Origin of the sequence: Actinokineospora spheciospongiae, assembly GCF_003182415.1 — a bacterium.
In the GTDB taxonomy this organism is placed as follows: domain Bacteria; phylum Actinomycetota; class Actinomycetes; order Mycobacteriales; family Pseudonocardiaceae; genus Actinokineospora; species Actinokineospora spheciospongiae.
Genome location: NZ_QHCP01000005.1, coordinates 514,324 through 570,946 on the forward strand (window position 1 = coordinate 514,324; position 56,623 = coordinate 570,946).

53 protein-coding genes and 1 riboswitch (2 of these 54 running past the window's edge) are annotated in these 56,623 nt (G+C 71.5%); of the genes, 27 read left to right on the forward strand and 26 right to left on the reverse strand.

Annotation, left to right across the window (positions count from 1 at the left end):
- Both DFQ13_RS16545 and DFQ13_RS16550 read left to right on the forward strand, forming a co-directional pair.
- Positions 1-230 carry the 3' portion of a hypothetical protein gene (locus DFQ13_RS16545; protein ID WP_181400007.1) on the forward strand. The gene continues 115 nt to the left of window position 1, outside the view, so 230 of the gene's 345 nt are visible here — the last part of the coding sequence; its start codon lies off the left edge, out of view; its stop codon occupies positions 228-230.
- Entirely contained in the window at positions 227-580 is a 354-nt protein-coding gene (locus tag DFQ13_RS16550; RefSeq protein ID WP_035288580.1) for a DUF3817 domain-containing protein, read from the forward strand. The genes DFQ13_RS16545 and DFQ13_RS16550 overlap by 4 nt, the downstream gene beginning before the upstream one ends.
- A 48-nt stretch (positions 581-628) precedes the next feature.
- Here DFQ13_RS16550 and DFQ13_RS16555 read toward each other — a convergent pair whose 3' ends face one another.
- From DFQ13_RS16555 to DFQ13_RS16575, 5 genes are all read right to left on the reverse strand, one after another.
- The gene (locus DFQ13_RS16555; protein WP_035288581.1) at positions 629-1,468 is read right to left on the reverse strand and encodes a spermidine synthase; all 840 of its coding nucleotides are present in this window, start codon (positions 1,466-1,468) and stop codon (positions 629-631) included.
- Positions 1,465-1,884, reverse strand: coding sequence for an adenosylmethionine decarboxylase (gene speD / locus DFQ13_RS16560; RefSeq protein WP_052021902.1), 420 nt, complete (start codon positions 1,882-1,884; stop codon positions 1,465-1,467). Before speD ends, DFQ13_RS16555 begins: the two co-directional genes overlap by 4 nt.
- Positions 1,885-1,913: 29 nt before the next feature.
- On the reverse strand, positions 1,914-3,071 hold the full coding sequence (locus DFQ13_RS16565; RefSeq protein ID WP_233438460.1) for a type III PLP-dependent enzyme: 1,158 nt from the start codon (positions 3,069-3,071) through the stop codon (positions 1,914-1,916).
- Between the two features lie 202 nt (positions 3,072-3,273).
- A complete protein-coding gene (locus DFQ13_RS16570; RefSeq protein WP_233427879.1) occupies positions 3,274-4,887 on the reverse strand; it encodes a solute symporter family protein in 1,614 nt (537 codons plus the stop codon).
- Positions 4,884-5,297, reverse strand: coding sequence for a DUF485 domain-containing protein (locus DFQ13_RS16575; RefSeq protein WP_110080413.1), 414 nt, complete (start codon positions 5,295-5,297; stop codon positions 4,884-4,886). The genes DFQ13_RS16570 and DFQ13_RS16575 overlap by 4 nt, the downstream gene beginning before the upstream one ends.
- 705 nt (positions 5,298-6,002) lie before the next feature.
- Here DFQ13_RS16575 and DFQ13_RS16580 point away from each other — a divergent pair.
- Genes DFQ13_RS16580 through DFQ13_RS16595 form a run of 4 tightly spaced genes read left to right on the forward strand, consistent with a single transcriptional unit; the run spans position 6,003 to position 11,254 of the window.
- Positions 6,003-9,626: a nitrate- and nitrite sensing domain-containing protein gene (locus DFQ13_RS16580; RefSeq protein WP_110080414.1), complete on the forward strand. Its 3,624-nt coding sequence runs from the start codon at positions 6,003-6,005 to the stop codon at positions 9,624-9,626.
- A 45-nt stretch (positions 9,627-9,671) separates the two neighbouring features.
- Entirely contained in the window at positions 9,672-10,112 is a 441-nt protein-coding gene (locus DFQ13_RS16585) for a roadblock/LC7 domain-containing protein (protein ID WP_035288587.1), read from the forward strand.
- Between the two features lie 7 nt (positions 10,113-10,119).
- On the forward strand, positions 10,120-10,671 hold the full coding sequence (locus DFQ13_RS16590) for a DUF742 domain-containing protein (protein ID WP_052021904.1): 552 nt from the start codon (positions 10,120-10,122) through the stop codon (positions 10,669-10,671).
- Positions 10,652-11,254, forward strand: coding sequence for a GTP-binding protein (locus tag DFQ13_RS16595; protein WP_035288589.1), 603 nt, complete (start codon positions 10,652-10,654; stop codon positions 11,252-11,254). Before DFQ13_RS16590 ends, DFQ13_RS16595 begins: the two co-directional genes overlap by 20 nt.
- A gap of 59 nt (positions 11,255-11,313) precedes the next feature.
- Here DFQ13_RS16595 and DFQ13_RS16600 read toward each other — a convergent pair whose 3' ends face one another.
- The gene (locus DFQ13_RS16600; RefSeq protein WP_035288590.1) at positions 11,314-11,940 is read right to left on the reverse strand and encodes a TetR/AcrR family transcriptional regulator; all 627 of its coding nucleotides are present in this window, start codon (positions 11,938-11,940) and stop codon (positions 11,314-11,316) included.
- A gap of 105 nt (positions 11,941-12,045) precedes the next feature.
- Here DFQ13_RS16600 and DFQ13_RS16605 point away from each other — a divergent pair, with 105 nt between their 5' ends.
- The 3 genes from DFQ13_RS16605 to DFQ13_RS16615 all read left to right on the forward strand — a co-directional run bounded on the left by DFQ13_RS16605 (position 12,046) and on the right by DFQ13_RS16615 (position 15,555).
- Entirely contained in the window at positions 12,046-13,197 is a 1,152-nt protein-coding gene (locus tag DFQ13_RS16605) for an acyl-CoA dehydrogenase family protein (protein WP_110080415.1), read from the forward strand.
- 10 nt (positions 13,198-13,207) lie between these two features.
- Positions 13,208-14,377: an acyl-CoA dehydrogenase family protein gene (locus DFQ13_RS16610; protein ID WP_110080416.1), complete on the forward strand. Its 1,170-nt coding sequence runs from the start codon at positions 13,208-13,210 to the stop codon at positions 14,375-14,377.
- Positions 14,378-14,475: 98 nt separating this feature from the next.
- Complete coding sequence (locus DFQ13_RS16615; protein ID WP_110080417.1) at positions 14,476-15,555, forward strand: Zn-dependent alcohol dehydrogenase; 1,080 nt, start codon at positions 14,476-14,478, stop codon at positions 15,553-15,555.
- 45 nt (positions 15,556-15,600) lie between these two features.
- Here the strand turns inward: DFQ13_RS16615 and DFQ13_RS16620 are convergent, their stop codons facing one another.
- On the reverse strand, positions 15,601-16,707 hold the full coding sequence (locus DFQ13_RS16620; RefSeq protein WP_233438441.1) for an oxygenase MpaB family protein: 1,107 nt from the start codon (positions 16,705-16,707) through the stop codon (positions 15,601-15,603).
- A gap of 144 nt (positions 16,708-16,851) precedes the next feature.
- Here DFQ13_RS16620 and DFQ13_RS16625 point away from each other — a divergent pair, with 144 nt between their 5' ends.
- The 8 genes from DFQ13_RS16625 (at position 16,852) to DFQ13_RS16660 (ending at position 24,105) form a co-directional block, all read left to right on the forward strand.
- Positions 16,852-17,553 (forward strand): energy-coupling factor ABC transporter permease, encoded by a 702-nt coding sequence (locus DFQ13_RS16625; RefSeq protein ID WP_110080418.1) that lies wholly within the window; start codon positions 16,852-16,854, stop codon positions 17,551-17,553.
- A complete protein-coding gene (locus DFQ13_RS16630; RefSeq protein WP_110080419.1) occupies positions 17,550-17,900 on the forward strand; it encodes a PDGLE domain-containing protein in 351 nt (116 codons plus the stop codon). The genes DFQ13_RS16625 and DFQ13_RS16630 overlap by 4 nt, the downstream gene beginning before the upstream one ends.
- A gap of 2 nt (positions 17,901-17,902) precedes the next feature.
- The gene (gene cbiQ / locus DFQ13_RS16635) at positions 17,903-18,661 is read left to right on the forward strand and encodes a cobalt ECF transporter T component CbiQ (RefSeq protein WP_035288604.1); all 759 of its coding nucleotides are present in this window, start codon (positions 17,903-17,905) and stop codon (positions 18,659-18,661) included.
- Positions 18,661-19,428, forward strand: coding sequence for an energy-coupling factor ABC transporter ATP-binding protein (locus DFQ13_RS16640; RefSeq protein WP_110080566.1), 768 nt, complete (start codon positions 18,661-18,663; stop codon positions 19,426-19,428). Before cbiQ ends, DFQ13_RS16640 begins: the two co-directional genes overlap by 1 nt.
- A gap of 141 nt (positions 19,429-19,569) precedes the next feature.
- A riboswitch (glycine riboswitch) is annotated at positions 19,570-19,667 on the forward strand.
- A gap of 213 nt (positions 19,668-19,880) precedes the next feature.
- Entirely contained in the window at positions 19,881-20,978 is a 1,098-nt protein-coding gene (gene gcvT / locus DFQ13_RS16645; protein ID WP_110080420.1) for a glycine cleavage system aminomethyltransferase GcvT, read from the forward strand.
- 18 nt (positions 20,979-20,996) lie between these two features.
- A complete protein-coding gene (gene gcvH, locus DFQ13_RS16650; RefSeq protein WP_035288610.1) occupies positions 20,997-21,374 on the forward strand; it encodes a glycine cleavage system protein GcvH in 378 nt (125 codons plus the stop codon).
- Between the two features lie 11 nt (positions 21,375-21,385).
- A complete protein-coding gene (glyA, locus tag DFQ13_RS16655; protein WP_035288612.1) occupies positions 21,386-22,657 on the forward strand; it encodes a serine hydroxymethyltransferase in 1,272 nt (423 codons plus the stop codon).
- A 74-nt stretch (positions 22,658-22,731) separates the two neighbouring features.
- On the forward strand, positions 22,732-24,105 hold the full coding sequence (locus DFQ13_RS16660; RefSeq protein WP_110080421.1) for an L-serine ammonia-lyase: 1,374 nt from the start codon (positions 22,732-22,734) through the stop codon (positions 24,103-24,105).
- Positions 24,106-24,279: 174 nt separating this feature from the next.
- On the opposite strand, the gene ku is transcribed toward DFQ13_RS16660, so the two are convergent.
- Positions 24,280-25,257 (reverse strand): non-homologous end joining protein Ku, encoded by a 978-nt coding sequence (ku, locus tag DFQ13_RS16665; protein ID WP_035288617.1) that lies wholly within the window; start codon positions 25,255-25,257, stop codon positions 24,280-24,282.
- Positions 25,258-25,421: 164 nt separating this feature from the next.
- On the opposite strand from ku, the gene DFQ13_RS16670 reads away from it, so the two are divergent.
- Positions 25,422-25,727: a WhiB family transcriptional regulator gene (locus DFQ13_RS16670; RefSeq protein ID WP_035288619.1), complete on the forward strand. Its 306-nt coding sequence runs from the start codon at positions 25,422-25,424 to the stop codon at positions 25,725-25,727.
- A 455-nt stretch (positions 25,728-26,182) separates the two neighbouring features.
- Here DFQ13_RS16670 and DFQ13_RS16675 read toward each other — a convergent pair whose 3' ends face one another.
- The 3 genes from DFQ13_RS16675 to DFQ13_RS16685 all read right to left on the reverse strand — a co-directional run bounded on the left by DFQ13_RS16675 (position 26,183) and on the right by DFQ13_RS16685 (position 28,049).
- On the reverse strand, positions 26,183-26,989 hold the full coding sequence (locus DFQ13_RS16675) for a SigB/SigF/SigG family RNA polymerase sigma factor (protein ID WP_035283111.1): 807 nt from the start codon (positions 26,987-26,989) through the stop codon (positions 26,183-26,185).
- Positions 26,986-27,468 carry an ATP-binding protein gene (locus DFQ13_RS16680; protein WP_233427593.1) on the reverse strand — a complete coding sequence of 161 codons (483 nt, stop codon included), beginning with the start codon at positions 27,466-27,468 and terminating at the stop codon, positions 26,986-26,988. Before DFQ13_RS16680 ends, DFQ13_RS16675 begins: the two co-directional genes overlap by 4 nt.
- Before the next feature lie 104 nt (positions 27,469-27,572).
- Positions 27,573-28,049, reverse strand: coding sequence for an ANTAR domain-containing protein (locus DFQ13_RS16685; protein ID WP_052021214.1), 477 nt, complete (start codon positions 28,047-28,049; stop codon positions 27,573-27,575).
- A 423-nt stretch (positions 28,050-28,472) separates the two neighbouring features.
- Here DFQ13_RS16685 and DFQ13_RS16690 point away from each other — a divergent pair, with 423 nt between their 5' ends.
- The 5 genes from DFQ13_RS16690 (at position 28,473) to DFQ13_RS16710 (ending at position 31,918) form a co-directional block, all read left to right on the forward strand.
- Positions 28,473-28,778, forward strand: a complete 306-nt coding sequence (locus tag DFQ13_RS16690) for a hypothetical protein (protein ID WP_035283112.1) — start codon at positions 28,473-28,475, stop codon at positions 28,776-28,778.
- Positions 28,779-28,890: 112 nt separating this feature from the next.
- Positions 28,891-29,451 (forward strand): hypothetical protein, encoded by a 561-nt coding sequence (locus DFQ13_RS16695; RefSeq protein WP_146241251.1) that lies wholly within the window; start codon positions 28,891-28,893, stop codon positions 29,449-29,451.
- A gap of 45 nt (positions 29,452-29,496) precedes the next feature.
- Positions 29,497-30,897: a dihydrolipoyl dehydrogenase gene (lpdA, locus tag DFQ13_RS16700; RefSeq protein ID WP_035283115.1), complete on the forward strand. Its 1,401-nt coding sequence runs from the start codon at positions 29,497-29,499 to the stop codon at positions 30,895-30,897.
- Positions 30,898-31,038: 141 nt separating this feature from the next.
- Positions 31,039-31,458 carry an organic hydroperoxide resistance protein gene (locus tag DFQ13_RS16705; RefSeq protein WP_035283116.1) on the forward strand — a complete coding sequence of 140 codons (420 nt, stop codon included), beginning with the start codon at positions 31,039-31,041 and terminating at the stop codon, positions 31,456-31,458.
- A gap of 13 nt (positions 31,459-31,471) precedes the next feature.
- Positions 31,472-31,918: a MarR family winged helix-turn-helix transcriptional regulator gene (locus tag DFQ13_RS16710; RefSeq protein WP_110080423.1), complete on the forward strand. Its 447-nt coding sequence runs from the start codon at positions 31,472-31,474 to the stop codon at positions 31,916-31,918.
- Between the two features lie 550 nt (positions 31,919-32,468).
- On the opposite strand, the gene DFQ13_RS16715 is transcribed toward DFQ13_RS16710, so the two are convergent.
- The 3 genes from DFQ13_RS16715 to gltB all read right to left on the reverse strand — a co-directional run bounded on the left by DFQ13_RS16715 (position 32,469) and on the right by gltB (position 39,356).
- Positions 32,469-33,275, reverse strand: a complete 807-nt coding sequence (locus tag DFQ13_RS16715) for an alpha/beta fold hydrolase (protein WP_233438442.1) — start codon at positions 33,273-33,275, stop codon at positions 32,469-32,471.
- 92 nt (positions 33,276-33,367) lie between these two features.
- Positions 33,368-34,837, reverse strand: coding sequence for a glutamate synthase subunit beta (locus DFQ13_RS16720; protein ID WP_110080424.1), 1,470 nt, complete (start codon positions 34,835-34,837; stop codon positions 33,368-33,370).
- Positions 34,830-39,356, reverse strand: coding sequence for a glutamate synthase large subunit (gene gltB, locus DFQ13_RS16725; RefSeq protein ID WP_233438443.1), 4,527 nt, complete (start codon positions 39,354-39,356; stop codon positions 34,830-34,832). Before gltB ends, DFQ13_RS16720 begins: the two co-directional genes overlap by 8 nt.
- A gap of 528 nt (positions 39,357-39,884) precedes the next feature.
- Between gltB and DFQ13_RS16730 the strand changes: the two genes are divergently transcribed.
- Together DFQ13_RS16730 and DFQ13_RS16735 are read left to right on the forward strand one after the other, a co-directional pair.
- Positions 39,885-40,352 carry an FxsA family protein gene (locus tag DFQ13_RS16730; protein WP_110080426.1) on the forward strand — a complete coding sequence of 156 codons (468 nt, stop codon included), beginning with the start codon at positions 39,885-39,887 and terminating at the stop codon, positions 40,350-40,352.
- A 70-nt stretch (positions 40,353-40,422) separates the two neighbouring features.
- A complete protein-coding gene (locus DFQ13_RS16735; RefSeq protein ID WP_110080427.1) occupies positions 40,423-40,953 on the forward strand; it encodes a superoxide dismutase family protein in 531 nt (176 codons plus the stop codon).
- Between the two features lie 127 nt (positions 40,954-41,080).
- On the opposite strand, the gene DFQ13_RS16740 is transcribed toward DFQ13_RS16735, so the two are convergent.
- The 5 genes from DFQ13_RS16740 to DFQ13_RS16760 all read right to left on the reverse strand — a co-directional run bounded on the left by DFQ13_RS16740 (position 41,081) and on the right by DFQ13_RS16760 (position 46,407).
- The gene (locus DFQ13_RS16740; protein WP_110080428.1) at positions 41,081-41,926 is read right to left on the reverse strand and encodes an NUDIX hydrolase; all 846 of its coding nucleotides are present in this window, start codon (positions 41,924-41,926) and stop codon (positions 41,081-41,083) included.
- 4 nt (positions 41,927-41,930) lie between these two features.
- Positions 41,931-44,432 carry a DEAD/DEAH box helicase gene (locus tag DFQ13_RS16745; RefSeq protein ID WP_110080429.1) on the reverse strand — a complete coding sequence of 834 codons (2,502 nt, stop codon included), beginning with the start codon at positions 44,430-44,432 and terminating at the stop codon, positions 41,931-41,933.
- Positions 44,433-44,498: 66 nt separating this feature from the next.
- A complete protein-coding gene (locus DFQ13_RS16750) occupies positions 44,499-44,957 on the reverse strand; it encodes a hypothetical protein (RefSeq protein ID WP_110080430.1) in 459 nt (152 codons plus the stop codon).
- Between the two features lie 179 nt (positions 44,958-45,136).
- Entirely contained in the window at positions 45,137-45,961 is an 825-nt protein-coding gene (locus DFQ13_RS16755) for a metallophosphoesterase family protein (protein ID WP_035288341.1), read from the reverse strand.
- A gap of 107 nt (positions 45,962-46,068) precedes the next feature.
- Complete coding sequence (locus tag DFQ13_RS16760; protein ID WP_110080431.1) at positions 46,069-46,407, reverse strand: winged helix-turn-helix transcriptional regulator; 339 nt, start codon at positions 46,405-46,407, stop codon at positions 46,069-46,071.
- 118 nt (positions 46,408-46,525) lie between these two features.
- Here DFQ13_RS16760 and DFQ13_RS16765 point away from each other — a divergent pair, with 118 nt between their 5' ends.
- Complete coding sequence (locus DFQ13_RS16765; RefSeq protein ID WP_110080568.1) at positions 46,526-47,269, forward strand: alpha/beta fold hydrolase; 744 nt, start codon at positions 46,526-46,528, stop codon at positions 47,267-47,269.
- Between the two features lie 682 nt (positions 47,270-47,951).
- Here DFQ13_RS16765 and DFQ13_RS16770 read toward each other — a convergent pair.
- From DFQ13_RS16770 to DFQ13_RS16790, 6 genes are all read right to left on the reverse strand, one after another.
- The gene (locus DFQ13_RS16770) at positions 47,952-48,395 is read right to left on the reverse strand and encodes a hypothetical protein (RefSeq protein WP_110080432.1); all 444 of its coding nucleotides are present in this window, start codon (positions 48,393-48,395) and stop codon (positions 47,952-47,954) included.
- A gap of 48 nt (positions 48,396-48,443) precedes the next feature.
- Complete coding sequence (locus tag DFQ13_RS33140) at positions 48,444-48,794, reverse strand: hypothetical protein (RefSeq protein WP_146241252.1); 351 nt, start codon at positions 48,792-48,794, stop codon at positions 48,444-48,446.
- Positions 48,795-49,633: 839 nt separating this feature from the next.
- Entirely contained in the window at positions 49,634-50,878 is a 1,245-nt protein-coding gene (locus DFQ13_RS16775; protein WP_110080433.1) for a helix-turn-helix domain-containing protein, read from the reverse strand.
- Between the two features lie 177 nt (positions 50,879-51,055).
- Positions 51,056-51,520, reverse strand: coding sequence for a (2Fe-2S)-binding protein (locus DFQ13_RS16780; RefSeq protein ID WP_110080434.1), 465 nt, complete (start codon positions 51,518-51,520; stop codon positions 51,056-51,058).
- Between the two features lie 6 nt (positions 51,521-51,526).
- Entirely contained in the window at positions 51,527-53,725 is a 2,199-nt protein-coding gene (locus DFQ13_RS16785) for a xanthine dehydrogenase family protein molybdopterin-binding subunit (protein ID WP_110080435.1), read from the reverse strand.
- A gap of 194 nt (positions 53,726-53,919) precedes the next feature.
- Complete coding sequence (locus DFQ13_RS16790; RefSeq protein WP_161784529.1) at positions 53,920-54,309, reverse strand: ATP-binding protein; 390 nt, start codon at positions 54,307-54,309, stop codon at positions 53,920-53,922.
- A gap of 206 nt (positions 54,310-54,515) precedes the next feature.
- Here DFQ13_RS16790 and DFQ13_RS16795 point away from each other — a divergent pair, with 206 nt between their 5' ends.
- Entirely contained in the window at positions 54,516-54,884 is a 369-nt protein-coding gene (locus DFQ13_RS16795) for an STAS domain-containing protein (protein WP_063936028.1), read from the forward strand.
- Positions 54,885-55,381: 497 nt separating this feature from the next.
- Here the strand turns inward: DFQ13_RS16795 and DFQ13_RS16800 are convergent, their stop codons facing one another.
- Positions 55,382-56,623 carry the 3' end of a SpoIIE family protein phosphatase gene (locus tag DFQ13_RS16800; protein ID WP_110080437.1) on the reverse strand. 2,508 nt of this gene lie beyond the right edge of the window, so only the last 1,242 of its 3,750 coding nucleotides appear in the window; its start codon lies off the right edge, out of view; the stop codon is at positions 55,382-55,384.

The following is a 56,623-nucleotide window of genomic DNA, read 5'->3' on the forward strand; positions in this document are numbered from 1 at the left end:
AGAACCTGGGGTACGTGCTCCAGTGGCCCCTGTTCGGCATCGCCCCCGCCTACATGTTCTGGCGGATGCGCAAGCTCGCCCAGCAGCAGCCCGCCGAGGCACCACCCGCGGTCGAACCACCCCCGCCCCCACCCGCCCGGCCACGGCCCGCCGCGGTGGACGACGAGGACGACGAACTCACCGCCTACAACCGCTACCTCGCTAGCCTGAACGCCCAGGAGCCCCGATGAGCATGACCGACGAGGAGAACCCGGCCCAGGCGGTCGCCGCCAAGGGCACCCGGGGGGCCCTCGCCCGCTACCGGGTCCTGGCCTACGTGGTGGGTGTGGGCCTGCTGGCCCTGGTCGCGGCCATGGTGCTCAAGTACGGGTTCGACAACACCGCGCCGCTGGCGGTCGTCGGCCCCGCGCACGGGTTCCTCTACATGGTGTACCTGGTCTTCACCTTCGACCTGGCGCTCAAGTCCCGCTGGTCGGTCAAGGGCACGCTGCTGGTGCTGATCGCCGGGATGATCCCGTTCGTGAGCTTCGTCGTGGAGCGCAAGGTCACCCACAAGGTCCGGGCGGGCGAGAAGCTGTAGCACGCGGAGTCCCGGTCGGTGGTCGCCCACCGACCGGGACTCCCGCGACTACGCCGTGCGCACTCGGTAGGGCGGGATCGTGTTGCCGCGCAGGGCGAGCGCGTCGATCGTCTCCGGGCGGTACGGGAGGGTTTCCAGGCGGGCGACCATGCGGTCGGTGGTGCCCGGGTCGGCTTCGGCGAGGCCGAACAAGAAAGCCCATTCGTGTTCGTCGGAGCCGTAGTACACCGTTTCGCCGAACACGTCGGCGAAGCGCTTCCAGGAGCGGACCAGCGTCTCGTTGCGCCACATGGTCTGGCAGCCCGCCTGGCACACCACGACGCCGCCGGGGGAGAGCAGGGACTTGCAGCGGGTGAGGAACTCCTCCTCGTACAGGCGGTTGTGCTGGGCGAACTCCGGGCGCTCGTCCGGCAGGTCGACCAGGACCACGTCGTAGCGCTCGGTGCACTCCTGGACGAACTTCCAACCGTCCGCGTAGTGCACGCGGACTGGGCCGGTGCCCTCGACGGCGGCGGCCAGCTCCTCCGGGGTGTAGCCGTAGGGCAGGTGTTCCGCGCACAGCTCGACCGCCTGGCGGTCGATGTCCACGTGGTCGACCACCGAGGCCCCGGCGGCGACGGCGATCTGGCTGACCACGCCCTCCGACGAGCCGACCACCAGGACCCGGTCCACCGACGGGACCAGCAGCAGGGCGGGCACCAGCAGGGCCTCGTGGTAGGTGAGCTGGCTGAACTCGGTGCTCTGCCGGTCGTCGTCGCAGAACAGGCTCAAGCCCTGGGCGGTGCGGCCGATGACCAGGTGCTGGAACTCGGTGCGGGTGTCCACGACGACCTCGGGCAGCTCCCACACCCGGGTCAGGCCCGCGCCCAGCGGTTCGACGACGTTCACGCGGCCGACCCCGCGGCCCGGACCCCGGGCGCCTGCACCGGGTGTCCCCTCAGGACCGTGCTGATCCGCGCGTCGGCCGCGCCGAGGCGGTCGCGCAGCAGCTCGGCGGCCAGTTCCGGGTCCGCGGTCTCGCCGCAGGTGAAGATGTCGACGAACATCGAACCGATCTCCGGGTAGGTGTGGATGGAGGCGTGCGACTCCGAGAGCAGCGCCAGGACGGTCACGCCCTGCGGCTCGAAGCGCTTGGACACCACGTCGCAGATGGTGGCACCGGCGGCCCGCAGCGCGCCCTCGAGGGTGTCGCGCAGAAAGCCCAGGTCGTCCAGCAGTGACGGGTCGATACCGTCGAACTCGGCGAGCACGTGCCTGCCCGCGAACTGGCCGACGCCCGGATCGGGCGCGCCGTCGTACGACATGGAACCTCCTACAAGGGGTGTTGTGTTGCTCAGCCGACGAAGTGCGTCGGCAGGGGCGGGAAACCGTTGAACGACACCGAGGAATAGCTCGCCGTGTAGGCACCCGCGTCGAGGATGTCGACGTGGTCGCCCGCTCGCAGCGCCAACGGCAGACGATACGGGGTGTGCTGGTAGATCACATCATCCCCGTCGCAGGTGGGGCCCGCGAGGATCACCGGGCCGTCCGGTGCGCCCGGGTGGCCGGTGCGCAGGCGGTACGCGATGTACTCGTTCTCCGTCTCCGCCAGCCCCGAGTACCGCCCGATGTCCAGGTATACCCAGCGGTGCTCGTCGGTATCCGCCTTCCGCGACACCAGCACGACCTCGCTGCGGATCACCCCCGCCGTGGCCACGACGGCCCGGCCGGGCTCGACGACCAGCTCGGGCACCTCGGCGAAGTGCTCGGCGACGGCCGCGCGGATCGCCGCGGCGTGCTCGGCCAGCGGTGGGGCGGGCTCGGCGTAGCCGGTGGGGAACCCGCCGCCCAGGTTGAGCACCGGGGTCGGCACGCCCCGCGCGGCCAGCTCCCGGGCGATCCCGGCGGCCTGCGCGATGCCCGCCACCCACGCGGCCGGGTCGCGGTGCTGGGAGCCGACGTGGAAGCAGGCGCCGTCGACGACCAGGCCCAGCTCGGCGGCCCTGGCCAGCAGCCGCACCGCCATCGCGGGCGCGCAGCCGAACTTCGCCCCGAACGGGGTGCCCGAGGCGGGCGCGTCGACCAGGAACCGGCAGGCCACCCGGGACCCCGGGGCGTGCGCGGCCAGGTTCTCCAGGTCGCCGTCGGAGTCGAAGGTGAACCGGCGGACGCCGCGGGCGTGGGCGTACGCGACGTCGGCGGCCTTCTTGATCGGGTTCCCGTAGGACAGGTCCGCCGGGTCGGCGCCCCGGTCCAGGCACAGGTCGATCTCGCCGGTGCTCGCCACGTCGAACCCGGAGCCCTCGGCGACCAGCGCGGCCACCACCTCCGGCGCCGGGTTGGCCTTGACCGCGTACAGCACCCCGGCCTCGGGCAGGGCCGCGCGCAGCGCGCGGTAGTTGGACCGTACGGTGTCCAGGTCCATCACCAGGCACGGCGTCGCGGGCGCGTTGTCGTCGAGGAACGCGCGCAGCCGCGGGACGGCCTCGGAGGTGTCGAGCACGGCGTGCACTGTAATACCGCCCCCGCCGGTCACCGGACGCCGTGGCCATGGCCACACCGAACAGCCTGGTCGTACCATCCGGCCGCGCCGGGGCGGCCGGGCCCCGGCGCGGGTCCCGGCGGGCGGTCGGGTCGGGGCCCGCGACCCACCCCGGCGGCGCCGACCGGGGCGCGCGGCCCGGGTCGACGCCCACCGCGACCGGGTCTGCCGCTCACCGGCCCAGCCCGGTGAGCGAGCGGACCTCCATCTCCTTCTGCAACGCGGGGTCGGCCTTCTCCCGGCCGAAGAGCGTGCCGAGGTACCCGCAGACGAACGACACCGGGATCGAGACGATGCCCGGGTTCGACAGCGGGAACACCGCGAAGTCCACATCGGACACGATCGACGTCGGCGAGCCGGACACCACCGGGGACAGCACCACCAGCAGCAGGCAGGAGCCCAGCCCGCCGTACATCCCCCACAGCGTGCCGCTGGTGTTGAACCGCTTCCAGAACAGCGAGTACAGCAGCGTCGAGAGGTTCGCCGAGGCGGCGAAGGCGAACGCCAGCGCCACCAGGAACGCCACGTTCTGCCCGTTGGCCAGGATGCCGCCGACGATGGCCAGCACCCCGATCACCACCGCGGTGATCCGGGCGACCTTGACCTCCGACCCCGGCGCCGGCTTGCCCTTGCGCAGGATGTTGGCGTACACGTCGTGGGCGAACGACGCCGACGCGGTGATCGTCAGCCCGGCGACCACGGCCAGGATCGTGGCGAACGCCACGGCCGCCACGATGCCCAGCAGCACCGTGCCGCCGATCTCGAAGGCCAGCAGCGGCGCGGCGGCGTTCTCCCGCCCGGTCGAGTCCAGGATGCGCTCGGAGCCGACCAGCGCCGACGCGCCGTAGCCGATGACCAGCGTGGCGGTGTAGAAGACGGTCATCGTGCCCACCGCCCACACCACCGACCGGCGCGCCTCGCGGGCGTCGGGCACGGTGTAGAAGCGCATCAGCACGTGCGGCAGCCCGGCCGCGCCCAGGACCAGCGCCAGCGCCAGCGAGATGAAGTCCAGCGTGGTGGTCGAGGTCTTGCCGTACTGCACGCCGGGGCCGAGCACCTTCTCGCCCTTGGCGTTGTTGGTGGCCGCCTGCTCCAGCAGCGCGCTCAGGCTGAACCCGAACTTGCCCAGCAGGAACACCGTCATCAGCACCACGCTGAGGATCAGGATGGCGGCCTTGATGATCTGCACCCAGGTGGTGCCCTTCATCCCGCCGACCAGCACGTAGAAGATCATGATCAGGCCGACCACGGTGATCACCACCGCCTGCCCGCCGGAGCCGTGCACGTCCAGCAGCAGCGCCACCACCGCGCCCGCGCCCGCCATCTGCGCGAGCATGTAGAACAGGGAGATCACCAGGGTGGAGGTGGCCGCGGCGGCGCGGACCGGGCGCTGCCGCATCCGGAAGGCGAGGACGTCGCCCATGGTGAACCGACCGGTGTTGCGCACCAGCTCGGCGATCAGCAGCAGGTTCACCAGCCAGGCGACCAGGAACCCGATCGAGTAGAGGAACCCGTCGTAGCCGTTGATGGCGATGGCGCCCGCGATGCCGAGGAACGACGCCGCGGACAGGAAGTCGCCGGACAGCGCGATGCCGTTCTGCACGCCGGTGAACCGGCCGCCCGCGGCGTAGTAGTCGGCGGCGGAGCTGTTGCGGCCGCTGACCTTGTAGACGATGTAGAGCGTGATCAGCACGAACCCGGCGAACACGGCGGTGTTGAGCACCGGGTCGCCGACACCGGTCGGGCCGGTGTCCTGGGCCAGGGGGATCAGGGCGCGGGTGGTCACGGTGCCTCCTCGGCGGCGGCGCGCACCTCGGCGGCCAGCGGGTCCAGCCGCGTGCGCGCCCAGCGGGTGTAGCCGAGCGTGATCAGCAGCGTGGTGGCGAACTGCCCGAGGCCGAGCAGCAGCCCGACCGTGATCGACCCGGCGACGCGGGTGGCCATCAGGTCGGGTGCGTAGGCGGCGAGCAGCACGTAGGTCAGGTACCAGGCGAGGAACAGCCCGGTGACGGGGAAGACGAACCGGCGGAACCGGCGGCGCAGGCCGGTGAAGGCGGCGCTCGCGTGCACCGCGGCGTAGTCCGGGCCGGGTGCCGGGCCCGCCCCGCGGGCGGCGGGGGGGCGGTCGACCCCGCCGAAGGTGGCGCCGCCTGCCCGGCGCGGCGGCGCGGACGTGGGTGGGACGACCTCGGTCATGCATTCCTCCGGGGGAGAGGTATGAGACGGGGAATGTTTCGCGGCCGAATGGCCGGGCGACATGTTAACCACGGCGGGGCGGAACAACCTAATGCACATCGATTCGGTCTGCGGAACGAGAAGTCGGCGATTTCGGTACGGTTGTCCGCATACACCACACGTAATGGTGAATTTGGGGGTCACGTTGCGTTGTGGAAGTTGCAGCCCTTCGCTGCTCGTTCTGCCCGAGGGTGGGGCGCCGAGTGGCGGGGTGATCGCCGACATGGGCGGTGTGCGGCCATTTCGCCTGCTCAGGGTACCCTTTTTCGGGTCCGGGAGACGCCTGTGTCGTGGCTGGAATCGGGGTACCCGATCGTGCGACTCAAGTCGGCAGAATCTCCGCAGAGTGACGAAAAGGGCACTCCGTACGGTCTAAAGTGGTCACAAGGTGGCCCTGGAAAGGCTTTGTCGAGCCTGTTCCGGTCCGTTCTCGCTGGTCAGCAATGGTGTCGTCAAGCCAATTCCAAGATCGCCGGATTGGGGTACGCTTCTGGCTCAAGTTCCACCGGAGATCGCCGATGACCGACTGGTGACCCGGTCTCCGTTGACGGAACCCCGCGAATGCCCTGTTGTCCCCAGTGCTGTCCATGATCCCCCGTGGAAGGAGAGCGGCGCGGTGAAGGTGTTGTTCCGACGGCGAGGTAGGACCGTCGTGGGAGGACGCGCGTGACCGTGACCGCCTCCCAGACCCCGTCCCAGACCACCGCAGGCCCCGACTCCCAGGACCGGGCCGGTCCCCGGACCGGCCGCGCCGACCACTCCGGGCCGCCCCCGCGCCGGACCGCAGCCGGTGGGGAAGCCGGCGAGCGCTCCGCGTGGGCCGCGCTCGTCCGCTGGCGCGACTGGACCATCCCGGTGAAGCTCGGCGCGGTCATCCTCGTGCCGGTCGTGTTCGCCGTCGTGCTCGGCGCGCTGCGCATCGGCGACCAGGTCGACCGCGCCGACACCTACCGCGACGTCGACCGCGTCGTCGCGGTCACCGACTCGCTGCGCCGCGTGATCAACTGGGTCCAGGTCGAGCGCACCAAGTCCGCGGTGCTGCTCACCGGCGGCTACGGCGACATCGCCGGGGCCACCGCGGGCGAGCGGCAGAGCGTCGACTACGCCCGCCAGCAGCTTCGCAACGCGGTGCAGCGGGCCGACTTCACCTCCGAGGTCACCCGCGCCCGCTACGCCGACGTCGTCGACGCCCTGGGCAGGCTCGACGCCCTGCGCACCCCGGTCGCCGCGGGCTCGGTCGACAGCGCCACCGCGATCGAGCAGTACACCTCGGTCACCGACGCGCTGCTCGACTTCGACCGCGCCGCCGTCGAGGAGATCGCCGACAGCGGCCTCGCGGGCACCGCCGCCGCGCTGCACCAGCTCGACGCCACCCAGGAGGAGATCCGCTACCAGTGGGCCCAGGTCGCGGTCGGCATCGCCCGCGGCGGGCTCAACGCCGCCGACACCGCCGCCCTGCGCACCTCCCAGGCCCGGCTCGACGACCACGTGGCGGCCTTCGTCTCGCTGGCCACCGCCGAGCAGCGCGCCGAGTACGAGCGGCAGCTCGCCGTCCCGGCCGCGCAGACCCGCGCGGACCTGCTGCGGCTGGTCCTCATCGACCCCGCCACCCCGGCCGACGACGAGGACGAGGAGGAGGGCCCGGCGCCGCTGCCGGTGGCCGCGGCCGACTGGGACGTGGCCTCCGACCAGACCTCGGCCCGGCTCAGCGCGGTCGGCGCCACCCTCGGCGAGCGGATCAAATCCGAGTCCGACGCGCTGCAGAACGCCGCCAGCGACGCCGCCGGGCTCGCCTCGGTGGTGCTGATCCTGGCGCTGGTGCTGGCCGCGGCCATCATCGTGCTGATCGGCAGGCAACTGCTGCGCTCGCTGGCCGAGCTGCGCCGCGGCGCGCTCGACGTGGCCCGCAACCGCCTGCCCGCGGCGGTCGCCCGCATCCGCGACGGCGGGCAGGCCGACATCGGCGCGGTGGAACCGATCGCGGTGCCCTCGGCCGACGAGGTCGGGCAGGTGGCGCGCGCCTTCGACGCGGTGCACGAGCAGGCGCTGCGGCTGGCCGGTGAGCAGGCCGCGCTGCGCGCCAACTACGGCAACGTGTTCGTCAACCTCTCGCGCCGCAGCCAGGGCCTGGTCCAGCGCCAGCTACACCTGCTGGAACGGCTCGAGCGCGACGAGGAGGACGCCGACCAGCTCGACACGCTGTTCCAGCTCGACCACCTCGCCACCCGGATGCGCCGCAACAACGAGAACCTGATGGTCCTCTCCGGCAGCGAACCGGGCAGGCGCACCCAGCAGCCCGCGCCGCTGGCCGACCTGCTGCGCGCCGCGGTCTCGGAGATGGAGCAGTACCAGCGGGTCGTCATCCAGTCGCCGCCGACGGTGCTCGTCGTCGGCTACGCGGTCGGCGACCTGGTCCGGCTCGTCGCCGAACTGCTCGACAACGCCGCCGCGTTCTCCGCCCCCACCACCCAGGTCACCATCGCCAGCCACCACACCGACGGCGGCTCGGTGCGGATCGAGGTCGTCGACCGCGGCATCGGCATGCGCGACGACGAGTTCGCCGACGCCAACCGCAGGCTGGCCGACGCGGGCACCGTGGACGCCTCCACCGCCCGCCGGATGGGCCTGTTCGTGGTGGGCAGGCTCGCCTCCCGGCACGGGGTGCAGGTCCAGCTCCGGCCGGGCAACCAGTCCGGCACCCGGGCCACCGTGCTCATCCCGGCCGACCTGGTCACCTCCAACGTCGTCGACCTGCCCCCGGTGCCGCCGAAGGCCCCCGCCCCCACCACCCCGCCCGGCGGCCTCCCCCGCGGCACCACCAGCCCCGCCAACGGCAGCGGCCCGACCAACGGCAGCGGCCCCGCCACCGGCGTCAACGGCAACGGCGCCCCAGGTGCGGGCCGAGGCGCCAACGGCACCGGCCGCGCCCCGAACGGCAGCGGCGCGAACGGCAGCGGCGCGAACGGCCGGGGTGTCAACGGCGGCCACGGCGTCAACGGTGGCGGCGTCAACGGCAGCAACGGGAGTGCCCGCGGTGCCAACGGGACCGGCCTGCTCGGCGGCACCGGGAGCCGCGCCAACGGCGCCCCCCGGCACAGCGGTCCGACGAACGACGGGTCCAACGGCAGCGCCGTCAACGGTTCCACGAACGGCGCCACCGCCAACGGGAACCGGGTGAACGGCAACGGCGCCAACGGCTCCGCCGCACCCACCCAACGGCCCACCCCACCCCCCAACCCCATCAAGCCGACCCCGTTCATCAAGTCGACGCGGCCCGCCAAGCCGACGCCACCGAACGGTTCCGCCAAGCCGACCCCGCCCACCAAGGCCGACAAGCCCGCCACCGGCGGCCTGCCCCGGCGCACCCCGGCGGCCCCGCGCACCGGCGGCGACGGCGCCCGGATGCCGGAGGCGGTGCCGCCGCCGCGCGAGCCGGAGGCCGCCAAGCCCGTCGTCGACCACGTCCCGCTGCCCAGGCGGGAACCGCGCAAACCCGCCGAGCACCCGCCCGCCCCGGACTCCGGAACCCGGCTGTTCGACCCGATGCCCGCGGTCGAGCAGACCGGCTGGTGGGACACGCCCCCGGTGACCGGCCGGACCCCCGGCGCGGCCCGGCCGGTCGACGCCCTGCACGAGACCACGCCGATCTTCGACGAGATGATCTCGGCCTGGTTCCGCTCGGTCACCGACGACCCGACCTCGCGCCCAGAGGACCTGCGCACGCCGCCGACCACGGGCTGGGACTTCGCCGCCGACCGGGGTTTCAGCACCGCCCAGGCGGTCGCGGCCACCACCCCGGAGGACTTCACCGACACCGGGCTGCCGCGCCGCACGCCGCGGCGCAACCTGGTGCCCGGCAGCATCGGGCAGCCCCCCGCGGCCCGCGCGCTGCCCCCCGGCGCCCCGGTCGGCTCCCGCGACGCGGCCGAGCTGCGCGAACGGCTCTCCAGCTACCAGCGCGGCATCCACCGGGCGCGCGGTGCCCACGCGCCCGCCGCACCCGAACCGGTCGGCCCCGACCTGCGCGGCGCGGGCTGGCGGATCTCCGCCGACACCGACCCCGCCGAGGTCGCCGACGGCGGGCTGCCCCGGCGCACCCCGCGCGAGCGGCTGCTGCCCGGCAGCGTCGACGAGACCCGCGCGCAGTCGGGCGGCCCGCTGATGGAGCGCGACGCCGCGGCGCTGCGCTCCCGGCTGGGCAGCCTGCAGCGGGGCATCGGCCGCGGCCGGGAGAGCCTCGCCCGGCGCGGCGGCCCGGACGACCCGGAACCCGGACGTGGGTGGACCTGACCCGGTGCGCACCCAGAACACAGTGAAGACGAGGAATGGAGCACGATGACGACCACGCAGTCCAAGCCGAGCCAGTTCGGGTGGCTGGTGAACGACTTCGCCGAGCGGGTCACCGGTGTCGCGCACGCGGTGGTGGTCTCCGCGGACGGGTTGCTGCTGACGTCCTCGTCGCGGCTCCCGATCGACCGCGCCGACCAGCTCGCGGCGGTCGCCTCCGGGGTGATCAGCCTGACCCAGGGCGCGGCCCGCTGCTTCGAGGCGGGCGCGGTCAAGGAGACCGTGGTGGAGATGGAGCGCGGCATCATGCTCCTGATGGCGATCAGCGACGGTTCCTGCCTGGCCATCCTGGCCGCCCCCACCTGCGACATCGGGCAGGTCGCCTACGAGATGACCCTGCTGGTCGACCGGGTCGGGCAGATCCTCACCCCGGAGCTGCGGGCCGCGCTGCAGGGCTCCTCCGGCCGGATGGTCCGGCAGCCTGCGTGAGGCCGGCATGAACGACATCCCCGACGCGGGCTTCGCCGAGCTGCTGAACGGCTTCACGTTCGGCGGCCAGGACCGGCGCAGGCCGCCGCGCACCGAGGTGGTGGCCCCACCCGACCCGCCGCCGGTCCCCGAGCGCGGCGCGGTGGAGCCGCAGTGGCCGGGCACCGAGCCGGAACCGGTGTTCGCCCCGGAGCCGGAGTTCGCCCCGGAGCCGCAGGAGCAGTCGTCGATCGTGCGGCCCTACGCCTGGACCAGGGGTCGCACCCGCTCCACCTTCGAGCTGCGGGTGGAGACCATGGTGTCCACCAGCGACCGGGCCGCCGACGCGGTCGCGTTCGCCGAGTCCGAGCACCGGGCGATCGCCAGGCTGTGCCACGAGCCGCGGTCGGTCGCCGAGGTCGCCACCCTGATGGGCGCCCCGCTGGGCGTCGCCAAGGTCCTGCTGGGCGACATGGCCCAGCTTGGGCTGGTCACCGTGCACAAGACAGCCACCGGTGGCGCCAACCGCGCGCACCTGGTGTTGATGGAAAGGGTACTCAGTGGACTCCGTCGGCTATGAGGACGCGGCGGCCCCGACGCTGACCTCGGTCAAGATCGTCGTCGCCGGTGGCTTCGGCGCGGGCAAGACCACCTTCGTCGGTGCGGTGTCGGAGATCGTCCCCCTCACCACCGAGGCGGTGATGACCAGCGCCAGCACCGACATCGACGACACCACGGCCACCCCGGAGAAGACCACCACCACGGTGGCCATGGACTTCGGCCGCGTCTCGCTGGACTCCGACCTCATCCTGTACCTGTTCGGCACCCCCGGCCAGCAGCGCTTCTGGTTCATGTGGGACGACCTGGTGCGCGGCGCGATCGGCGCGGTGGTCCTGGCCGACACCCGGCGCCTGGCGGACTCCTTCTCCCCGATCGACTTCTTCGAGGAGCGCGAACTGCCCTACGTCATCGGCCTCAACTGCTTCGACGGCGTCCTCAACCACGACCTCGAAGAGGTCCGCGACGCCCTCGCCATCTCCCCGGAGGTCCCCATCATCGCCTGCGACGCGCGGGACCGGGCGAGCGTCAAGCAGACCCTCATCACCATGGTCGAGTACGCCATGCAGCGCTGGGTCACCCTGCACGGCGCGGGCGTCTCCTGACCGGGTGACCCCGGCGGGCCGGGGGAGCGGACCCCGCCGACCGGGGTCTGCCGCCGGGTTCACCCCACGCGGGAGCGCAGGGCGACCAGGCCGGTGACGAACGCCTCCAGGGCCAGTTCGAAGCTCTCCGCGTCGATCTCGTCGGCGTGGTCGCGGAGGCGGTGGGCCTGGTCGAGGTGGGGGTAGCGGTCCACGTAGACCTGCACGTCGGCTTCGAAGCCGCGGGAGAACGACGACATGGCCGCGCCCAGGACGAGGTACTTGGTGGAGGCGCCGATCATCGTCGCGTAGCGGGGCGGCCAGCCCGCGCGGACCAGGCCGCCGTGGACGGCGTCGGCGCGTTGCAGGGCGGTTTCCCGGCGGGCGGGGCCCGCGGCGAGGACGGGGACGAGGTTCGGGTGGGCGGCGAGGGCCGCGCGGTAGGAGCGGGCCCAGGTGCGCAGGCCCGCCTGCCAGTCCGTCCCGGCGAAGTCGGAGACGTCCACCGCGGACATGACCGAGTCCGCGATGTCCTGGAGGAGTTCGTCCTTCGTGCGGTAGTGGCTGTAGAGCGACGCCGCCTGCACGCCGAGCCCGCTCGCCAGCTTGCGCATCGACAGGCCGTCGAGACCGGCGGCGTCGACGACCTGCAGGGCGTGCTCGCGGATGCGCGTGCGGCTCAGCAGCGGTGTGGTCGGCCGTGGCACTGGTTCGCTGTCTCCCGGGTCACGCCCGCGCCCTGTTGCACCGGGGTTGGCGGCATCCTATCCTGACTAAACCTAACACCGTATGGTTTAGCGACGGGAGACGGAATGGATCTGGCCCTCACCGGCGAGCAGCAGGCGCTGTGGGACCTCGCCAGGGACTTCATCGACCGCGAGGTCGTGCCCCACTCGCGCGAGTGGGACCGGCGCGAGGCGGTCGACCGCGACATCGTCGGCAAGCTGGGCGCGGTCGGTTTCCTGGGTATGACCATCCCGGAGGAGTACGGCGGCTCCGGCGGCGACAACCTCAGCTACTGCCTGATGATGGAGGAGCTGGGCCGCGGCGACTCGGCGATCCGGGGCATCGTCAGCGTCTCCCTGGGCCTGGTCGGCAAGTCCATCGACAAGTGGGGCACCGAGGAGCAGAAGCGGCACTGGCTGCCGCGCATCTCCTCCGGCGAGTCGCTGGCCTGCTTCGGCCTGACCGAGCCCGACACCGGCTCCGACGCGGGCAACCTGTCCACCAAGGCCATCCGCGAAGGTGACGACTACGTCATCACCGGCTCGAAGATGTTCATCACCAACGGGACCTGGGCCGACGTCGCCCTCGTCTTCGCCCGCACCGGCGGGCCCGGCGCCAAGGGCGTCAGCGCCTTCCTGGTGCCGACCGACGCCGCGGGCTTCGAGCACCGCGAAATCAAGGGCAAGCTGGGCCTGCGCGGCCAGTCGACCGGTGAGCTGATCCTCGACGGCGTGCGCGTCCCCGCCTCCGCCCGCCTCGGCGACGAGGGGGTCGGGTTCAAGATCGCCATGACCGCGCTGGACAAGGGCCGCATGTCCGTCGCCGCCGGGTGCGTCGGGCTGGCCAAGGGCGCGCTGGAGGCCAGCGTCAAGTACGCCCTGGAGCGCACCCAGTTCGGCAAGCCCATCGCCGGCTACCAGCTCGTGCAGGAGATGCTGGCCGACATGGCGGTCAACACCGACGCCGCCCGGCTGCTGGTGTGGCGGGTGGCCGACCTGATCGAGCGCGGCCAGCCCTTCGGCACCGCCGCCTCGATGGCCAAGCTGTACGCCAGCGAGAACGCCGTCACCGCCGCCAACCTCGCCATCCAGGTCTTCGGCGGCTACGGCTACCTCGACGAGTACCCGGTGGCGAAGTACCTGCGCGACGCCCGCGTGATGACCCTCTACGAGGGCACCACCCAGATCCAGAAGCTGCTGATCGGCCGCGCGCTGACCGGCATCAACGCCTTCGTGTGAGGAGCGAGCCGTGGATTTCTCCCTGAGTGAGGAAGAGCAGTCGGTCCGCGACTGGGTGCGCACCTTCGTGCGCAAGGAGATCCAGCCGCTGGAGCAGGAGGTGCTGCGCCGCGAGCGCGCCAACCAGCCCGGCCTGACCCACGACGTCCTGGTGGAGTTGCAGGACAAGGCCAAGGCGTCGGGCTTCTGGGGCGTGCAGACGCCCGAGGAGTACGGCGGCATGGGCCTGGGCGCGGTGATGTCGGCGCTGCTGGAGGCCGAACTGGGCCGCTCGTTCGTCCAGTTCCGCTTCGGCGGATACGCCGACAACATCCTCTACTACGCCAACGACGAGCAGAAGCAGCGCTACCTGCTGCCCACGCTCTCCGGTGAGCGCCGCTCCTGCTTCGCCATCACCGAACCCGGCGCGGGCTCCGACGCCAGGGCGATCCGCACCAGCGCCCGCCAGGACGGCACCGACTGGATCATCAACGGTGAGAAGACCTTCATCACCGGCGGCAACGAGGCCGACTTCACGATGGTCTTCGCGGTTACCGACAAGGAGAAGGGCGCCAATGGTGGCGTGACCTGCTTCCTGGTCGACCGCGACCAGGGGTGGCGCTCGGAGTACATCGACACCATGGGCGAGTGGGGCCCGGCCGCGCTGGTCTTCGAGGACGTCCGGGTGCCGAAGGAGAACATCCTCGGCGAGGTCGGCCGCGGCTTCGAGCTGGCGATGAAGTGGATCGGCCGCGGCCGGTACATGCTGCCCGCCCGCGCCCTGGGCGCCTGCGAGCGCCTGGTGGAGATGGCGGTGGAGCACGCCAACACCCGGGTCACCTTCGGCGAGCCGATCGCCAACCGCCAGGCCATCCAGTGGATGATCGCGGACTCCGCCGTGGAGATCGAGGCCCTGCGCTGGCTGGTGCTGCACGCCGCCTGGGTCGTCGACCAGGGCGGGGACTCCCGGCACGTGCAGTCCATCGCCAAGCTCTACGGCGGGCAGAAGGCCAACGAGATCGTCGACCGCGTCCTGCAGATCCACGGCGGGATGGGCTACACCCGGGAACTGCCGGTCGAGCGCTGGTACCGGGAGCTGCGGCTGCTGCGCATCTACGAGGGCACCGACGAGATCCAGCGCCGCACCATCGCCCGCAACATCCTCAAGGGCCACGCCAGCATTTCCGGCACGCTGGGCTAAGACGCAGCTCACCCCCCGTGCTCCGCCGGTGTGGTGGAGCATGGGGGCCTGCCACCGCGGCGACACCACCCACAGCAGCAACAGATCCGAGGAGCGACATGGTCAGGGCAGCCGTTCTGTCCGAGCAGGGCAAACCGCTGGAGGTCACCGACATCGTGCTGCCCGAGCCGGGGCCCGGCCGGGTGCGGGTGAAGGTCGTCGCCGCGGGGGTTTGCCACTCGGACCTGTCGCTGTCCAACGGGACCCTGCGCCAGCCGGTCCCCGCGGTCCTCGGCCACGAGGGCGCGGGCGTCGTCACCGCTGTCGGCGACGGTGTCACCCGGGTGGCACCCGGCGACCACGTGCTGCTCAACTGGGCGCCGCCGTGCCGCGAGTGCTGGTTCTGCGACAACGGCGAGCCGTGGCTGTGCGCGCACAACTCCGACGCCGCGGCGGTCCCGCACGGCACCCTCGCCGACGGCACCGACCTCTACCCCGGCCTGGGCGCGGGTGCCTTCGCCGAGGAGACCATCGTCCCCGAGCGCGGCGCGGTGAAGATCCCCGACGACGTGCCGCTGGAGCAGGCCGCCGTCCTGGGCTGCGCGGTCCTCACCGGCGCGGGCGCCGTCTTCAACACCGCCAAGGTGCGGCCGGGTCAGGCCGTGGTCGTCGTCGGCGTGGGCGGCATCGGCCTGTCGGTGCTCCAGGCGGCGCGGATCGCGGGCGCGGACCCGATCATCGCCGTCGACGTGCACGCCGAGAAGGCCGAACTGGCCACGGCCCAGGGCGCGACGCACTTCCTGGTGTCCGACGAGACCACGGCGAAGGCGGTCCGCAAGCTCACCGGCGGTCGCGGCGCCGACGTCTCCTTCGAGTGCGTCGGCATCCCCGCCACCATCCGCACCGCCTGGTCGGCCAGCCGCCGCGGCGGGCACGTGGTGGTGGTCGGCGTGGGCAGCGCCAAGGCGATGGTCGAGTTCAGCGCGCTGGAGCTGTACTGGCAGGGCCGCAGCCTCACCGGCTGCCTGTTCGGCTCCACCGACCCCGACGTCGACGTCGCGCTGCTGCTCGACCTCGTCGCCGAGGGCAAGCTCGACCTGGACGGCCTGGTCACCACCACGACCGACCTCGACGGCGTGGAGCAGGCCTTCGAGGACATGCGCCGGGGCAAGGGCGGCCGGACGCTGATCCGCTTCTGAACACCCGTCCTCGGAGCCGGGTGTCCGGCTCCGAGGACGCGGTCCTCAGCCCATCGGGCAGCCGCGCAGCCCCGCCGGGATGGCCAGCGGGGTGGCGCGACCGCCGGTCAGCATCCGGGCGCTGGTCTTCAACAGCACACCGCCCGCCTTGTCCAGCACAGCCCGCGCCACCCGGTTGTTGTCCTCGGCCCGCTCCAGCGCCCGCAGCGCCCGCACGCCGCCGCCGACCACGCGGTTCCAGCCGGGGGAGTTCGGGACGTCCACCATGTCGGCGATCTCGTGGCCGATGGTCTGGCGCACCATGGCGGGCACCACCCCGTCGAACGCCCGCCCCGGCACGAAGTCCTGGTACAGCGCGAGGATCTGCGCGGTCAGCTCGGTGCCCTCCGGCGACGGGCTGAAACCGCCGTCGAGCAGCACCGCGTTCAGCTCGTCTGCCTCGGCAAAGGTCTCCGGCAGCACGTCCTCCCGGATGCCCAGCATCGCCCCGGCGACCCGCCACACGTGCCAGTAGTCCTCGGCCTCCACCTCGGTGACCGACACCCCGATCCGGCGCATCCCGTGCACCACCCGCACCGAGAAGATCAGCAGCGCGCCGAGCAGGTCGCGCTGGCAGACCGGGACGCCGTCGGCGGCCGTGTCCCAGCCGGGGGAGTGGGAGAGCATGTAGCGGACCGCGGCGTGGATGAGGCGGGTCTTCTGGATGGTCGGCACGAAGGCGCCGCCGTCGCCGAACGGGTCCACGGCCATCATGTTCAGCACGAACTGCGAGGTCTCGGCGAGCCTGCGGTGCGGCTGGTTGAGCCGGTGGGTGGCGGTCAGCACCTTCGCGGGCACCTCTTGGGCGTAGCACTCGACCATCGCCCCGTAGGACAGCACCGACGCCACGTGCGCGCCGTCGTCGACGAAGAACTCCCGCGCCCCGGCCACCCGGTCCGCGTCCAGCCAGGCGGGCGGCACGTCGGTGGCGACTAGGTACTCGCGCACCCGCGGCGGCAGGTTCTCCGGGATGGTCTGGGCGTTGCCGCGGAACTCGGACAGGACCGCGTTGACCCGGTCGATCTCGCCGGTGGTCATCAGGTCCTCGATGACGGTGTCGGCGAGGGGGTCGCCTTCGTGGCGTAGCGCGTTCAGTCTTTCGGTGGTCAGCACCAGCGGAGTGTAGGCGCAGTGTGACTGGCTGCACGTTCCCTCTATGGAGTGATCCGCTGCACGCGGGTCGTTGTTGCCAGGCAATGGCGTTAGCACCCCCTGCGCAATAGGCTCGGCCGGTCCCGTCCCCGCCCTGGAGGTGCCATGACCACCTCGGTCGCCATGCACATGAGCGACGGCCTGCTGAACTCGCCGACCACCCTGCTGTTCATCGGCGTGGCCGTGGTCGGGGTGGGGTTCGCGGCCGTGCGCGCCCGCGCCGACCTCGACGACCGCACCGCCCCGATGGCCGGGCTGGTCGCCGCGTTCGTCTTCGCCACCCAGATGCTCAACTTCCCCGTGCTCGCGGGCGTCTCCGGGCACCTGCTCGGCGGGGCGCTCGCGGCGATCCTGGTCGGGCCGTGGGTCGGCGCGCTGTGCGTGTCGATCGTGCTGGTCGTGCAGGCGCTGGTGTTCTCCGACGGCGGGCTGAGCGCGATCGGCGCCAACATCACCAACATGGCCCTGATCGGCACCGCGGCGGGCTTCCTCGTCGCGCTGGGCCTCAAGCGGTTCGCCGCGCGCGGCCGGGCCGGGCTGGTCGCGGTGGCGTTCGTGGCCGCGCTGGTCAACACCGTGGTCGCCTCGCTCGGGTTCGTGCTGGAGTTCGCCATCGGCGGCGACGCGGCGTTCGACCTGGGCACCGTGGCCGCGACCATCCTCGGCGTGCACGTGCTGATCGGGATCGGCGAGGGCATGATCACCGCGCTGACCGTCGGCGCGGTCGCGGCGGTGCGGCCGGACCTGGTGTACCTGTTGCGCGGCACCCAGAAGCCGCTGGAGCTGCGCGGGAAGGCGGCGGCATGACCACGAACCCCAGGCGCAACACCGGTTTCCTGCTCGGCTTCCTGCTGATCGCGCTCGTGCTGGCGGGCGGGGTGTCCTACTTCGCCGACTCCAACCCCGACGGCCTCGACCACGCCACCCTCCAGGGCTGCGAGGTCCGGGAGACGCCGGAGGGCGAGGAACTGCTCGGCGACTGCATCGCGCGCAACGCCCAGGACCACAAGCTCGCCGACAGCCCGTTCGCCGACTACGCGGTCAACGGCGACGAAGGGCTTTCCGGGGTCGCCGGGGTGCTCGGCGTGGTGGTGACGCTCGTGCTCGCGGGCGGGCTGTTCTGGGTGCTGCGCAAGCGGCCCGCGAAGCAGTAGCGGTGGGTGCGGGTCACGCGCACCTGCTGCACCGCCCCGGCGACACCGCCGTGCACCGGCTGCCCGCGCAGGTCAAGGTCGTCGCCGCGCTCGCCGTGGTGCTGTGCGTGGTGTCCACCCCGCGCGGGGAGTTCGCGGCGTTCGGGCTGTACCTGCTGCTGCTGGCCTGCGTGTGGGCGCTCGCCCGCGTCCCGCCGGGGTGGCTGGCGAAGCGGGCGCTGATCGAGGCGCCGTTCGTCGTGCTGGCCGTGGTGCTGCCGTTCACCGCGGGCGGGCCGACCGTGGGGCTGCTGGGGCTGCGGCTGTCGGAGACCGGGCTGCTGGCGGGCTGGAACATCCTGGCCAAGGGCACCCTCGGCGTGCTGGTGTCGCTGACCCTGTCGGCCACCACCTCGCCCCGGGACCTGCTGGTCGGGTTGCAGCGCCTGCGGGTGCCCGCCCTGGTGATCACCATCGCCACGCTCATGCTGCGCTACCTGGAGGTCATCTCCGCCGAGGCGGCCCGGATGCGGGTCGCCCGCATCTGCCGCGGTCACGACCCGCGCTTCCTGTGGCAGGCCGGGGCCACCGCCCGCGCCGTCGGCACCCTGTTCATCCGCAGCTACGAGCGCGGCGAACGGGTCCACCTGGCGATGGTCTCGCGCGGCTGGACCGGCACCATGCCCGACGCCGGGCGGGCCGCCGCACCCCGGACCTGGCTCGCGGGCCTGGTCCCCGCGGTGGGCGCCGCGCTCGTCCTGGGGACCACACTGTGGGGGTGATGCCGGAGACCGCCGCGGATGACACCCCGACCACCCATCCGCCCGCGCTGCTGGTGGAGGGCCTGGCCTACGCCTACCCCGACGGGCACCAGGCGCTGTTCGGCATCGACCTGCGGGTCGAGCCGGGGGAGCGGGTCGCCGTGCTGGGCCCCAACGGCGCGGGCAAGACCACGCTGGTGCTGCACCTCAACGGCGTGCACACCCCCGGGGCCGGGCGGGTGGCGGTCGCCGGGCTGCCGGTGGCCAAGGCGAACCTGCGCGAGGTCCGCCGCCGGGTCGGCATCGTCTTCCAGGACCCCGACGACCAGCTCTTCATGCCGACCGTCCGCGAGGACGTCGCGTTCGGGCCCGCCAACTTCGGCCTGCGCGGCGCCGAACTCGACGCCAGGGTGGCCGCGGCGCTGGCCGCGGTCGGCATGGCCGAGCACGCCGACCGCTCGCCGATGCACCTGTCCGGCGGGCAGCGGCGGCGGGTGGCGCTGGCCACGGTGCTGGCCTGCGACCCGGAGGTCCTCGTCCTCGACGAGCCCTCGGCGAACCTGGAGCCGGTCGCCCGGCGCGAACTCGCCGAGGTGCTGCTGGGCCTGGGCCGCACCACGCTCATGGTCACCCACGACCTGCCCTACGCGTTGCAGTTGTGCCCGCGCAGCGTGCTCGTCGACGAGGGCGTGGTGGTCGCGGACGGCCCCACCCGGGAGCTGCTGGCCGACACCGCGCTGCTCGCGGCGCACCGGTTGGAGCTGCCGTTCGGCTTCAGGCTGGACTGACCGCCCGTCCGCCGGTTAGGTTGAGCCCACACAAGCGAATATCGGGCCGTCACGAGCCAGGACGGGAGAGCCTCCAGCGCGAGCTGGGGCACCGAAGGAGCAAACTCCCCGGAATCTCTCAGGTACAGCTACCGTCCCAGGCCAGGCCACTCTGGAAAGCAGGCGCGTCCGCGCCTCACCCACGGTGCAAGCCGCCCCCGGGCGGTGAAGCTCTCAGGTCACATGACAGAGGGGGAGTTCCCGATCCGGAAGCGGAGGAACTCCTGCATGCCCGCGCTCGTCCCCACCCCGGCCACCGCGCCGCCCCGCCCCCGGTTGTCCACAGGACCCGGGCGACAGCGGGCGGAGTTGTCCACAGGCCGCACACCTCTCGCCCCGAACTCGCGCCGTCCGTGCCACGCTGATTGTGGACGGTTGAGCACCCCCGCCCGGCCGAAGGAGAACGGACTCCCATGAGCACACCCTCCCCGCTGCACGCGGTGCACGAGGCCCTCGGCGCCTCGTTCACCGACTTCGCAGGCTGGGCGATGCCCCTGCGCTACGGCAGCGAACTGGCCGAGCACAAGGCGGTGCGCACGGCTGCGGGCCTGTTCGACCTCAGCCACATGGGCGAGATCGAGCTGACCGGCCCGGAGGCCGCCGCCGCCCTGGACTACGCCCTGGTGGGCAAGCTGTCGGCGGTGAAGCCGGGCCGCGCGCGCTACACCATGATCTGCGCCGAGTCCGGCGGCGTCCTCGACGACCTGGTGGTCTACCGGCTCGCCGAGGACCGGTACCTGGTCGTGGCGAACGCCTCCAACGCCGCCCTGGTGGCCGCCGAACTGGTCTCGCGGGCCGCGGCCTTCGACGTCGAGGTCGTCGACCGCTCCGCGCAGACCGCGCTGATCGCCGTGCAGGGGCCGAACTCGGCGGCGATCGTGCGCGAGGTCACCGGCGCCGACCTGGACGCGCTGCCGTACTACGCCGGCGTCGCGGCGACCGCGGCCGGGCACGACGTGCTGCTGGCCCGCACCGGCTACACCGGTGAGGACGGCTTCGAGCTCTACGTCGACGGCGCCCTGGCTCCCGACGTGTGGCGGGCGCTGAGCGCTGCCGGGGAGGGCCGCGGGCTCGTCCCGGCCGGGCTGGCCTGCCGCGACACGCTCCGGCTGGAGGCGGGGATGCCGCTCTACGGCAACGAGCTGACCGCCGAGCTGACCCCGTTCGACGCCGCCCTGGGCCGGGTCGTGAAGTTCGACAAGGGGGACTTCGTCGGGCGGGCGGCGCTGGAGCGCAGGCGCGACGCCGACGTGGAGGACAAGGTGCTGGTGGGCCTGGTCACCACCGGCAAGCGCGCCCCCCGGCCCGGGTACGCGGTGCTCGACGCGGCCGGGAACCGGGTCGGTACGGTCACCAGCGGCGCCCTCTCGCCGACCCTCGGCCACCCGGTCGCGCTGGCCTACGTCCCGGTGGCCGCCAGTGCCCCGGGCACCGCGCTGTCGGTCGACGTCCGGGGTACGGCCCTCCCGGTCGAGGTCGTCGAGCTGCCCTTCTACCAGCGTCCCGCCTAGCAGGAGATCGAGAACGAGATGAGCATCCCGGAGAACCTCGGCTACACCGAGGAGCACGAGTGGGTCGACCTGGGCGGCGACACCGCCACGGTGGGGGTGACGAAGTACGCCGCCGACTCCCTCGGCGACGTGGTCTTCGTGCAGCTTCCCGAGGTCGGCGCCACCGTCGAGGTGGGCGAGGCGTGCGGCGAGATCGAGTCGACCAAGTCCGTCAGCGAGCTGTTCGCGCCGGTCTCCGGCGAGGTCACCGAGGTCAACGACGCGGTGGTGGACAGCCCCGAGCACGTCAACCTCGACCCGTTCGGCGACGGCTGGCTGTTCCGGGTCCGGGTGACCGGCACCCCCGAACTGCTCACCGCCACCGAGTACACCGCGCTGATCGCCGAGACGGACTGAGGGAGACCACGATGAGCACGTTCGCACAGCCGCTGGCCGAGGTCGACCCGGAGGTCTCCGCCGCCGTCGACGCCGAGCTGCGCCGCCAGCAGGACACCCTGGAGATGATCGCCTCCGAGAACTTCGCCCCGCTCGGGGTGCTCCAGGCCCAGGGCTCGGTCCTGACCAACAAGTACGCCGAGGGCTACCCCGGCAAGCGCTACTACGGCGGCTGCGAGCACGTCGACGTGGTCGAGCAGCTCGCCATCGACCGGGTGAAGGCCCTCTTCGGCGCCGAGCACGCCAACGTGCAGCCGCACTCGGGCGCGCAGGCCAACGCCGCGGCGATGGTCTCGGTGCTCAAGCCCGGCGACACCATCCTCGGGCTGGACCTGGCCCACGGCGGCCACCTCACGCACGGCATGAAGATCAATTTCTCCGGCAAGCTCTACAACGTCGCCGCCTACCACGTCGACAAGGAGACCGGCCTGGTCGACATGGCCGAGGTCGAGCGCCTGGCCCAGGAGCACAAGCCGCAGCTAGTCATCGCGGGCTGGTCGGCCTACCCGCGCCAGCTCGACTTCGCCGAGTTCCGCCGCATCGCCGACTCGGTGGGCGCCAAGCTCATGGTCGACATGGCGCACTTCGCAGGCCTGGTCGCCGCTGGCCTGCACCCGAGCCCGGTGCCGCACGCCGACCTGGTCACCACCACCACGCACAAGACCCTCGGCGGTCCGCGCGGCGGGGTGATCCTGTCCACCCAGGAGCTGGCCAAGAAGGTCAACTCGGCGGTGTTCCCCGGCCAGCAGGGCGGCCCGCTCGAGCACGTGATCGCCGCCAAGGCGGTGGCGTTCAAGATCGCCGCCACCGAGGAGTTCGCCGAGCGGCAGCGCCGCGTCCTGGAGGGCGCGCGCATCCTGGCCGACCGGCTCTCCGCGCCCGACGCCGCCGCGGCGGGCGTCAAGGTGTCCTCCGGGGGCACCGACGTGCACCTGGTCCTGGTCGACCTGGTGGACTCGCAGCTCGACGGGCAGCAGGCCGAGGACCGCCTGCACGGCATCGGCATCACCGTCAACCGCAACGCCGTCCCGTTCGACCCCCGGCCGCCGATGGTGACCTCGGGCCTGCGGATCGGCACCCCGGCGCTGGCCACCCGCGGCTTCGACGCCGAGGACTTCGCCGAGGTCGCCGACATCATCGCCGTCGCGCTGCGGCCCGACTTCGACGAGGAAACCAGCTCCGCGCTGCGCGACCGCGTGGCCCTGCTGGTCAAGCGCCGCCCGCTCTACCCCGAGCTGGGCTGAGACGACGGACGCAGGCGGGGGCCGCGATCCGGCCCCCGCCGCCGCGCCGTCATGACACACCGAGGAGAAACGTCGTGGCGGTCAGCGTCTTCGACCTGTTCAGCATCGGCATCGGGCCGTCGAGTTCACACACCGTGGGCCCGATGCGCGCCGCGCTGATCTTCGCCGACGGCCTGCGCGCCGCCGGGCTGCTCGACCGGGTCGCTCGGGTCCGCGCCGAGCTGTTCGGCTCGCTCGGCGCCACCGGGCACGGCCACGGCAGCGACAAGGCCGTGCTGCTCGGCCTGGAGGGCGAACGCCCCGAGGACATCGACACCGACGCGGTGCCCACCAGGGTCGCGGCGATCCGGGCCACGGCCGGGCTGCGGCTGCTCGGCACCCACCCGATCGCCTTCACCGAGGACACCGACCTGGTCATGCACCGCCGCAAGGCGCTGCCGCTGCACCCCAACGGCATGACCTTCACCGCCTTCGACGCGGCGGGGGAGCGGCTCGCCGAGCGCACCTACTACTCGGTGGGCGGCGGCTTCGTGCTCGACCAGGAGGCCGCCGACGGGCCGGTGATCTCCGCCGACACCACCCCGGTGCCGTACCCGTTCCGCACCGGTGCCGACCTGCTCGCGCACTGCGCCGCGCACGGGCTGACCGTCGCCGGGGTGATGCTGGCCAACGAACTGGTGTGGCGCACCGAGGCCGAGGTCCGCGCGGGCCTGCTCGACATCTGGCAGGTCATGCGCGACTGCGTGGCGGCCGGGTGCGCGCGCGACGGCACCCTCCCCGGCGGCCTCAAGGTCCCGCGCCGCGCCAAGGCGCTGCACGAGAAGCTGCTCGCCGAGGATGGCGCGGGCGACCCGCTCTACGTCATGGACTGGGTGAGCCTCTACGCGCTCGCGGTCAACGAGGAGAACGCCTCCGGCGGCCGGGTCGTCACCGCGCCCACCAACGGCGCCGCGGGCATCATCCCCGCCGTCCTGCACTACTACACCCGGTTCATCCCCACCGCCACGCTCGACGGCGTGGTCGACTTCCTGCTCACCGCCGCCGCGATCGGCGTGGTGCTCAAGGAGACCGGGTCCATCTCCGGTGCCGAGGTGGGCTGCCAGGGGGAGGTCGGCTCCGCCTGCGCCATGGCCGCGGCGGGCCTCACCGCCGTGCTCGGCGGCACCGTCGCCCAGGTCGAGAACGCCGCCGAGATCGGGCTGGAGCACCACCTCGGCCTGACCTGCGACCCGGTCGGCGGCCTGGTGCAGATCCCGTGCATCGAGCGCAACGCGGTCGGGTCGACCAAGGCCATCAACGCCTCCCGGATGGCGCTGCGCGGCGACGGCACGCACATCGTCCACCTGGACAAGGTGATCAAGACCATGCGCCAGACCGGCGCGGACATGCACACCAAGTACAAGGAGACCGCGCGCGGGGGCCTGGCCCTGAACGTCATCGAGTGCTGAGCCGCCCGGTCCGTCTACCTGTTGTCCGGTTCCGGCACCGACCGCGCCGCCCACGGGTCCACCGGCCCCGGACCACCACCCCGGCCCACGGGCCTGGCTGCGCTCCGCCTTGGACTCCGGCGGCCACCGCGGCGACTGGGCCGCGCCCGCGTCGTGCACCGGGGGCGGGGTCGGTCAGGACGCCTCCCGCCTGCCCGACCCGGCCGCGGCCACCGCGTCCCGCAGCTCGTCGCGGGTCATCTTGGAGCGGCCCTTGACGTCCAGCTCGCGGGCCATCTTCTCCAGCTCCGCCTTGCTCAGCCCGTCGAGGTCGACCGACGGCTTCTTCGACGACCCCGCCGACGGCTTGGCCGAGCCCCCGCCCTCGCGGCGCTTCTTGCGGCTCTCCACGCTCTTGCTCAGCGCCTCGAACAGGTCGACCACCTTCGTCGGGCTGCTCGGCGCCTCCTCGGTGACGATCTCGCGGCCCTGGCGCTTGTCCTCGATGAGCTGCTCGACCCGCTGGGTGTAGGTGTCGTGGTGGTCCTCCGGCGACCACTCCTCGGTCATCGACTCGATCAGGTTGACCGCCATGTCCAGCTCCCGGCCGCGCGCCGGGGTGATCTCCGGCATCGACTTGAGCTCGTCGGCCGGGTCGCGGATGTCCTCGGGGAACAGCAGCGTGGTCAGCATCAGCAGGTCGCCGCCCGCGCGCACCGCGGTCAGGTACTCCTTGCCGCGCATGACGAAACCGGCGATCCCGGCCCGGTTGGTCTTGCGCATCGCCTGCAGCAGCAGGCTGTAGGCCTTGCCGTACTCGTCCTTGGCCGGGGCCAGCCAGTAGGTCTTCTGGAAGTGGATCGGGTCGATCTCGTCGAGGTCGACGAACGCGGTGATGTCGATCGTGCGCGAGCGGCCGGGCGCGATCTGGTCCAGCTCGTCCGGCTCGACGATCACGTACTCGCCGCCGCCGACCTCCGCGCCCTTGACGATGTCGGCGTAGGCGACCTCCTCGCCGGTGCGCTCGTTGACCCGCTTGTACCGGATGCGGTCCGAGGTGCCCCGCTCGAACTGCCGGAAGCTGACGGTGTGGTCCTCGGTCGCGCCGAACATGTCGACCGGGACGGTCACCAGCCCGAAGTTGATCGCTCCGTGCCAAATCGGTCGCGCCACGTCACCCTCCCCGGGGGCCGCTCCGGTTGTCCGGCCCCCAGTGTGACCCACGACCACCGGGAAAGTCCTGTTCAACGGCCCACCGGAAAATCGACGCACAGTTCGTTTGACCCCGCAACCGGTTGGGTAACACCGGCTCAACCAGCGACGAGGGGAGCCCCGCCATGAGCGACGTCTCACGCCTGCCCGGTCCGATCGCGGACACGTGGGACTGGCAGCGCCACGGGTCGTGCCGGGGCATGGACAGCGCCCGCTTCTTCCACCCGGACTCCGAGCGCGGCCAGGCCAGGGCCGCCAGGGTCCGCACGGCCAAGGAGATCTGCCAGGGCTGCCCGGTGCTGGCGCAGTGCCGCGAGCACGCGCTGACCGTGGTGGAGCCCTACGGCATCTGGGGCGGCCTGGACGAGGCCGAGCGCCGCGCCGCCCACGCCGCCCGCACCCGCGTGAGCAAGGCGGGCGTCCGGGCCTGACCCGAGGACACGAGAGCCGGGATCGACGTCGATCCCGGCTCCTCTGCGTGTGCTGCTCAGAGCCTTGGTCTCTTGGTGTGCCCGGGCGGGTGTGCTCAGGTTTCGAGCCCGGTCGTTTGGTGGGTGGTGCCCGGCTGGGTGGATGTGTTTGGCCGGGGCCCCTATGGCGATCATGTGTTCCAGTGCGTCAGGTGGGGCTGAAAAGATGCCCCACCGCCCAGGCAGGCTGTCACATGATCGCCACCCCCGGCCAAACACATCCACCCACCCGGGCCTCTGCGTAGCCGGGCCGCCGGTTTTCGGGGTGGTCGGCTGGGCAAGCGCCTCCGCCCGCCCGGGCAGTCGCTCGCTGGCCGGCGGTTTTCGGGGTGGTTGGCTGGGCAAGCGCGTCCACCCGCCCGGGTATGTGCTCGCCGGGTGGGCGGTTCGTGGAGAGCTTGCTTTGAGGGCTGGGTCTAGCCCTTGCCGGGTTCCTCGACCAGGCCGGTGCGCAGTGTCTCCAGCGTCTTGGTCAGCAGCCGTGACACGTGCATCTGCGACACGCCGATCCGTTCGGCGATCTGGGTCTGGGTCATGTTCTTGAAGAACCGCAGCAGCAGGATGGTGCGCTCGCGCTCGGGCAGCCGCTCGATCAGTGGGCGCAGCGACTCGTGGTCCTCGATGCCCAGCAGTCCGGCGTCGTCCTCGCCGAGGGTGTCCGCCAGGGGGTCCGAGCCCGGTTCGCCCGCCGACAGCGCCTCGTCGAGGGAGACCGACTGGTAGACCTGCCCGGCTTCCAGCCCCTCGTAGACGTCCTCCTTGGGGATGTCCAGGTGGGCGGCGATCTCACTCGGCGTCGGCGCCCGGCCCAGCCGCTGCGACAGCTCGTTGCCCGCCGCGGAGATGGTCAGGTGCAGCTCCTTGAGCCGCCGGGGCACCCGCACCGACCAGGCGGTGTCGCGGAAGTACCGGCGCACCTCGCCCATGATCGTGGGGACCGCGTAGGACAGGAAGTCGATCCCGCGCGCGGGGTCGAACCGGTCCACGGCGTTGATCAGCCCCACGGTGCCCACCTGCACCAGGTCCTCGCGGGCGACGCCGCGGTGGGAGAAGCGGGTGGCGATGTGCTCGGCCAGCGGCAGGTGCCCGGTGACCAGGGCGTCGCGCACCGCCTCGCGGCGCGGGTCGCCCTGGGGCAGCTCGGCCAGCTCGGCGAACTTCGGCGCCAGGTGGGTGTACTCGTGGGTGCCCGATCCCTCGGGCGCGGTGGGGGCGGCACTCATGCGGTACCCCCCGTCCGGCCTCTGGCTATGTAGATGTGCAGGGTCGGTTGGCCGTCGGGCCCGGGGCCCGCCCAGGAGTCCACCCGGTCGGTCAGCGTGGTGAGCACCCGCCAGCCGAAGGATGAGGTGTCGACGACGACCTCCGCGGCGGTGGTGGCCGCCGCCTCGAAGCACACCAGGTCGCCGTCGCGGACGAACGAGCACTCCAGCTCGCTGCCCGGCACCGCCCGGGTGATCAGGGTCGAGCACACCTCGTCGACGGCGAGCTTGAAGTCGGAGATCGCATCGATGTCGTGGTCCTGCAACGCGGCCACGGTGCCCGCCACGGACCGCACGACCGGCAGGTTCAGCAGGTCGGCAGCGAACCGCAGCCTGATCCGGTCGTCGACCGCGGGCGTGAAGCCTGCCCGCGGCGCGGCCGTCGCCGCCCGGTTGTCGGGCACCCCGCCGTCGTACACCCCGCGATCACTGTCGGTCATCGTGCTCGAACTCCCATCCTCGGCTCGGCGCACCCTCCCGGGCGGCCGGTCCATCGTCGCAGGCCCACCCCGACCCCCGCCCCCCAAGGGGGCGCAGGCAGGGCTCACCGGCGCTCGCCCGCGATCGGGCCCAGCACCTCGTACGGCGGGACCCAACCCCGGTCGAGCAGCAGCCGGTACAGCTCGTGCAGTGCCCGGGACCTGGTCGCGTCGTCCTCGGCGGCCACCAGCGCCCGCACCGCGGCGAGCAGCCCGGGGTCGGCGCGCATCGCGTCCGCGTCCGCGTCGACCTCCGGCCCGGTCTCGTCCGCGCCCGTCTTGCGCCGCAGGTACGCCTCCAGCGGCTCGGCGCCCGGCTCGGCGAACATGCCCACCACCAGGTGGGCCACCCGGTGCAGCTTGGTGTTGTACTGCTGCGACAGCCGGACCAGCGCCTCGAACGCCTCGTTCGGCGAGCAGCGGCGCAGCACCACCAGCACGCCCATGGCCTGCTCGATGGTGGCCCTGGTGCGCAGGGCCCGCCGCAGACCGTCCAGTTCAGACCGCAACTGGTCGACGGCACCGTCATTCCCGTCGGTCATCGGCGCGCACCACCGCGTTCCGGACCGCCGCGCTCTGGGCCGCGCACCGGCGATCTTCGCGCCGCACTGCCCATCCTCGCTCCTCCTGGCTCGAATCCCGGTCTGTGGCCGTGGGTTCGCGCGGGCGAGGAGGACGCGTCGGACAGCGCCGACGCGGGTGCGGGCCGGGCAACACGCAGCTACTCGCTTCACGCGAGCGCCGGAGCCGCCAACTGGTGTCGTCCCCGACGCGCTGCGGCTGCTTGCTCAACCGCTCCGCACCACTCTAAAGATCACGCCGAGGCGGGCACAAGGCAGGGTCCCGCCGCCCGGCCTGCGGGACGCCCGGAGCCCCTCTACGGTGGGTCGCGCAAGCCGCACGACGAGATGAGAACGCGACCGGAGGGCGATCCGGCCCCGGTCGACACGGAAAGGAGCCAGTGCATGCTGGCGGTGACGGAAGCGGCAGCGGACGCGATCAGCGCCCTGACCCAGCAGGACGGGATCGCCGATGAGGGCGGTCTGCGCTTCACCCTCGTGGAACCCGAGCAGCCCGACGGCGCGCCGCTCGCGGTGGCCCTGGCCCCGGCGCCCACCGACGGCGACCAGGTGGTGAGCCCCAAGCCCCAGGCCAACGTCTTCCTGGAGCCGGGAGCGGCCGACCTGTTGTCGGACAAGGTGCTCGACGTCCAGCAGGACGACGAGGGGCACCTGAACTTCGCGGTGCTGGAACAGCCCGCGACGGGCTGAGGTTCCCGGCGGTGCCGCAGTGCGAGATAGGCCACCATCGCACGGTCGGGTGATTGAATCCACCCGTCCTGGGTAATACCACCCTCAGGGTGGGCGAGACCAGGAGGCTGATGTGCGGCACGAACCGCTGGCGAGTACTTCCACGGCGACCATCCCCGCGACCCCATTGTGGCGCGGGCTGGACTACGGCCCCGGCGTCGTGGTGCTGGCACCCCGCGACGGGGAGCCCGAGGTGCCGCGGGCGTGGCAGCCGCTGGAGCAGCGCTACCAGCTCGCCTGGTGCGCGGTCCCCGACGAGGTGGAGCTGCTGCACCGGGTCGAGGACGTGCTGGAGACGCTCGCCGACCGCAACACCCGCACGCACGTCGTGGCGCACGCCGCGCTGGTGGACGTCGCCGTCCGCCTGGTCGCGGAGTTCCCCGGCACCGTGCGCGGGATCGTCCTGGTCGGCTCGGGCCCCGAGCCCGGGCCGACCGGGGTCCCGGTGCGCCGCGTGGCCGCCGGTGCGGCGGACCTGTCCGACGCCGCCGTGGTCCGCGAGGTCCGGCGGGTGCTGGAGGCCGGCGACGACGTCGAGCCCGCGCACCTGCGCCTGAACCTGCCGTTCGCCCGGTCCGGTGCTGCCTCTGTGCTCACGGGCCCGTACGCACCGTCGACGGCCGCCCGCGGCTGAGGCGCCCCGCCCGCGCCGGACCGGCGCGGGCAATATCGTGGGGGCATGAGCACACACTTCGACGTGGTCGTCCTCGGCGCGGGTCCCGGCGGGTACGTCGCGGCGATCCGCGCCACCCAGCTCGGGCTGTCCGCGGCCGTCATCGAGGAGAAGTACTGGGGCGGGGTCTGCCTCAACGTCGGCTGCATCCCGTCGAAGGCCCTGCTGCGCAACGCCGAACTCGCCCACCTGGTGCAGCACGAAGCCGAGGCGTTCGGCATCGAGAACGCGGGCGGGGTCCGCTTCGACTACGGCGCCGCGTACCGCCGCAGCCGCTCGGTCGCCGAGGGCCGGGTCAAGGGCGTGCACTACCTGATGAAGAAGAACGGCATCAAGCAGTTCGAGGGCCGGGGCACCTTCACCGACGCCAACACCATCGAGGTGGCGCTGGGTGACGGCGGGACCGAGACGGTCACCTTCGACCACGCGATCATCGCCGCGGGCGCCACCACCAGGCTGCTGCCCGGCACGTCGCTGTCGGAGCGGGTGGTGACCTACGAGGAGCAGATCCTCGCCGACTCCCTGCCGGAGAGCATCGTCATCGCCGGCGCGGGGGCGATCGGCGTCGAGTTCGCCTACGTCCTGCACAACTACGGCGTCAAGGTCACCATCGTCGAATTCCTCGACCGCGTCGTCCCCCTGGAGGACGTGGAGGTGTCGAAGGAACTGGCCCGCCGCTACAAGAAGCTGGGCATCGACATCCGCGTCGGCACCCGCGTGGAGAAGATCGACGACTCCGGCGACAAGGTCAGGGTCACGGTGTCGAAGAACGGCACCGAGGAGGTCCTGGAGACCGACAAGGTCATGCAGGCCATCGGCTTCCAGCCCCGCGTCGAGGGCTACGGCCTGGACAAGACCGGGGTGGAGCTGACCGAGCGCGGCGCCATCGCCATCGACGGCCGCTGCCGCACCTCGGTCCCGCACATCTTCGCCATCGGCGACGTCACCGCCAAGCTCATGCTGGCGCACGCCGCGGAGTCCATGGGCGTCATCGCCGCCGAGACCATCGCCGACGCGGAGACCATGGAGCTGGACTACGCCATGATCCCGCGCGCCACCTACTGCCAGCCGCAGATCGCCAGCTTCGGCTACACCGAGGCCCAGGCCCGGGAGAAGGGCTACGACGTCCAGGTCGCCAAGTTCCCCTTCACCGCCAACGGCAAGGCCCACGGCCTCGCCGACCCGGTCGGCTTCGTCAAGCTCATCAGCGACAAGGAGCACGGCGAACTCCTCGGCGGGCACCTGATCGGCCCGGAGGTGACCGAGCTGCTGCCGGAGCTGACCCTGGCCCAGCAGTGGGACCTCACGGTGCACGAGGTGGCCCGCAACGTCCACGCCCACCCCACCCTGGGCGAGGCCGTGAAGGAAGCCGTCCACGGTCTCGCCGGACACATGATCAACATGTAGTCCGACCGGCTTCGACCACATCGAGCGGCCCCCGGGGAGCAGTGCGCCCGGGGGCCGTTCGGGTTTCTGGTGCTCGATTTGGTTGCACACAACTCAATTGAGGGCTACTGTTCTCTTCGTACCCGAAACGAGGAGGCGGCTGTGAAGGCTCTGTACGAGGCTCAGGCGACGGCGACCGGTGACGGCCGCGGCGGGCACGTGCGCTCGTCCGACGGCGTGGTCGACACCGACCTGTCGGTGCCCAAGGGGCTGGGCGGTCCCGGTGGGGACAAGACCAACCCGGAGCAGCTCTTCGCCGCCGGGTACGCCGCCTGCTTCCACGGCGCGTTGCAGGTCGTGGCCCGGCAGGCGAAGCAGAAGATCGACGGGTCGCAGGTCGCCGCGAAGGTGGGCATCGGTTCCCTCGACACCGGCGGGTTCGGCCTCGAGGTCGCCCTGGAGGTGACCATCCCCGGTCTGGACAGGGACACCGCCCAGGACCTCGTGGAGAAGGCGCACCAGGTGTGCCCCTACTCCAACGCCACCCGTGGGAACATCGACGTTCAGCTCACCGTGGCCTGAACAGGAGCATGTGATGACCGAGCGTGACGCCGTTCGGCTGGAGCAGCAGCTCTGCTTCGCGCTGTACTCGGCGTCACGCGCGATGACCACCTGCTACCGGCCGCTGCTCGAGGACCTGGGGCTCACCTACCCGCAGTACCTGGTGATGCTGGCCCTCCTCGAGCGCGAACCGGTGACGGTCAAGGACCTCGGCGCCACGCTGCGCCTGGACTCCGGCACCCTGTCGCCGCTGCTCAAGCGGATGGCGGCGGCAGGGCTGCTGACGCGGTCGCGGAGTGCGGTCGATGAGCGGAGTGTGGTGGTGTCGTTGACCGAGGCGGGGGAGGCTTTGCGGGGGCGGATCGCTGAGGTGCCCGCTGGGGTTCTGGCGGCTTCGGGGAGTTCGCTGGAGCAGATCGTGGCTTTGCAGGCTGATGTGACCGCGTTCCTGGCTCGGATGGAACGCGCGGTCGGGGAGTAGTCCGGTCTGCTTGCCTTGACCCGGGGTTGTGCCCCTGTTGTAAAACCCGGTCGTTTGGTGGGTGTGCCCGGCTGGGTGGATGTGTTTGGCCGGGGCCCCTATGGCGATCATGTGCTCCAGTGCGTCAGGTGGGGCTGAAAAGATGCCCCACCGCCCAGGCAGGCTGTCACATGATCGCCACCCCCGGCCAAACACATCCACCCACCCGGGCCTCTGCGTAGCCGGGCCGCCGGTTTTCAGGGTGGTCGGCTGGCCAGGCGCCTCCACCCACCGGGCATGTCCGTAGCCGGGCCGGCGGTTTTCGGGGTGGTCGGCTGGGCCGCTGTGCCGGTGTTGTTCCGGGTGGCTGGTGGTCGGGCGGGCTGGGTCGACCGGATGGCTGGTTGTGCTCACTTTTGGCTGTTGGCGGGAGGCTCGCCCCTGGTCGGGGGCGGGCCTTCGGCGTAAGTTCGTCGGTATGCGAATCTTGAGCAGGCTGACCGTGGTGTGGGGTCTGGCTCTTCTCGTGATGGTGCTGCCCACGCCCTGGTGAGCCCAGGCCCGGCCGCTCCTAGTCGAGGAAGTCGAGCAGGAGGCGGTGGAAGGCCGCTGGGCGTTCCAGGTTGACCATGTGGCCCGCACCGGGGACGACCTCCGCCCGCGCTGAGGGCGCGGCTGCGGCGATGCGGTTGACGGCGCCGTGGATGTCGGTTGAGTCCTGGTCGCCCACCACCAGCAGGGTGGGTGCTGCCAGGTCGGCGAGTCGGTCCCAGGCGCCTGCCTCGGTGGCGAATCGTTGGCTGCCGGGGGTGTGGTGGGTGAAGTTCGCCGTGGCGATCGTGGCGCACTGGGTGCGGACCGCCGGGTCTACCTCGGTGGGGGAGCGGTGGGGGCCGTCCACCCACATGCGCAGGAAGCACTCCGCGATGACCGTGGAATCACCGCCGGATTCGCCGATGCGGCGCAGGTGGTCCAGTACGAACGGGTCCTGGAAGGCCATCCCGCTGACGCCGGGGGCGACGAGCACCAAGCGCTCCACCTGGGTCGGGTGGGTGAGGGCGAAGTCGATGCCGGTGCGCGCGCCCAGGGAGAGGCCCACCAGCGTCGCGCTCGGCAGTTCGAGGGCGCGCAGCAGGCTGTTCAGGTCCTCGTGGTGGGCGAAGGGGGCGGTGGGGGTGGAGGAGTTGCCGTGGCCTCGGGCGTCGTAGCGGATGACCGTGTGGTTCGCGGCCAGGAGCGTTGACTCCGCGTCCCACGTGCTGCGGTCCAGCGCGCCGCCGTGCAGCAGGACCACCGGAGTGCCCGCGCCCCGCAGTTCGAAGGCCAGCTCCCCGTCGGGGACCCCGACCTTGCCGGTGAACCGCCTGTCGATCGCCACGGGTCGCTCCCTCGCGCTGGGTCGGGGTCACGGTACCGAACGGGAACGACCCGCGAGCGCCGTTGCTCGCGGGTCGTTCGTCCTCGGGGGCGTCAGACCAGGGGGCGGTCCGTCGGCTCGATCGGGCGGGGCAGCACCGTGCGGCCGGTGAGGTAGGTGTCGACGCCCGCGGCGGCCGCGCGGCCCTCCGCGATGGCCCACACGATCAGCGACTGGCCGCGGCCCATGTCCCCGGCGGTGAACACGCCCGGGACGTTGGTCTGGTAGTCGCGGGCCCTGGCCACGTTGCCGCGCGGGTCCAGGTCGACGCCGAGGCCGTCGAGCAGCGGGCCCTTCTCCGGGCCGACGAAGCCCATCGCCAGGGTGACCAGCTCGGCCGGGATCTCGCGCTCGCTGCCCTCGACCGGGACGAACCGGCCGCCCTCGTTGGCCACCTCGGTGAGCCGCAGGGCGCGGACGTTGCCCTGCTCGTCGCCGACGAACTCGGTGGTGGACACGGCGTAGACGCGTTCGCCGCCCTCCTCGTGCGCCGAGGTGACCCGGTAGAGCATCGGGTAGGTCGGCCACGGGTGCAGCTCGGAGCGGGCCTCGGCGGGTCGGGGCATGATCTCCAGTTGGGTGACCGACCGGGCGCCCTGGCGGTGGGCGGTGCCGACGCAGTCCGCGCCGGTGTCGCCGCCGCCGATGACCACCACGTGCTTGCCCTCGGCGTGGATGGGGGAGCGGTCCAGCGCCCCCGCCGCCACCTTGTTCGCGGGCGGCAGGTACTCCATCGCCTGGTGGATGCCCGCCAGGTCGCGGCCGGGCACCGGCAGGTCGCGCCACGCGGTGGCCCCGCCCGCCAGCACGACCGCGTCGTGGTCGGCGCGCAGTTGCTCCACCGTGATGTCGACGCCGATGTCGACCCCCGTCTGGAACAGCGTGCCCTCCGCGCGCATCTGCGCCAGGCGGCGGTCGAGGCGGAACTTCTCCATCTTGAACTCGGGGATGCCGTAGCGCAGCAGCCCGCCGATGGCGTCGGCCCGCTCGTAGACCACCACGTCGTGGCCCGCGCGGGTGAGCTGCTGGGCGGCGGCCAGCCCGGCCGGGCCGGAGCCGACGACGGCGACCTTCTTGCCGGTCTTGACCGTCGGCGCCTGCGGGGTCACCCAGCCCTCGTCCCAGGCGCGGTCGATGATCGAGATCTCCACGCGCTTGATGCTCACCGGGTCGTCGTTGATGCCCAGCACGCACGCGGCTTCGCACGGCGCCGGGCACAGCGTGCCGGTGAACTCGGGGAAGTTGTTCGTCGCGTGCAGCCGCTCGCTCGCCGCGCGCCAGTCGTCCCGCCACACCAGCGTGTTCCACTCCGGGACCAGGTTGCCCAGCGGGCAGCCCTGGTGGCAGAACGGGATGCCGCAGTCCATGCAGCGCCCGGCCTGCTCGGAGCCCTTGCCGCCCTTGGTGAACTCGGCGACGCTGTCGGCCTCGTACACCTCGCGCCAGTCCCGCAGCCGCAGGAACACCGGGCGGCTCGCGGGGGCGTCGCGGCGGGTGGTGAGAAAGCCCTTGGGGTCAGCCATGCGAGGCCTCCATGATCGCCTGGTCGATGTCGCGGCCGTCGCGCACGGCGGCGGCCTGGGCGGCGAGCACCCGCTTGTAGTCCTTCGGCATCACCTTGGTGAACCGGGTGACCGAGTCGTCCCAGTCCGCCAGCAGCGCGCGCGCCACCGCCGAATCGGTCTCGGCGAGGTGCTTGGCGACGGTCTGCCGCAGGAAGTCGTGATCGTCGGCGTCGAGCGGGTCGAGGTCGACCATCTCCGGGTTGATCCGCGCCTTCGACAGGTTCAGCACGTAGGCGACGCCGCCGGACATGCCCGCCGCGAAGTTGCGCCCGGTCGGCCCGAGCACCACCACCCGGCCACCGGTCATGTACTCGCAGGCGTGGTCGCCGACGCCCTCGACGACGGCCAGCGCGCCGGAGTTGCGCACGCAGAACCGCTCGCCCACCTTGCCGCGCAGGAAGATCTCCCCGCCGGTGGCGCCGTAGCCGATCACGTTGCCCGCGATCACGTGCGCCTCGGCGGCGAACTGCGCCCCCGGGTGCGGGCGCACCGTGATCCGCCCGCCGGACAGGCCCTTGCCGACGTAGTCGTTGCCGTCGCCGACCAGCCGCAGCGTGATGCCCTTGGGGATGAACGCGCCGAACGACTGCCCCGCCGTGCCGGTGAAGGTCACGTCGATCGTGTCGTCGGGCAGGCCCTCGCCGCCCCAGCGCTTGGTCAGCTCCGAGCCGAGCATGGTGCCCACGGTCCGGTTGACGTTGCGCACCGGCAGTTCCAGGCGCACCTTGTCGCCGGAGTTCAGCGACCCCTCGGCGAGCTGGATCAGCGTGTTGTCCAGTGCCCGGTCCAGGCCGTGGTCCTGGGCGGTGACCCGGTGCCGGACCGCGCGCGGCTCCAGCTCCGGCACGTGGAAGATCGGCGTCAGGTCGAGCCCGGCGGCCTTCCAGTGGTCGACCGCGGTGCGGGTGTCGAGCACCTCGGCGTGCCCGACGGCCTCCTCGATGGAGCGGAAGCCCAGCGCCGCCAGGTACTCGCGCACCTCCTGGGCGATGAACTCGAAGAAGTTCACCACGAACTCCGGCTTGCCGGAGAACTTCGCCCGCAGCGTCGGGTTCTGCGTGGCCACGCCCACCGGGCAGGTGTCGAGGTGGCACACGCGCATCATCACGCAGCCCGACACCACCAGCGGCGCGGTGGCGAAGCCGAACTCCTCGGCGCCCAGCAGCGCCGCGATGACCACGTCGCGACCGGTCTTGAGCTGCCCGTCGGTCTGCACCACGATCCGGTCGCGCAGCCGGTTGGCCAGCAGCGTCTGCTGCGTCTCGGCCAGGCCCAGCTCCCACGGCCCGCCCGCGTGCTTGATCGACGACAGCGGCGAGGCGCCGGTGCCGCCGTCGTGCCCGGAGATGAGCACCACGTCGGCGTGCGCCTTGGACACCCCGGCCGCGACCGTGCCCACGCCGACCTCGGACACCAGCTTCACGTGGATGCGGGCGGCCGGGTTGGCGTTCTTGAGGTCGTGGATGAGCTGGGCGAGGTCCTCGATGGAGTAGATGTCGTGGTGCGGCGGCGGGGAGATGAGCCCGACGCCCGGGGTGGAGTGCCGGGTGCGGGCGATCCACGGGTGCACCTTCGCCCCGGGGAGCTGCCCGCCCTCGCCGGGCTTGGCGCCCTGGGCCATCTTGATCTGGATGTCGTCGGCGTTGACCAGGTACTCGCTGGTGACGCCGAAGCGGCCGGAGGCCACCTGCTTGACCGCCGAGCGGCGGGTCAGGTCGTAGAGGCGCTCGGGGTCCTCGCCGCCCTCGCCGGTGTTCGACTTGCCGCCCAGGCGGTTCATCGCGACCGCCAGCGTCTCGTGCATCTCCTTGGAGATCGAGCCGTAGGAGATCGCACCCGTGCCGAACCGCTTCACGATGGACGAGACCGGCTCGACCTCCTCGATCGGCACCGGCGGGCGCAGGCCCTCGCGGAAGGCGAACAGCCCGCGCAGCGTCTTGAGCGCCACCGACTGGTCGTCGACGAGCCGGGTGTAGTCCTTGAAGACCTCGTACTGCCCGGAGCGCGTCGAGTGCTGGAGCTTGAACACCGTCTGCGGGTTGAACAGGTGCGGCTCGCCCTCGCGGCGCCACTGGTAGTCGCCGCCGACGGTCAGCTCGCGGTGGCTGGGGTGCAGCTCGCCCGCCGGGAACGCGGTGGCGTGCCGCTGCGCGACCTCCTCGGCCAGCACGTCGAAGCCGATGCCGCCCAGCCGCGAGGTGGTGCCGGTGAAGCAGGCCGCGATGACCTCCGGGCCCAGGCCGAGCGCCTCGAAGATCTGCGCGCCGTGGTAGGAGGCCACGGTGGACACGCCCATCTTCGACATGGTCTTGCGCACGCCCTTGCCCAGCGCCTTGATCAGGTTGCGGGTCGCGGTGTGCGCGTCGGTGCCCTTGACCAGGCCCCGGTTCGCCAGGTCCTCGACCGTGGCCATCGCCAGGTACGGGTTGACCGCGGACGCGCCGTAGCCGATCAGCAGCGCCACGTGGTGCACCTCGCGGGCGTCGCCGGACTCCACCACCAGGCTGACTTGGCTGCGGGTCTTCTCCCGGACCAGGTGCTGGTGCACCGCGCCGACGAGCAGCAGCGACGGGATCGGCGCCTGGTGCTGCTGCACGCCGCGGTCGGACAGCACGATGACCTTGGCGCCGTGCCGGATCGCCCAGGACACCTCCGAGCGGATCTCGTCGAGCTGCTCGCGCAGGGCGTCGCCGCCGCCGCGCACGTCGAACCGGCCGTGGACGGTGACCGACTGGAACTCCGGCAGGTCGCCGTCGTCGTTGGCGTGCGCCAGCTTGGCCAGCTCGTCGTTGTCGATCACCGGGTAGGGCAGCGAGATGCGGCGGCAGGAGTCCGCGCCCGCGGCCAGCAGGTTCGGCTCGGCGCCGATCAGCGTGCCCAGCGAGGTCACCAGCTCCTCGCGGATGGCGTCCAGCGGCGGGTTGGTCACCTGGGCGAAGAGCTGGCTGAAGTAGTCGAACAGCGGTCGCTGCCTGCTCGACAGCGGCGCCAGCGGGGCGTCGTTGCCCATCGAGCCGATCGGCTCCGCGCCGGTGCGGGCCATCGGCTCCAGCAGCAGCGCCAGCTCCTCCTCGGTGTAGCCGAAGGCCTGCTGGCGGGTCACCAGCGACGAGTGCGTGGGCACCTCGCGCTCGCGGGCGGGCAGCGTCTCCAGCGGCAGCAGGCCCTGGCGGACCCACTCGCCGTAGGGGTGCTCCGCGGCCAGCGAGCCCTTGATCTCCTCGTCGTCGATGATCCGCCCCTCGGCGGTGTCGACGAGGAACATCCGGCCCGGCTCCAGCCGTCCCTTGCGGACGATCGTGGTCGGGTCGATGTCCAGCACGCCGACCTCCGACGCCAGCACGACCAGCCCGTCCTCGGTCACCCAGTAGCGGGCCGGGCGCAGGCCGTTGCGGTCGAGCACGGCGCCGATCTGGGTGCCGTCGGTGAACGACACCAGCGCGGGGCCGTCCCAGGGCTCCATCAGGGTGGAGTGGAACTCGTAGAACGCCCGGCGGGCCGGGTCCATCTCGGTGTGGTTCTCCCAGGCCTCCGGGATCATCATCAGCACCGCGTGCGGCAGGCTGCGCCCGCCCAGGTGCAGCAGCTCCAGCACCTCGTCGAAGGAGGCGGAGTCGCTGGCGCCGCGGGTGATGACCGGGAAGATCCGCTTGAGGTCGCCGGGCACCAGGTCGCTGGCGAGCATCGACTCGCGGGCGTCCATCCAGTTCCGGTTGCCGCGCAGGGTGTTGATCTCGCCGTTGTGCGCCACGTACCGGTACGGGTGCGCCAGCGGCCAGGCCGGGAAGGTGTTGGTGGAGAACCGGGAGTGCACCAGGCCGATGGAGCTGGTGACCCGCTCGTCGGACAGGTCCGGGAAGAACGCCTCGACCTGGGGCTCGGTCAGCATTCCCTTGTAGACGATCGTGCGCGCGGAGAGACTGGCGAAGTACACACCGTGGTCGACCCCGGCGTGCTCGGCGCGCTTGCGCACGCAGAAGGCCAGGCGCTCCAGCGCCATCCCGGCGCAGCCGTCCGCGGCGGCCAGGAACAACTGGGCGAAGGCGGGCATGACCGCCCGCGCGGTGGCCCCGGTGTGCTCGGGCACGACCGGCAGTTCGCGCCAGCCCAGGACGACGGCGCCCTCTTCCCGCGCCACCGCCTCGATCCCGGCGACGGCCTCGGCGCGCGCGCCGGGGTCGGTGGGCAGGAACGCGGTGCCCACGGCGTAGGCGCCGGGCTCGGGCAGCGCGAAGTCCACGACGTCGCGGTAGAACGCGTCCGGGACCTGGATCAGGATTCCGGCCCCGTCACCGGTGTCGGGTTCGGCGCCTCTGGCACCGCGGTGCTCCAGGTTGCGCAGGGCGACGAGAGCTTTCGCCACGATCGCGTGGTCCCTGCGGCCTGCGAGGTCGGCCACGAAGGCGACGCCGCAGGCGTCGTGCTCGAAGTTCTCGTCGTAGAGACCACCGCGGAGGTGGTCTTGGCGGGTCGTCACAGCTAGCGGCCCTCCCATGGTCTGGAGCGCACACGCGGTCGCTCGAGCAGGCGGGAAGGCCGGATGAGCACCTTCACCGGCGACTCGGCCCGGTGTCGCGGTCGGTGAAGTCCCGGCGACGGGTTCGCCCGGGCTCGGGCGGTGGAGCGCACCTCATCGTGCGGGAGTGGGTGAAGCACCGCGCTGTGCTTCGGGTGTGGTGCAGGTCCCAGCGTGTGCTGGATGCCGATCGCGGGCGGCGGCACCGGTGTCCGGTGCGGGCGGGGCCGTCGCCGAGCGTAGCGTCGGGCCCGGGGTCATCCGGGCGTTCTCATGACAATAGTGTGAACTCGGCGTTATCGGGATACACCGTTTGGCCCCCGTGGGAAACGCCACGTGGCCTTGACGTGCTCCCCGATCGGGTGATTTTGCCGTTGACCTGGCGTTTTCCGGTGTCGGGAGCGTTTCCGAGCCCTCGTGCGTTGTAGAGACATCCGACCAACGAAGCGGTACAGGACCCCACCGGGTGCTGACAGAGGAGCCCACGCCGTGCCCATCCTGTTCATCATGTTCCTCGCTGTCGTAGCGGAGTTCACCGTCGTGGTCACCGTGGGTGGCCTCCTCGGTGTGCTGCCGACGATCTTGTTGCTGGTGGCCGGAACCGTGCTCGGCGGTGCCCTGCTGCGCCGCGAGGGCCGCAAGACCCTGGCGGCCCTGCAGGAGTCCGTCCTGCTGCGCAGGCCCCCGCAGAAGGAACTGGTCGACGGGGTGTTGATCGCCGCCGCGGGCGTGCTGGTGTTCCTGCCCGGCTTCATCAGCGACGTCCTGGGCCTCCTCCTGTTGCTGCCGCCCACGCGCGCGGTGGTGCGCGGCTGGGCGCTGCGCCGCGCCGACCGCGCCGGGACCCGGCCGTTCGTCGTGGACTCGCAGGTGGTCGATTCGGTGGTCGTGGAGCCGGACCGGGCGCACCGCGATGCGCCTGAGGTGATCGTCATCCCGCCGCATCGGAGTGAGTGATCGCACTCGATGAGGTGAACCACCGGGGGTGTCCGGTTGGGAGGGACGCCGGGGTGGAATTGTTCCCCACATGCATGTTGTCGGCGCCCTCTTCCTGCTGCTGTTGTCTCCCGCGGCGCAGTTCTCCCCGACCGGTCCGCTGTACACCTACGACGCCGCCGCGGTTCCCGCCGGCGCGTCCGCGATCGCTGTACCGATCGAGACCGGCGGCCCCCTGGACGCCGTCCCGGTCGAATCGGGACGCCGGACGGTGGTGCTGCTGCGGGTGCGCGGCCTGCTGCCCGCCCACCACTACGGCGCGCACGTGCACACCGGCAACTGCGGCGCGGACCCCGCCGCCGCGGGCCCGCACACCCAGAACCGGGCCGACCCCGTGCAGCCCTCGGTCGACCCGGCCTACGCCAACCCGGAGAACGAGGTGTGGCTCGACTTCACCACCGACGTGGGCGGCAACGCCATCACCAGCGCCGAGGTGGACTGGTCGCTGTCCTCGCGCCTGGCGAACTCGGTGGTGCTGCACGCCCAGCACACCCACACCGAGCCCGGCCAGGCGGGCACGGCCGGTGCGCGCCTCGCCTGCCTGCCGCTGACCCGCCAGTAGTCGGACGGGTTCTCGCCGAGAGTCGTCAGGTGGGCACCCGCCGTCGCTGAACCGGTGCAGTGCGTTCCTGCGCGGGAAAGCGTTCGCGCCGAACGGGTTCAGTGCGCAGCGAGGTCGGGGCGGGCGGTCAGCCCAAGCGGTCGAGCAGCCAGCGGGGGCCGAGGACGTCGGCCCCCTCCGCCGCGCAGCGGGCCCGCAGTTCCCGGTCGGCGGTCACCACGAAGCACGGCCCGCCCGCGTGCGCCCGGGCCTGCTCGACGATCGTGTCGTCGCCCTCGCCGGGGGAGTCGACCACGGTGACCCCGTCGACCGACCCGATGCCGCGGGCGCGGCCCTCGACCACCAGGACCGCCTCCGGGTACGCGGTGTCCAGGCCCGCGAAGTCGGCCACGCCCGCGCGCACCACCTCGGCCAGCCCGTCGCGCAGCCGGGTGGCGGCGCCCGCGCGGTCGCGCCACCAGCCGTCCGGGCGCGACCCCATGACGTTGGCGCAGTCGACGACGATCACGGGCGGGGTCAACTTGTCCATGAGTTCCGTCCAGCTCGCGGCGAAGGGGGCGAACAGCTTCCGCGCGGTGACCTCGGGCACCGGCACCCAGGCGGCGGCCCTCGTCTCGTTCGACCCGGGGCGCACCCGCGGCATCGCCGAGGCCACCGCCAGCACCGTCGTGTAGGCCCACCCGCCGTGGTCGACCACCCGCGTCCCGAACGGCCGCACCAGGTCCAGGTCGAGGGTGCTCTCCTCCGCGGTCTCCCGCAGCGCCGCGGTCACCGCGTCCTCGTGGCTGTCCCGCGCGCCGCCGAAGACCCCCCACGTGCCGCCGCCGGGGGTCCACAGGGCGCGTTGCTGCAACAGCACGTGCGCCCCGCCCCCGTCGGGTCGGTGGACCGGCAGCAGGCCCGCCGCGCCGTGGCGGCCCCAGTGCGCGTGCCCGAGGCCGCAGCGGACCACGCGGTCGCCGTCGCCGCGCACGGGCCTACAGCTCGCCCGCGGCGGTGATGTGGAGCACCGCCGTGCCCGCCTCGTCGGAGGCGGCGAGGTCGACCTCGGCGGTGAAGCCCCAGTCGTGGTCGCCGTTCGGGTCGTCGAAGACCTGCCGGACCAACCAGCGCTCCGGCTCGACCTCGATCGCCAGCAGCCCGGGGCCCCGCGCGTCCGGGCCCACCGAGATCTGGCTGTGCACCTCGAAGTACGGGGAGACCGCGTCCTCCCACGCCTCGGCGTCCCACCCGGTGTCGCCGTCGAGCTGCCCCAGGCCGTACCAGTCGCGCCGGGCGGCGAGCTGCACCCGCTGGAACAGCGCGTTGCGCACCAGCACCCGGAACGCCCTCGGGTTGGCGGTGATCGCGGGCGGGGTGTCGTCCACCGGTTCGGTCGGGTCTTCGTCGTCCGGGTTGCTCAGCTTCTCCCACTCGTCGAGCAGGCTGGAGTCGACCTGGCGGACCAGCTCGCCGAGCCATTCGACCAGGTCGGTCAGCTCCTCGGTCTTCATCTCGTCCGGCACCGTCTGGCGCACCGCCCGGTAGGCGTCGGCCAGGTACCGCAGCACCAGCCCCTCGGACCGGGCGAGCTGGTAGAACGAGACGTACTCGGTGAAGGTCATCGCGCGCTCGAACATGTCGCGCACCACCGACTTCGGCGACAGCCGGTGGTCGCCGACCCACGGGTGCCCGCGCCGGTAGGTCTCGAACGCCGCGCCGAGCAGCTCGGCCAGCGGCTTGGGGTGGGTGACCTGCTCCAGCAGCTCCATCCGCTGGTCGTACTCGATGCCCTCGGACTTCATCGCCTGCACGGCCTCGCCGCGCGCCTTGTGCTGCTGCGCCGAGAGCACCTGCCTCGGGTCGTCCAGTGTGGACTCCACCACCGACAGCACGTCCAGGGCGTAGCCGGGCGCCTCCCGGTCCAGCAGCTCGAAGGCGGCCAGCGCGAACGGCGACAGCGGCTGGTTGAGCGCGAAGTCAAGCTGCAGGTCCATCGTCAGCCGCACCCGGCGGCCCTGCTCGTCTGGCTCGGGCAGCTCCTCGACCACACCGGACTCGCGCAGGCCGCGGTAGATGGCGATGGCCCGCAGGATGTGCCTGCGCTGCGCGGCCCGGTCCTCGTGGTTGTCCTCCAGCAGGTGCCGCATCGCGGCGAACGCGTCGCCGGGGCGGCCGATCACGTTGAGCAGCATGGAGTGGCTGACCTTGAAGCTCGACGTCAGCGGCTCCGGCTCGGCCGCCACCAGCCGCTCGAACGTCGGCAGCCCCCAGGAGACCATGCCCTCCGGCGGCTTCTTGCGGACGAACTTGCGCCGCTTCTTCGGGTCGTCGCCGATCTTGGCCAGCGACTTCTCGTTCTCGATCACGTGCTCGGGCGCCTGCACCAGCACGGTGCCCAGGGTGTCGAAGCCCGCCCGGCCCGCCCGGCCCGCGATCTGGTGGAACTCGCGCGCCTTGAGCAGCCGGGTGCGCACCCCGTCGTACTTCGACAGCGAGGTGAACACCACCGTGCGGATCGGCACGTTGATGCCCACGCCCAGGGTGTCGGTGCCGCACACGATCTTCATCAGCCCGGCCTGGGCCAGCCGCTCCACCAGCCGCCGGTACTTGGGCAGCATCCCCGCGTGGTGCACGCCGATGCCGTGGCGCACCAACCGCGACAGGGTCTTGCCGAAACCGGAGGAGAAGCGGAAGTTCCCGATCAGCTTGGCGATCGCGTCCTTCTCCTCGCGGGTGCACACGTTCACGCTCATCAGCGCCTGCGCCCGCTCCAGCGCGGCGGCCTGGGTGAAGTGCACGACGTAGACCGGCGACTGGTTCGTGGAGAGCAGTTCCTCCAGCGCCTCGGTCAGCGGGGTCATGCCGAAGGAGTAGAACAGCGGCACCGGGCGCTCGGCGGAGGTGACCACCGCGGTCGGGCGGCCGGTGCGCCGGGTCAGGTCCTCCTCGAACCGGCTGACGTCGCCCAGGGTCGCCGACATCAGGACGAACTGCGCCCCGGGCAGCTCGATGATCGGCACCTGCCAGGCCCAGCCGCGGTCGGGCTCGGCGTAGAAGTGGAACTCGTCCATCACCACCTGGCCCACGTCGGCCTCGGCGCCGTCGCGCAGGGCGATGTTGGCCAGGATCTCCGCGGTGCAGCAGATGATCGGCGCCCCGCCGTTGACGCTGGAGTCACCGGTCATCATGCCGACGTTCTCCGCGCCGAAGGTCTCGATCAGCGCGAAGAACTTCTCCGAGACCAGCGCCTTGATCGGCGCGGTGTAGAAGGTGCGCCGCCCCTCGGCCAGCGCGGTGAAGTGCGCGCCCGTGGCCACCAGGCTCTTGCCCGAACCGGTGGGCGTGTTGAGGATGACGTTGGCCCCCGACACGATCTCGAGCAGCGCCTCCTCCTGCGCCGGGTAGAGGCTCAGCCCCTGCTCGCCCACCCACTCGGAGAAGGCGTCGAACAGGCTGTCTGGGTCGGGGGAGGCGGGAATCCGCGCGGTCAGCGTCATGGTGAGCCGATCGTGCCAGACGGTCCGCAGGGTCCGCCCGTCACGTCACCGGGCTTCGCGCCCCGGTCAGAAGCGGTGGCCGTAGAGGACGCTGCGGACGGCGCCGATCACCGAGCCCGCCTGCGGCAGCACCGCGTGCTCCGGGGTGGGCGCGGTGACCCAGTGGGTGACCTCCTCCGGGGTCTGCTCGGTGGGCAGCAGCACCAGGGCCTCGACCGACTCCACCCCGGGCGGCAGCGGGCGGCGGGCGCCGTCGGGGGCGGGCTGCACCAGGAACGTCCACTCGGTGCGCTTGGCCGGGGTGGCCAGCACCGGTCCGGCCAGCATCCGCAGCCGCAGCCACCACTGCACCTCCGCGCCCAGCCCGGCGCGCATCCGCAGCCCGCACACGTCGCGGCCGAGTTCGAGGTAGACGCCGAACCGGTCGCCGTCGGCGGGCCAGCCCAGGCCCCGCCGGTAGTCGTGCACGTCGAACGCCGGGGTGCCCCCGCCGGCCAGGGTTGTGGACAGCTCCGCCGCGGTCATGGCCCGCCACCTCTCGCACAGGGTGACCGGGGGAGCCCAGACCCCGGGATGGGCTGGGCGGCCGGTCGACCGATGCACAGAGGATGGCCGGGATTGATCACCGCGGTGACATCCCACCTGGGCATAACATGGCGTGATGGCAACCACATTGACAGGGGCTGCCGCAGGTCAGGCCGGGTTCACACCCGCGACGGGGTGGGAAGTATCCGGCGCAGCACGCCGTGCGGGTGGCCGTGCCTGCGCCACTCGCGCGGGTAGCCGAGCGAGACCTCCTGGAACTTGACGCCGTCGTGGTGGGTGATCCGCGGGATGTGCAGGTGCCCGTAGATCATCCCGGCGGTGTTGAACCGGGTGTGCCAGTCGGCGGTCAGCTCGGTCCCGCACCACTGCGCGAACTCCGGGTAGTGCAGGACCCGGGTGGGCTCGCGGACGAGGGGGTAGTGGTTGACGAACAGGAACGGGACCGACTGGTCGCAGCCCAGCAGCCTGCGCTCGGTCTCCGCCACCCGCGCCCGGCACCAGTCGTCGCGGCTCGGGTAGGGGTCGTGGTGCAGGTAGTACTCGTCGGTGCAGACCACGCCGGTGTTGTGGGCGTAGGCCAGCGACTCCTCCTTGGTGGACGTGCCCGGCGCGCACCAGGTGTAGTCGTAGCCGAGGAACAGCGGGGTGATCCGGACCGGGCCGCCCTCGCCGGTCCAGACCGGGTACTCGTCCTCCGGGCTGACCACGCCCAGCTCCCGGCACAGCGCCACCAGCGCCTCGTAGCGGGCCACCCCGCGCGCCTGCACCGGGTCGTCCTTCATCGTCCACAGCTCGTGGTTGCCCGGTACCCAGACGACCTTGGCGAACCGCTCGGCGAGCAGCCCGAGCGCCCACCGCACGTCGGCGACGGTCTCGGCCACGTCACCGGCCACGATCAGCCAGTCGTCGGGGGAGTCGGGTCGCAGTCCGCGCACGATCTCGCGGTTCTCCTCGTAGGAGATGTGCAGATCGCTGATCGCCATGAGGGTGCCCACCGACCGATCTTCGCATCCCGCCGCCCGTCCCCGCTGTGGTGGGGGACACCCGGGCCGCGTTCGGGAAGCGCGGCGCCCGCCCGGGCTGCCGGGAACTAGCGGTTGTCGTAGGCCGAGCGGGCGGCGTCGATGTGCGGCAGGTGCGCGATGCTCCACTCGAGCAGCGGTGCGGTGGCCTCGCGCAGGGTCCGGCCCATCGCGGTCAGCTCGTAGCTGACGTGCGGCGGCATGACCTCGCGGACCGTGCGCGTCAGGAGCCCGTCGCGCTCCAGGTCGCGCAGCGTCACGGTGAGCATGCGCTGGCTGATGCCGTCGACGGCCCGCTTGAGCTCGGTGAAGCGCTTCGGCCCGTCTTTGAGGGTGCGCACGACCAGCAGCGCCCACTTGTCCCCGACGATCCCGAGCACCTCGCGGGCCTGGCACGGGTCCTGCACGGTTACCTCCTGGGAACCGGGGCACCCGAAAGTGCCGTATTGCCCGGTGCGCGTCGTGGGGATGACGATGTTCTCGGTTACTGAATGGTACCGAGGCACGAAGGAGAACCGCATTCCCATGGCCACATTTCTGCTGGTGCACGGCGCCTGGCACAGCGGGCAGAGCTGGGACCGGGTGGTCCCGCTGCTGGAATCGGCCGGGCACCGGGTGTTCGCGCCGTCGCTGACCGGGTACGGCGACAAGGCGCACCTGCTGGGTCCTGAGGTCGGGCTCGGCACCCACGTCGACGACGTCGTGGGGTTGGTCGAGCGCGAGCGCTTGGACGACGTCGTGCTCGTCGGGCACAGCTACGCCGGGATGGTCATCTCCGGGGTGGCCGACCGGGTGCCGGAGCGGATCGCGCACCTGGTGTTCCTGGACGCGATGGTGCCCGAGGACGGTGAGGCGGCGGTGGACGTGCTGCCGATCACCGAGCAACTGATCGCCGGTGCTGTGGACGGGTGGCGGGTTCCGCCGATGCCGGAGCAGCCCGCGCCGCTCGGGTTGTTCGGGGTCACCGATCCTGATGACGTCGCGTGGTTGCGGTCGATGTTGTCGGATCAGCCGGTGCGGTGCCTGCGGGAGCCGGTTCGGATGGACGACCCGGCTGGGCGCGCGCTTCCGCGGACGCACATCCACTGCGTCGGGGTTCGGCAGGCGGGTATTACTCGGCGCGCTGTGCCGGTGGGGGAGCGGGTGCGGGAGCTGCCGACCGGGCACGACTGCATGATCACGATGCCTGGTGAGCTGGCCGGGTTGCTGCTCGAGGCAGCTCAGCACGACAACGACGATTGTGGTGTGGACGCTCCGAGCGGTAGTTGATCTTGGTGTTGGTACCGATGTGCGGTCGGCGGTAGTCGAGTTGCTTGCAGACCCGGCTGAAGGCGCCCAGCTTTCTGCGGCATTCGCTACGACGGCAGATCGGCCGTGACGATCATCAGAGCACCGCCCTCATGATGAGTTGGTCGGTCTCGGCCCGCTCAGCGTCGCTGTCGCCGTAGTTGGTGTAGTCCACCGCGTTCTCGTCTGCGGCCTCACCTTCATCCTCGGCATCCTTTCCCGTGGTCGGCTCATCCTAAGCCGCCACCCTGGGTACGCCGGAACCCCCGATAATGACGCGGTAATCCTTCGGCGACTTGGGCAAACCCTTGATGTTGCCGCTAGCGATGGGACCCTCGTTCTCGGTCAATTTGCCAAGCGCAAACCCAAAGACTCGAATCAAAGACCTCACGACCTCTGCCTCGATCGCCAGTCGAACCGCCAAGCCCACGAAAAGATTGCTCCAAGGTCACCTCCAGGTACGTTTCCTTGACCGAGAACTCGATCGGCCCTTCGACGATTTCAACGAGCAGTCCGGCGCTGACCGGCTTGCTGGGCACAGTCTCTCCTTTGTGGACTTCTGACACGCGTTCGATCCGACCACTTCCGATTCCACGGTTGCCAGGCCCGACAGTTCGTGGGAGCCAGGCGCCGCAGCGCGGATCAGGCAACGTCGAGGTGCCCGTTAAACCGAACAGGGGGTGGACAGGTCGTCCTCGCGCGGCGGCTGGCGGTGCTCATCCGGTTCGGATCGGATGCCGCATTCCGGCGGTGCGGGACGAAGCGGCGGCGTCGCCATGCCGGGGGGCCGGATTGCCTGCACCGCCCGCAAGGTGCGACGCACCGTGTCCGCGTACTGGAATGTGATCAAGTGCGGGCGCAGTGGGTCGTGGTCGACGGCGCGGACGGTGCGGTAGGCCACCGCTGTGTCATCAACTCGGACGATGATGACGTCGACCACGGAGCCTCCCCACTCCCGGGTCGCGGCCAACTCGGCTGGATGCGGCCCGTCGGACTCGACGTAGTGGAATGCCCAGCCGCGGCGCTTCAACCGGTCGAGCAGGAAGGCGATCTCTGTGGACTCAACGGAGCCCTGCTCCGGACCGCGACTGGAACTGTTTCTGTCCACTGGGTTCTCCATCCTGGCGTCCCGTCCACAAGGTGGCAGTGAGGTCGGTCAGTAATGTTTCCGGGCGTGCTCACACAGAGCCCTCTCGGCGTTCATTCTTCTGCGTTCGTCTTCGAGGTTCGGCGCGTAGGGTTGACCCATCACGACAGATACCTCTTCTGTCTGGAACGCCTTCGCGATACTGCCCATTCGGATAAGCATCCGGTTCCAACGAATAACTGGCAGCCAGTACTCAAAGATGGACAATAGTGTTACGATGGCATCTTCTGAAAAATCCAGATGGACGAACATGTTGGAATCTTCATCGCCTACATTTATCTCAACGGCTTCGTCGCCTATCCTAAAACTGAGCGGACCTGAATCAAGCTCAATGCTGCTGTAGATATAACGGGATGTCATATTATGCCTCTGTTGATCCGAAGGTACACCAAGGCGCCCGGTTAGTTCGTTGTGAGGTCGACAATCTTGAAGTTTGTCAGTTGTCTCACCAGTTTATTTGCAGCCGTCCAAGCGATCAAGAGAGAGTTGAACGGCACAAAGGTTGCTCCCACTGGTTCGGCGCGAGATTTGTTCGGGTTGAACACCAAGCCGTGAACGCCGACCAATTCAAAGCTTTTGACCCGTAGGGCAACGAACCCCCGGCGCATACGCGGGCACACCTTGGTGGAGGCTCGGGCGCAGTCCAGGCAGATGGGTGGCTCGCATACCGTGAGTTCGCCGTCCGACCAACCGTCGGATTGCAGCTCCGAGTCGGGTACGAGCCAGAGCACCCCATCTTGGGTTCGATCCGCTGGGCCGGCGCACACCTGACACAGCAACTTCCGCATCGCTCGCCGTTGTCGGAGGACATGGATTTCAGCGAACCGGGGGCGCCCCTGGCCCGGCGCGATCGTCGCCCGTTCCCACAGGATGTTCCGCGAGTCGCGGTCAGTTGGGCCTTCGTCCATGAAACGGATACCGCGATCGGGTACCACTACGACTGGAGGAAGCTCGTCTGATTCCGCGCTCCACATCGCGACGTAGGGAACCGAAGGAACGGAAGTAGCAAGGGCGGCGTTACCCGACTTGCAAGCTTCCGGTAGTACTGACTGCTGGGTCATAACGTGTTCCTCCTAGGAGGAACACGTTATGAAACGTCCCGTTTCATGGGTCGGACGGAGCGTGCGACTACCCGAATGGATGGTAGTACCCTGTGTACTACCCTTGTGTCAGCCTAAGAAAGTAGGTGGACAGCGAGGTCACCAGCCGTTGCTGTTCGGCACGTAGGCTTCTTGATCGCCACCTACACCCACCCGTTGCGCGAAGTCGCGCAACGGAGTCCTCAATCGGTTTTCTCGGGTGACCAACTCCCGCGCCACCTGACGAGGAAATTGCTGGAACCTCATCCAGTCAGGGGACAGTGATTCGGCTGCCAGCAATGCTTGAAACGCAGCTTCGCTGCGACCGAGCCGCATCTGCGCGAGAGCCACATCCGCCAGGAACCGGGCGCGAGTTGCGGTCGGCAACGCGGCATCTCGTGGCAGTTCCCTGGCGGCTTTGAGTGCCCCGCTGTAGTCCTCCGCAACCAGGGCGACATCCACCGCTGTGGTGACGGTTTTGGCCGGTCCGTAGTGGGTTTGGTGATCTGAACGCTCGTAACCGAGCCGACCTGCGATTGCTGTGGACTCGGCGAGCAAGTCCACAGCGGTAGAGGGGCGTTGTGCCCGAGCCGCAGCAGTGGCAGCACGGTCGATCAGCACACCGTAGGCAGCGAGGTGCGAGTCCGAGACCTCTCCGTGTGGCTCGATGTGCTGAGCCGCTGAGACAGCGATGCGCTCAGCTTCGTCGAACTGGCCTTGAACCATGAGCTGCCACGCGACCGAAACGCGCAGGGCAGCGTCGAGCAGTTCGTCATCACTGTCAGCGGCTGAGCCTATGGCTTCTCGCGCACCCAACCACGCACCATCGAGATGGCCGAGTTGAACCAGACTGTCACCCGCGATCTGGTAAGTACGCGCGAGGGCATGGGCAGCACGCGGTCGATCTGACTCAGAAGCATTTCGGTAGGTGGCGCGTGCCCTGATGAGCGCGGCCGGAATCAGTTTCAACAACGTGGTGTAGTCGCCACGCCAGTAGGCGGCCCACAGGTAGTCGATGGCGTGCTCTGCCTCAGTGAGGGCTTGGGGAGTGCCTTGTGGGTCCTCCTCGCCCAGCAGGTCATCCACCAGTCCACCGCGCAAGGCTCGACCGATTGCCACAGCCCCACCCTCGGGTGCAACCGATGGCATCCCCCCAGGCCTGTCACCGAGCAATTCAGCCACCGTCACGTCGAGGACTCGTGCGATGGCCTGCAAGGTCGGGATCGAGGCGGTGTGCCGAGCACCCTGCTCCAACTTCCTGACGATCTCGACGCTGACCCCCGCCCGGTCCGCCAAGGCTCGTTGCGAGAAGAGTTTGCCCCGGAACCTCTTGATGTTCTCACCAATGCTTGTCCGGTCGTCCATGACGACCTCCCTCCGCCTTCAGGGCCTGGGCATCCACTGACGGCCGGGCCCTCCGCCAACCCACATCCAGCAAAGCAGCCTGCTCCAGGGTAGCGCTCACACCAACCGCCACAGCAACGGTACGTGACGAACTGCCTGCTCTGCGGCACCGGTGCGTAACTGTGGAACCAGTTGAATTCAGGCGCCGCGCATCAGTTCGGCGGCTCGTTTGATCGCCTGGCGGACCCGGAAGTAAGAGCCGCAGCGGCAGACGTTCTCGATCGCGTCGATGTCAGCGTCGGTGGGGGTGGGGGTGTGGCGGAGGAGGGCGACCGCGGCCATGATCTGGCCGGGTTGGCAGTAGCCGCACTGGGCGACGTCCTGTTCCAGCCAGGCCTGCTGGACCGGGTGCAGCAGCTCGCCGTCGGCCAGGCCCTCGATGGTGGTGACCGAGCGGCCCGCGACCTCGGAGACGGGGGTGACGCAGGGGTTGAACGCCTCGCCGTCGAGGTGGCTGGTGCAGGCCTTGCAGACGTCGATGCCGCAGCCGTACTTCGGGCCGGTGACGCCGAGCTTGTCGCGCAGGGCCCAGAGGGTGGGCAGGTCGGCGGGGGCTTCGACGGTGACCGTCTTGCCGTTGACCGTGAAGGTGTGCTGGGGCATGGCGGCCTACCTCGGGAACGGGTCGAAGTCGACGGGGAAGTTCAGCGGGAACCGGCGGGGTTTGCGGCCGGTGGCCCGCGCGTAGGCGTTGGCGATCGCCCCCACTGCGGCGGGGACGCCCAGTTCGCCCGCGCCGCCGGGGGCGCCGGTGGTGGGCATGGTGAAGATGCGGACGTCGGTGGGGGAGTCCTTCTGGCGGGCGTAGTGGAACTGCGAGTAGCTGCCCTCCAGGGGCAGGCCCCGGTCGATGTGCAGGCCCGCGCGCAGCGTGGTGGAGATGCCGTCGGTGAGGGCGCCCAGCAGTTGCGACTCCAGGCCGCGCGGGTTGATCACGCGGCCGGTGTCCACGGCGATGGTCGCCCGCACCACCCGGGGGTCGGCCGGGTCGCGGGCGTCGAGCTCCACCAGGTAGACCACGCAGGACTTGTACTCCTCGTGGAAGGCGATGCCCTGGGCGAACCCGGCGGGCATCGCCCGGCCCCACTGGCCCTCGGTGGCGGCCTTGGCGAGCACGGCGCGCTGCCGGTCGGTCTTGAGGAATTCCCGGCGGAAGGCCACCGGGTCGCGGCCCATCGACCGGGCGAGTTCGTCGATGACGATCTCCTCGGCGCCGCGGGTGTTGGCGGAGTAGACCGACCGCCAGCTCCCGGTGTGCATCTTGAGCGGGACCTCGGTCAGCGACTGGCCGGTGAGCCCCAGGTTGTACGGGGACTTGATCGTGGTCAGGAAGACGACCTGGGCGAAGACCAGGCCGCCCGCGACCGGTAGCTGCGCGGCCTCGGCGGTGATCGCGTCGCCCACCCCGTGGCCGAAGTCGGTCTCCACACCGGCCACGCGGTGCTCGAAGCTGACGACGTTGCCCAACGCGTGCACGGCGCGGATCTTGTGGTGGCTGGCGGCGCGGGCCCGGCCGTGGCGCATGTCGTCGACCCGCGACCACATCAGCTTCACCGGCCTGCCCACCGCCCTGGAGACCAGGGCGGCCTCCAGCGCGGCGTCGGCGAAGAGCCTGCGGCCGAAGGAGCCGCCGCCCTGGGTCACGTGCACGGTGACCTTGTCCACCGGCAGCCCGAGGGCCTTGGCGATGCCCTCCTGGGCGTTGATCGGCGACTTGAGCCCGGCCCACACCTCGGCCCGGTCGGCGCGCACGTCGGCGACGGCGGAGTTGGTCTCCATCGGGGCGTGGCTGACGAAGGCGAAGTCGAACTCCGCGTCGACCGCGCGGCCCAGCAGCGGCGGTCCGCCGAACCCCGGCGCGGCGGCGCGCAGCTTCGCCGTGATCGTGTCGTCGGACTCGTCGTCGACCGTGCCGCCGTTCCAGGTGACGGCCAGCGCCTCCTTGGCGTCGAGCGCCTGGCCGAAGGTCTCCGCGACCACGGCCACACCGGTGGGGATCACCGCCAGGGCGAGCACACCGGGCATGGCGCGCACGACGGCCTCGTTGTCCACCGAGCGGACCGTGCCGTTGATCGTGGGCGCCCGGCGCACCATCGTCGGCAGCGCGCCGGGCACGTCGAGGTCGAGGGTGTAGCGCTGCTTGCCGGTGACCATCGCCCGCGCGTCGATCCGGGAGGTGGGGGTGCCCACGACGGTGAAGTCGCGCTCGGGCTTGGGGGTGACCAGGCCGACGAACAGCTTCGGGTCCGCCGCGGCGGCGGCCAGGTCGCCGTAGCGGGCGGTGCGGCCGTCGGTGGCGGTGATGACGCCCGCACGGGTGGTGAGCGCGCCGGTCGGCACCCGCAGCCGCGCCGCCGCCGCGGCCAGGAGCCGGGCCCTGGCCAGGGCGGCGGCGTTGCGGATCGGGCCGTAGACCGAGCGGATGGTGTTGGAGCTGCCGGTGAGCTGGTTGAACAGCAGCTCCGGTCGGGCGTCGTCGAGTTCCACCCGGACCCGCTCGACCGGCAGGTCCAGCTCCTCGGCGACCAGCATGGCGGCGGCGGTGGTGATGCCCTGGCCGACCTCGGCGCGCGGCAGCCGCAGCGTGGCCGTGCCGTCGGGGTCGACCCGCAGGACCAGCATGTGCGCGGTCGGGGTGCCCGCCAGGATCAGCACGTCGCCCAGGTCCAGGATGTCGGCCGGGGCGGGCAGGGAGGGGAGGACGGCGTCCGCGGTGGGGGTGTCCAGCAGGTTGCCCGCCACGGTGAGCGTGGGGGCGGCCACCAGCAGGGTGAGCACGGTCCGCCTGCCGATCCGCGAGCTGGTCATCAGCGCCTCCTCGAACCGGGACCGGATGACGACCCTATGTGGGCGAAGCGGCCGAGGGCAACGGTGCGTAGTCACCTGGGCGACTTCTGCTCACTCTGTGCGGCACCCGTGCGCCCGATTGTGTGTACAACCACACTCTCTGCGGCCGGACGGCCCAGGGCGCGCGCGGTGTGCGGCGGCGGCGCGGGGGCCGATCAGCTCGCGTTGCGCTTCAGGATCTCCACGTGCAGGGGGTGGTCCTCACCGTCGCCGAGCCAGGCGCGCGCCTCGTCGGTCAGGGTGCGCAGGACGTGCCAGCCGAAGGAGTCCGCGGAGGGCAGCCTGCCGTCCTTCGACGGCGCCGCCGCGCTCACCCGGATGCCCGCGGCGGTGGAGTGGAACGCGCAGGTCAACTGGGCGCCCGGCCGGGCAAGGGCGATCACCTGCGAGCACACCTCGTCCACCGCCAGGCGCAGGTCGGCGATCGCGTCGACGGTCAGGTCCGCCCCCATCGCCACGGTCGCGGCGACCCCGCGCACCACCGGCAGGCTGCCGAACTCGGCGGGCAACCGCAGTTCCACCCGGTTGTGCGCTGTCTCCGACACAGTCATGCTCCTCAGTCCCCACACTCAGCACGGCGGCCATCCCTCCCGGCGGACGCACGCCCCGGCTGGCTACCCCGGGCGATCGCGTTCGACACGCCTTTCCAGGGCTCGGTTCGGCGGACCCCGCCCGGTCCCGACTAATATCGCCGCGGGACGTTGAGCAGCCAGCGGCCCTCGTCCCCATGCTCCGTTCCGGAAGGGCTGCCATGAGTACGTCCGAGATGTTGACGGTCGAAGCGGGCGACAACGCCGAGGCCATCCTGTTGCGCGTGCGCGGTGAGATCGACATGGGCACCGCCCCCATCCTGCGCCGCGGCCTCGACGACGCCGCCGCCCGCCGCACCGACGAGCGCCCCGTGGTGCTCGACCTCAGCGGGGTCGGCTTCCTCGCCTCCGCCGGGCTCGCCCTGCTGGTGGAGTACCACCGCACCCTGCTCGACCGGGGCGCGGCGCTGCGGGTGGTCAGCAACGGCGGGCCGGTGCTGCGCGCCATCCAGGTCAGCTCCCTGGACAAGGTCCTCACCGTCTACCCCTCCGCTGAGGCCGCCCTGGCCGCGGACCACGCCTCCGGCTGAGCGGGCTCAAGCTCGGGGGTTTGGGGGCCTGCCGTGCCTGTGTCCTGTGAAGCGCCGAGGCTTGTGGTGGTGCCGGGTGGATGTGCTTCGGCTCAGGCCCGGTCGTTTGGTGGGTGGTGCCCGGCTGGGTGGATGTGTTTGGCCGGGGCCCCTATGGCGATCATGTGCTCCAGTGTGACCGGGTGGGGCTGAAAAGATGCCCCACCGCCCAGAGAGGCTGTCACATGATCGCCACCCCCGGCCAAACACATCCACCCACCCGGGCATCTGCTTAGCCGGGCCGCCGGTTTTGGGGGTGGTCGGCTGGCCGAGCACATCCACCCACCCGGGCATGTCTGTGGTCGGGCTGGTGGTTTTCGGGGTGGCCGGTCTGCGTTGAGGACATCCACCCACCCGGGCATGTCTGTAGCCGGGCCGGCGGGTTGTGGGTGGTCGGTTGTTCTTGCTGTGCCGGTGGGGTTCGCGGTGGCGGGCGTTGAGGACAGGCCCCGGTGGGGTCACATCCGCCCGGCGGTGTGCCGGTACAGCAGTGCCGCGACGTCGTCGTCGTGGCCGTGTTCGGGGGCCAGTCCGGTGATCACCCGGTGCAGTGCCTCGTCCAGTGTCGGTGCGTCCCCGGCTTCCACGAGTGCTCGCACGGCCCGTTCGATGCCGTCGTCGATGACCTCCCCGCGCCGTTCCACCAGGCCGTCGGTGTAGAGCAGGACGGTGCAGCCGTCCTCCAGGGTCACCGTGGCCTGCGGGCGCGCCGCGGTGCCGCGCACCGCCAGCGGCACCGAACTCGCCCCGTCCAGCTTGCTGGTGCGCCCGCCCCGGCCCGCGACGAGGCCGGGCAGGTGTCCCGCGCTGCTGTAGACGAGGGTGCCTGCCTGGTCGTCGACGATCGCGCAGAACACCGTGGTGCAGGTGGCGCCGGGCAGCAGTTCGGCGAAGTCGTCCAGGGCGGTGAGCACCTGGGCCGGGTCGATCGCCTGTTGCAGCAGTGCGCGGCAGGCGCTGCGGAGTTGGCCCATCACCGACGCCGCGCGCAGCCCGCGGCCCACGCAGTCACCCACCACCACGCCCACCCGGTGCTCGTCGAGGCGCACCACGTCGTACCAGTCGCCGCCGACCTCCAGCGGTTCCAGGGCGGGCTCGTAGCGCACGGCGAAGCCCTCGGGCAGGTCGGTGGGGCCGAGGATGGAGCGCTGCAGCGTCACCGCCACGGTCCGCTGCTCGTCGAACGAGCGGGCCCGGGTCAGCGCCAGGCCGAGCTGCGCGCACAGCGAGCCGAACAGGTACCGGTCCACATCGGACACCCGCTGCGGCGGGTCCAGCTCCAACCAGACGGCGGTCTCCTCGCCCCCGGCGTCCAACCGGGCGGCGATGCCCAGCGAGCGCCGGTCCGCCCCCGGTTCGGGCACCACCTGCGGGGTGCGGGTGCGCCGGGCGGCGTCCAGCGCCGAGCGGGCGTGGGCGGGCAGGTCGTCCCAGCCGCGCCCGTCGGCGTCGGCCACCACCTCGGGCCGGTCGCCCCGGGTGCCCGACCCCTCCGAACCCCGGGACCAGGCGACCGCCACCGCGGGCCGGGTCGACCACGCCCCGCCCAGGCCACTGCTGCCCGCCGCCAGCACCTCGCCCACGTCGGTGGCGTCGGCCAGCGCGGCGGCGAAGGTGGCCAGGGCGGCGTCGCGCTCGGCGGCCACCCGGTCGGAGGTCACGTCGCGCACGGTGCCGACGAACAGCTTCGGGCCCGCGCC

Coding starts and splice junctions, on each gene's coding strand:
- DFQ13_RS16550 (WP_035288580.1), top strand. CDS start 227: ATGAGCATGACCGACGAGGAGAACCCGGCCCAGGCGGTCGCCGCCAAG.
- speD (WP_052021902.1), bottom strand. CDS start 1,884: ATGTCGTACGACGGCGCGCCCGATCCGGGCGTCGGCCAGTTCGCGGGC.
- DFQ13_RS16575 (WP_110080413.1), bottom strand. CDS start 5,297: ATGACCGAGGTCGTCCCACCCACGTCCGCGCCGCCGCGCCGGGCAGGC.
- DFQ13_RS16585 (WP_035288587.1), top strand. CDS start 9,672: ATGACGACCACGCAGTCCAAGCCGAGCCAGTTCGGGTGGCTGGTGAAC.
- DFQ13_RS16590 (WP_052021904.1), top strand. CDS start 10,120: ATGAACGACATCCCCGACGCGGGCTTCGCCGAGCTGCTGAACGGCTTC.
- DFQ13_RS16605 (WP_110080415.1), top strand. CDS start 12,046: ATGGATCTGGCCCTCACCGGCGAGCAGCAGGCGCTGTGGGACCTCGCC.
- DFQ13_RS16615 (WP_110080417.1), top strand. CDS start 14,476: ATGGTCAGGGCAGCCGTTCTGTCCGAGCAGGGCAAACCGCTGGAGGTC.
- DFQ13_RS16625 (WP_110080418.1), top strand. CDS start 16,852: ATGACCACCTCGGTCGCCATGCACATGAGCGACGGCCTGCTGAACTCG.
- DFQ13_RS16630 (WP_110080419.1), top strand. CDS start 17,550: ATGACCACGAACCCCAGGCGCAACACCGGTTTCCTGCTCGGCTTCCTG.
- DFQ13_RS16640 (WP_110080566.1), top strand. CDS start 18,661: ATGCCGGAGACCGCCGCGGATGACACCCCGACCACCCATCCGCCCGCG.
- gcvT (WP_110080420.1), top strand. CDS start 19,881: ATGAGCACACCCTCCCCGCTGCACGCGGTGCACGAGGCCCTCGGCGCC.
- gcvH (WP_035288610.1), top strand. CDS start 20,997: ATGAGCATCCCGGAGAACCTCGGCTACACCGAGGAGCACGAGTGGGTC.
- glyA (WP_035288612.1), top strand. CDS start 21,386: ATGAGCACGTTCGCACAGCCGCTGGCCGAGGTCGACCCGGAGGTCTCC.
- DFQ13_RS16670 (WP_035288619.1), top strand. CDS start 25,422: ATGAGCGACGTCTCACGCCTGCCCGGTCCGATCGCGGACACGTGGGAC.
- DFQ13_RS16675 (WP_035283111.1), bottom strand. CDS start 26,989: ATGAGTGCCGCCCCCACCGCGCCCGAGGGATCGGGCACCCACGAGTAC.
- DFQ13_RS16680 (WP_233427593.1), bottom strand. CDS start 27,468: ATGACCGACAGTGATCGCGGGGTGTACGACGGCGGGGTGCCCGACAAC.
- DFQ13_RS16685 (WP_052021214.1), bottom strand. CDS start 28,049: ATGACCGACGGGAATGACGGTGCCGTCGACCAGTTGCGGTCTGAACTG.
- DFQ13_RS16690 (WP_035283112.1), top strand. CDS start 28,473: ATGCTGGCGGTGACGGAAGCGGCAGCGGACGCGATCAGCGCCCTGACC.
- lpdA (WP_035283115.1), top strand. CDS start 29,497: ATGAGCACACACTTCGACGTGGTCGTCCTCGGCGCGGGTCCCGGCGGG.
- DFQ13_RS16710 (WP_110080423.1), top strand. CDS start 31,472: ATGACCGAGCGTGACGCCGTTCGGCTGGAGCAGCAGCTCTGCTTCGCG.
- DFQ13_RS16720 (WP_110080424.1), bottom strand. CDS start 34,837: ATGGCTGACCCCAAGGGCTTTCTCACCACCCGCCGCGACGCCCCCGCG.
- DFQ13_RS16735 (WP_110080427.1), top strand. CDS start 40,423: ATGCATGTTGTCGGCGCCCTCTTCCTGCTGCTGTTGTCTCCCGCGGCG.
- DFQ13_RS16745 (WP_110080429.1), bottom strand. CDS start 44,432: ATGACGCTGACCGCGCGGATTCCCGCCTCCCCCGACCCAGACAGCCTG.
- DFQ13_RS16750 (WP_110080430.1), bottom strand. CDS start 44,957: ATGACCGCGGCGGAGCTGTCCACAACCCTGGCCGGCGGGGGCACCCCG.
- DFQ13_RS16755 (WP_035288341.1), bottom strand. CDS start 45,961: ATGGCGATCAGCGATCTGCACATCTCCTACGAGGAGAACCGCGAGATC.
- DFQ13_RS16765 (WP_110080568.1), top strand. CDS start 46,526: ATGGCCACATTTCTGCTGGTGCACGGCGCCTGGCACAGCGGGCAGAGC.
- DFQ13_RS33140 (WP_146241252.1), bottom strand. CDS start 48,794: ATGACATCCCGTTATATCTACAGCAGCATTGAGCTTGATTCAGGTCCG.
- DFQ13_RS16775 (WP_110080433.1), bottom strand. CDS start 50,878: ATGGACGACCGGACAAGCATTGGTGAGAACATCAAGAGGTTCCGGGGC.
- DFQ13_RS16780 (WP_110080434.1), bottom strand. CDS start 51,520: ATGCCCCAGCACACCTTCACGGTCAACGGCAAGACGGTCACCGTCGAA.
- DFQ13_RS16785 (WP_110080435.1), bottom strand. CDS start 53,725: ATGACCAGCTCGCGGATCGGCAGGCGGACCGTGCTCACCCTGCTGGTG.
- DFQ13_RS16795 (WP_063936028.1), top strand. CDS start 54,516: ATGAGTACGTCCGAGATGTTGACGGTCGAAGCGGGCGACAACGCCGAG.